The sequence below is a fragment of the Turicibacter sp. H121 genome (genome assembly GCF_001543345.1).
GTDB classification, from domain to species: Bacteria; Bacillota_I; Bacilli_A; order MOL361; family Turicibacteraceae; genus Turicibacter; species Turicibacter bilis.
In genome coordinates this window covers 865,858-923,528 of the sequence record NZ_CP013476.1, presented here as the reverse complement: position 1 = coordinate 923,528, position 57,671 = coordinate 865,858, and the positions used below count along the sequence as shown (strand labels likewise).

The following is a 57,671-nucleotide window of genomic DNA, read 5'->3' as shown; positions in this document are numbered from 1 at the left end:
AAAATTACTTGATGAATTAGCATACCTTCGTCAATCTGAAATCTTAGATAATCCTATCAGTCTAGAAGCGTATGAGCATGAAAATCTAGAATTAACAAAAATTAAGACTGAGATAACTAACACAAACAACTTTTTGACGAATAAACTGGATTCAATTCGATTAAATGATGTTATGTTTATGCCAGAAACTAAATGGACAGGAACAGGAGTGATTGATGGTAAAGAAATAACTGCAGAGATTATATTTGAAAACTCGAAAGCTATATTTTCTTTTGAAACAGAAGGTGAAAATGTAGGAAGTTTTTCTCTAATACCTACAGTGGATAAAACTAGTGGATATATAAAATTACTAGCAATGGAATGGATTAATCCGAGTACAGATTTTTACATGTTTGATCTAGTAGGATTAGAAAATCAAGGTATGATGTTTTTAATAGCTGTTCGTGATGCTTTTCGTGATTTTGAAAATAATGGGGAATTCAAGTTTATTAAGGAATAGTTAATAATAAATTACAATTAGGAGATAGGAACATGAATAGAATTAAATTAATTTCGACAGGTATAATAGTGGTATTTATTCTATTATTTTCTACAAATATAAAAAATGACTTTAATGAAACAAAAACTATTATTCAACAAAACAAAAATACTCGTCAGGAAATTAAGGAAATTAATACACAGATTAAAGAAATTAAAAAAATGGAAAAAGATGAAAGTGTTATTGAAATGAAAAAAGTAAATTCGGAAATTAAAGAGAGCATAGCTCAATTAGAGGATGAAAATGAGTTACTTAATAAAGAGATTGAAAATATCACTACCCAACGATTGAACATACTTAATACTAAATGGGAAGCTGATATAACAGATTTTAATTTTTGTTCTGGTGGTAATTCCACTAATAAAATTAGATTAACAGGAAAGTTAAAAATGGAAATAAATGATACAGGTGTTATTATTAAATTATTATCCGAAGAAGATAATAAAGAAACTACTATATCAGCTGAAATAGTTTCAGTAGATGAAGAACTAGGAATCTACACAATAAAATCCATAAGTGATAATCATTATTCAGATAATTTTTCGGAAAATAAACGCTTGTTGTTTTATATTGCTGTGAAGGAGGGTTATTTAACGTGCTGGTCAACTTATAAGTATGATGTTTGGGATTACTATGATTATAATCAAGCATTTATCTTAAAGCAATTATAAGTTTCAAACTGTTCAAAATAATGATATTTAAATTTTCTTGATTTAAAGTAATAAGGTTCTATAATAAATGGTGTAGGTGATAAACTAACACCATTTATTTTTTTGGGGGGAACAGATTGTAATATTAAATGCGTCACATAAAAAAACTCACAAATAAGATCTTTGTTATAGAATGAAGGTAAGCATGTAATATAAATACGTCTAATTTGACCTCCAATTTTGAGCTATACGTGGTGCCAGTATAGTTTTATGAACACACTTAAGTTAAGTCGTTACAATAGACTTAATAAAAGGATGTGTCTGTATGAAAAAATATAATGGTGAATTTAAATCTATGGTTGTTGAACTTTATAAAACTGGACGGAGAGCCTTAGAACTTAGTCGTGAATATGGTGTATCAGAAGTCACTATCTATAAATGGATTAAACAAATTTCTCCTCTTGCCTCAATCGATGATACTGCTATTACACTTGAGGAGATTAAACGCATGAAACAAGAGTTGTTCAGCCTACTATTTTAGAAGACAAAGGTGATTTATACTATTATCAATAAAATACTTTTAGATGTTAATTTTGATCCTTTTATGACATGGGATTGTAAATACATTTGTTTATGAAATAAACGAGAATTTAATATGTTATATTCTAAAAGTCAGATGTGAGCCATGTTCAAACGCTTAGGTTTTAGTTTCAACTTATTTATTAGCTAGAGCAAGTAAAGAAAAGCAGCAAGCTTTTAAAGAAGAATTGAAAGAGTTGACAAAAGGCTTACTTTAACAGAGAATTTGATCATCTTTTATTTCAAGATGAATGCTTCATTTGAGACTATTAATCCTTAGTAAGGATGTGGTTTCTAGGAGGAAAGATTGTTTTAGTTTTAGATAATGGACTCATTCATCCTGCCAAGATCATACAACCTTTTTTAGAGGAACATAAAAATAGATTGAAATGAGTCTTTTTACCACCTTATAGTCCAGAATTGAATTTAATCGAAAGACTATGGAAGTGGTTAAAGTAATCTGTTATTCATAATATGTTTTATAATAATGTTGATAAAATACGAGAAGTTTTTTAGAAGTTTATTAATTCTATCGATAAACGTCCTTTTGAGATTTTTCGAAGGATTTAAAAAAATGTAAATTAGTGTAAAAATATGTAATATATTGATGCATTATATAATGTATCGATATATTATGTTTTTTATTGTACTATATTCGATGAAAATGCAAGGTATTCATAAAAAAATATCGAAAATTATCTAAAAAGATGATGGTTTTTTTATATATTAGGTAAGAAAGGAGAAACGTGAAAAAATGAAAAAACGTTTATTAACAGGTTTTGTATCTATATCCATGGTTTTTATGATGTCCACAATGATGGCATTTGCAAATGATACTGTGGAAGGAAATATGACTAGCACAGAATTTTTAGAAGAAGGTAATGAAAACAGTGAAATTACTTTAGATGGTGATGTGACACTTTCTGATTCATTAAAAATTGATGCAAAGGATTATGTCATTGATTTAAATGGGCATACGTTAACATTTACAACAGATACAAATCTTGTCACAAATAATACTAATGTTATATTTAAAAATGGAACAATCAATCTTGATGGAATTAAAGGTAATGCGGACACTATCTTAGGAGTAGGGCATTATGGAAGTAGTGCTAACTTAACTTTAGATGGAGTTAAGTTACAAGCTAACAACTACACTTCACCCTATGCTTTAATTTATGTATACAATGACAGTGTATTAAATGTAGAAAATAATTCTGTCTTAACTGCAAAAAATGAAAAAAGTTTATCTGGAGGAGTTATCAAATCTAGCAATGGACAAGCTGGAAAAATAAATATAACGGATTCTACTTTAAACTTTGAAAATGCTGCACGTGGATTTGTGGATGGAACAATCAATATAAAAAACTCTACAGTAAACATGAAGGGATTAAGTAATGGTATTAATAGTAGTACTGGAGGATTAAATCTTACAGTAGATAATTCTAAACTTACGATTACTGGGAGTATTGGACGTGCATTAACACTCGATGGAACAACTGTTAGTTTTAAGAATAATTCTGTAATTGATTTTAGTAACTCACTTGTTAGTGATATTATGTTTAAAAGCCAGGGGAAAATTGAAGTTGATAAATCATCAGAGTTAAACTTCAAAAAAGTTAAGCTTGATGAAGCTGTTAAAGGAACAGAATTAAATGATTTAATCATCTCAGAAAACTATGAATATCAATTAGATGATAAAGGAAATGTTACCATTACACAAAAACCAGGTGATGTAGAGCAACCAGGTGATACAGAACAACCAGGCGATACAGAGCAACCAGGCGATACAGAGCAACCAGGCGATACAGAGCAACCAGGTGATATAGAGCAACCAGGTGATGTAGAGCAACCAGGTGATACAGAACAACCAGGTGATACAGAACAACCGGGTGATACAGAACAACCAGGTGATGTAGAAAACCCAAGTGATACAAACAATGGGGGAATCACTACGACACCAGGTACAGAAAACGATACAACGACAACTGATAAACTTCCTGTTACAGGAGTTGAAAAATTAGCGTATCTATTCGTTGGAATAGTGACTATTACAGTTGGGGGACTTGTGTGGTTTACTTCTGAATCAAGAAAATTAAGACGTAAATAATTCAATATTGCACACACATTAGACTAGTTACTTCGGTGGCTAGTCTTTTTGATTTTCTGTCAAATAGTGTTGCTGATTAAATTGTGACCTGTTTACAACGAATAATTGAAGTAAAGTCCTAATAGCTATTCTGTTAGGATTTTTGTTTTGGGTTTGGTTAAGTTTTGAATCACGAAAATACAGGATTTAATCACCTTAATTTTATGATTGATTCCTTCAATTGGACCATCGGTATAGGGAGTTATTAGCGTGTTTTCAATATAAGCTTGATAAGTTTTAAACGTTTGGAAAGGTATTTGAAATTCTAGCGATAACTCAAGTAGGAAATTTAAAATATCGATTTGACGTATCAGGTGTTTAAAGCAGTAAGTAGATTGATAAGTAGTGGTGTTAAGTAACATGGGATACTTTAGAAATAATTGCCGATAATGTTTAGATTTACGACTATGTTTCTTAAATTTCTTCATGAGTCGAATCTGAGTTTTATTGAGTGCACGAGGAATATGTTGAACAAGATGGAATTTATCAATGATAATTTTGGTATGGGTAAAAAGCTCGTCAATCAAGCGCATGTAAGGAGTATACATAACAATGACAATGTGTTTGACACGCGTACGAACCTCTTTTGAGTATCGTTTAAAAAAGGATTGAAAAAAAGTTGTTTAGTTTATTGTTGATAATTCAACCATTATTTCAAATCACATTTAATCTGAATTCAGATAATGGTTTTTATTATGTCTTTTTCCTATAGCAGTTACCGACGTGGATATTCAGGTGGAGATGGGGCTTCACCATAGCGCAAATTGTTTAATCTTTTTTGCTTATTTCTTAATATTCTTTATATTTTTTATTTTTATATCCGCTTTCATGGTATGAGGTTCTCCTTTTTTTCATAGGATTTATTAAGCTTCAGAGATACGAGTTATGACATTGGTTGTCATAATGATGAAGTTATTTTGATTATAGGGGGGATTATCATGAAGAGATATGCAAAATTCTTGATGATTTTTGTGTTTTCTGTCGTGACCTTGACGGCTTGTTCCGGTGATTCTGAATCAAGCGGGAAAGTCCTTAAAGTAGCAAAAGATGTGGAATTGGCATCTATGGATCAGCATATTGCAACAGACGGTTTATCGTTTGAGGTCATTGCTGCTACCATCGAGGGGTTATACACATTAGATGCGGATGGAAATGCGATTCCAGCGATCGCAGAAAGTTATGACTTATCAGAGGATGGCTTAACTTATACGTTCCATTTACGTGAAGATGCAAAATGGAGTAATGGGGATGCTGTTACTGCAAATGATTTTGTTTATGCTTGGCGACGCTTAGTGAACCCGAATACTGCAAGTGAGTATGCTTTCATTATGGATGTAGCGGGGGTAAAAAATGCAGCTGCCATTAATGCAGGTGAAGCATTACTTGAAGAATTAGGGGTTAAAGCTGTGGATGACTATACGTTAGAAGTCAGCTTAGATTTACCAGTTCCATATTTCTTACAGTTAATGACCTTTCCTTCATTTTATCCATTAAATGAAGCGTTCGTGACAGAAAAAGGTACAGATTATGCTCAAAGTCCTGAAGGATTATTAGCAAATGGACCATTTAAAATGACAGAGTGGACACAAGGACATAGCTTCAAAGTAGAGAAAAATGATGCTTATTATGATAAAGATAACGTGAATTTAGATGCAATTGAGTATAAAATCATGAAAGATGCTCAAACAGCAGCGCTTGAATTTGATTCTGGAAACATGGATATCGTTCGTCTAAGTGGGGAGATTGTTGATTTATATAAAGACAATGAGGCGTTTACGTTAATTCATGAAGGTTACTTATGGTACATTGCGCCAAATGAGGAAGTCGAAGAGTTACAAAATGTAAATTTACGTCAAGCATTAGGACGTGCAGTGAATAAAGATCAGTTAACAGAAACCGTGTTAAATGACGGATCAACCGTGGCTGATTTTATTGTACCGGTAAGCTTAGCAACAGGGCCAGATGGAAAAGACTTCCGTGAAACATCAGATGTATATATGACGTATGATGTAGCAAAAGCTCAAGAATACTGGGAAAAAGCGAAACAAGAATTAGGAATTGATTCGTTAACATTAGAGTTATTATTTGAAGATACCGATGCCATGAAAAAATGTGCAGAGTTTATTCAATCTGAACTTCAAAAGAATTTACCTGGTTTAACAATTGAGTTAAAATCTCAACCGAAAAAGAATCGTCTTGAATTAATGCGAGCTGGAGATTATCAATTAGGACTTACTCGATGGGGACCAGACTATGCAGATCCAACGACTTATTTAGATATGTTTATTACAGGTAGTTCAAATAATTATCCAAATTATTCAAGTGCTGATTATGATGCATTAATGGAACGAATTGATAAAGGCGATTTAGTTTATGATGTAGAGGCACGTTGGGAAGCGATGAAAGAAGCCGAACAATTATTAATCGCAACGGATGCAGCAGCCTTACCAATGTATCAACAAGGAAATACTTACTTAATTAATCAAAAAGTAAGTGGAATAGAAACACACTCAGTAGGTGTTCCATTTATCTATAAAAATGCAACAATTGAAGAGTAAAAATGTGAGATATTACAGGGATATTACTCCCTGTAATCTTTTTATATAGATTTATATGGAGGTGGGGATATGTGGAAGTATGTTTTGAAGCGGCTAGCTATTTCTGTCGTAACGATTTTTTTAATTTTATTATTATTATTTCTAATGCTTGAATTTATGCCAGGGACACCGTTTAATGATGAAAAACTAACAGAAGCTCAGCGTGCATTACTTGAGGCGAAATATGGATTGGATCAACCCATTTTTATTCGATTTTTTAATTATTTAAGATTAGCTTTATTTGAAGGCGATTTTGGTGTTTCATATGCGATTCAAAAAAATGTGCCAGTTAGTACATTAATTGGTGATCGTGTCATGATTACCATTCGTATCGGATTACAAGCCATTGTTTTAGGAACAGTGATTGGTTTATTACTAGGGTTAATTGCAGCCCTCCGTCGTAATACATGGGCCGATACGGGAGCCACTGTGATTTCAGTGATTGGAGTGAGTGTACCATCGTATGTGTTTGCGTTAGGACTTTGTTTCTTCTTAGGCTATAAATTTAAATGGTTCCCAATTACGTATAATCTAAGCAAACCATTTTTATCAACCATTTTACCGACCATTGCCCTTTCGATGTTCGTCATTGCGAACGTGGCACGTTTCTTACGCTCAGAAATGATTGAAGTTTTGCATTCAGATTTCATGTTGCTCGTTAAAGCAAAAGGTGTTAAAAAGAAAAATTTAATTTTGAAACATGCGATGAGAAATGCGTTAATTCCAGTCATCACAGTCGTTGCACCATTAATGGTTAGTTTAATGACGGGAAGTTTAGTGGTGGAGAAAATTTTTGCGATTCCTGGTATGGGGAGCTTATTGGTGACGGCAATTCAAGTTAATGACTATAATGTCATCATCGCCTTATCGTTTATTTATAGCATTTTGTTTATTGGGACGATGTTAGTTGTGGATATTTTATATGGAGTGATTGATCCAAGAATCCGTTTATCGAAAGAAGGTGGAAGTCATGAATCATAATCAAGATTTTTTACAAAATGATTTTGAGTTAGTCTTTCAAGATGAAACAATCCAAACCGATGTGGTGTATCAAGGGCAATCATTTTGGAAAGATGTTTGGCATCGATTTATTCAAAATAAAGGGGCACTTGTTGGATTTGTTTTTATTGTTTTTTTAGTTCTGATGGCTATTTTTGCACCGATATTTAGTTCACATACGTATGATTCGGTCATTATGGATCATGTCAATTTACCACCTCGTATTCCGGGGCTTGAAAAGTTAGGAATTTTTAATGGAACTCATAATGGAGTCAACGTTTATGAACAACGTGGACTAGATGATGTATATTACTTTTTTGGAACAGATACGCTTGGTCGTGATATTTGGACGCGTGTTTGGGTGGGAACTCGAGTTTCCTTATATATTGCCGCGTTAGCCGTAGTGATTGATATGGTGTTTGGGATGACATACGGGATGATTTCTGGTTATCTTGGTGGACGTGTGGATATTTATATGCAACGTTTTATTGAGATACTAAGTGGAATTCCGAATTTAGTTATCGTGACGCTACTGGTTATTGTGATGAAACCGGGGATTATGTCAATTACGATTGCCTTGTTAATTACGGGATGGATTGGGATGAGCCGTGTGGTTAGATCACAAGTCTTGAAGTTAAAGGAACTTGATTACATTTTAGCCTCTCGAACACTCGGAGTTAAAACACCAGGGATTATTAAGCAGGATATTTTACCTAATATTTTCGGACAAGTGATTATTATGTCGATGTTCTCGATTCCAAATGCGATTTTTTATGAATCATTTTTAGCGTTTATCGGGCTTGGCTTACAGCCACCGATGGCATCACTTGGGGTATTAATTAGTGATGGATTTAAGTCGTTACTTGCTTATCCACATATGCTACTATTCCCAGTTGTGGTTTTAGCAATTTTGATGTTAAGTTTTAATTTGTTAGCAGATGGACTTCGTGATGCGTTTGATCCGAAGATGAAAGAGATGTAGGAGGTGATGTTTATGGGAAGACGAAAAGTTTTATCAGTTCGTGACTTAGAAATTTCATTTGCGACGTCATCAGGTAGTGTCAGTGCGATTCGTGGCGTTCGACTTGATTTATATGAGGGAGAGACACTTGCAATCGTTGGGGAAAGTGGTTCCGGTAAGTCTGTGACGACGAAAGCTATTTTAGGGATTTTAAGTGAGAATGGGAAGATTGAAAAAGGCAGTATTCAGTTTACTTATGAACGTGATGGAGAAGAAGTGACGCGTGATTTAACGAAGTTAAGTGACCAAGAGATGCAACGTCATATTCGTGGAAAACGGATTGCGATGGTATTTCAAGACCCAATGACGTCACTTGATCCAACAATGACGATTGGGCGTCAAATTATTGAAGGGATGCAGGAGCATTATCATACGTCATTTCATGAAGCGAAGGAAAAGGCGATTGAATTATTAGAGCTTGTTGGGATTACTGATCCTGAGAAACGATTTAAACAATATCCACACCAACTTTCAGGTGGGATGCGTCAACGTGTTGTGATTGCGATTGCGTTAGCGTGTGAACCAGAATTATTAATTTGTGATGAGCCAACAACAGCCCTAGATGTAACGATTCAAGCAAAGATTTTGCGGTTACTAAAAGACATTCAAGAAAAAACAAATGTGGCGATTATTTTTATTACGCATGATTTAGGGGTAGTAGCTAATATTGCTGATTATGTTGCCGTAATGTATGCTGGAAAAATTATTGAAAAAGGATCAGTAGAAGAGATTTTTTATGATCCTCGGCACCCATATACGTGGGGATTGTTATCATCAATTCCAGATTTAGAATCTGATGATGAATATTTATACACCATTCCGGGAACACCACCGAATTTATTGTATCAAGTCGAAGGTGATGCTTTTGCACCCCGTAATGAGTTTGCTTTAAATATTGATTATCGCTTAGACCCACCCATGTATAATGTTGGGGGAAAACATCGGGTATCCACTTGGTTGGCTGATGCGAGAGCGCCAAAGGTGGAAATGCCAGAAGCCTTGAAACGTAGAATTGAGAAGATGAAGAAAGGAGGTTGTTTCTAATGGAGCCATTATTAAAGGTTGAGAATTTAACCCAACATTTTAAAATAAATAAAAATTACACAGTAAAAGCTGTCAATGGTTTAGATTTTGAGATTTATCCTGGGGAAACGTTTGGGTTAGTTGGGGAAAGTGGGTCTGGAAAATCCACAACAGGACGTTCTATTATTCGTTTATATGAACCAACAGATGGAACTATTTTATTTGATGATGTGGATATCTCAGGAAAATTAAATAAAGAAACAGAGCGTCACTTACGAACAAATATGCAAATGATTTTTCAAGATCCAATGGCTTCACTCAATCCGCGTAAAAAAGTATTAGATTTAATTGCACAAGGATTAGATGTCCACAAGTTATATGATTCAAAACAAGAACGTGATGAGTTAGTGTTTAAAATGTTAGAACGTGTAGGTTTGTCACGTGATCATGCTTATCGTTATCCACATCAATTTTCTGGAGGTCAACGTCAACGGATTGGAATTGCCCGTGCGTTAATTATGAATCCCAAACTAATCATCGCGGATGAAGCCATTAGTGCACTTGATGTTTCGATTCAAGCACAAGTTGTGAATTTAATGAAACGAATTCAAAAGGAAACAGGGATTGCCTATTTATTTATTGCGCATGATTTATCGATGGTTAAATATATCTCCAATCGTATTGGAGTCATGCATTTAGGGTACTTAGTTGAAGTGGGAACACGTGATGAAATTTTCAATAACCCAGTCCATCCGTATACAAAATCTTTATTATCAGCGATTCCAAATCCTGATCCGATTTATGAAAAATCTCGAGAAATTTTAATCTATGATTCATCGGATGTGGATTATTCAAAAGGGGTGCGCCATCAACTCAGTGAGACCCACTCAGTTTTAGCGACACCTGAAGAATTAGCATGTTGGATTGAAGATTAAATATGTTAATCTTGAGATAAGAAAGGTAACATATTTGAAACAGAGAAAAGATATTATCCTTGTGGATAATGTCTTTTTTTCATTCATATAATGGAAATAAGAAGAGGGGGATTTTAGTGTCACCGTTGAAAGCGAGAGTAGTTGGTTATGTGTTCCTTATTATTGCTATTGTGTTATTTTTATTGAGATTGTCAGTGCAGAAATATATTCAAGTTTGTTCATGGATAGGCATGGCGGTCTTTTTTACCGCGATGGTTATTTTATTTATTTTTTGGCGCTGCCCGAGTTGTCGAAAATTTTTACCTTTACAAGGGTCGTTAGGGATTAAGGTTTGTCCGTATTGTGGAAAACAATTAAAATGAAAAGTTCAGTCCGAGTTTTTTGTTTGATCTAACTGAGGCATTTGATTTAAGGTTAATTTAAGTAAGAGGTGTTTAACTAGTAGATAGGAGGACATGTCTATTTTTGGAGATTTAAATACTTTTCTTGTTAATCTATCCTGATTTTAGGATGATTTTGTTATAATGAAAATAACACTTATTTTTCCACAAGATTTCTAAATCAATATCATAAAATGTCCGATATTTTGATGTATGATAAAATTGGAAATGGCGGAAAATATAATGAGTGATTACTTTTAAAGATAGGTGATAACGTGCTTTTTGATACTCATGTACATTTAAATGATAAGAAATATGCCCAAGACTTACTAGAAGTCATGGAACGCGCGAAGAATGAGGGCGTGACACGCATGCTCGTTGTTGGATATGATCAGCGCTCTAATCGACGCGCCATTGAATTAGCGGAACAATATGACTTCATTTACGCCGCTGTTGGATGGCATCCAGTGGATTCTATCTATTTAACGGAAGAATTGTTTGCGGAATTAGTTGAACAGGTCAAACATCCGAAAGTCGTGGCTGTTGGTGAATGCGGACTTGATTATCATTGGGATACGTCACCGGTTGATTTACAAAAAGAAGTGTTCATTCGACAAATTAAATTAGCTCAAGAAGTGAATAAGCCATTGGTTATTCATACGCGTGAATCTATTGCAGATACGTTAGAAATTTTAAAAGCTCATGATGCTCACACGGTAGGTGGGGTGATGCACTGTTATAGTGGAAGTGTAGAAATGGCACGTCAATTTATTGACTTAAATTTCAAGATTTCACTTGGGGGGCCTGTCACATTTACGAATGGTCGTCGTCCACAGGCAGTTGCAACTGAAATTCCATTAGAACATTTATTAGTGGAAACCGATGCTCCATATTTAACACCGCATCCGCATCGTGGAACACGTAATGAGCCGTTTTATGTCTCATTAGTGGCAAAGAAAATTGCAGAACTAAAGGATTTACCATATGAAAGGGTCTGTGAACAGACGACAGCAAATGCTTGTACCTTATTTAAGATGACATAAAATTTTGAAAGGTTGATGATGAAATGAAAAACTTTAATATGGGTAAAGTGATTTATACATTACTAGTTGTATTAGTCACAGCTTGGAGTGTCTTCTTTATTGCTAATTATTATCATGATAAGAGTGATAATCAAAATGTAAACTCTGGATTTACTCAAACTACTGATTCACAGGGGAATACTCAAATTGTGCAAAATGTCGTTGAACGTGAAGTGGTAACACAAGAAGAAGCACGTATTGAAGCGATTAATAAAGTATCACCAGCGATTGTTGGAGTTGTTAACTTCATTCGTAATACGACTCAAGGTGAAGGGTCAGGAATTATTTATAAAACAGAGGGTAGTGATGCTTATATCGTGACGAATCAACACGTGGTTGATAATGGAGATTATTTTGAAGTTGTTTTCTCAAATGGAGAACGTGCTGAGGCTACTTTAGTTGGTAGCGATATTTATACAGATTTAGCTGTATTAAAAGTAAGTGGTGTTGAGGTAGAAACGGTAGCTGAATTTGGAAACACGGAAGATTTAAAAGTGGGACAAACAGTGATTGCCATTGGGAATCCATTAGGATTAGATTTCGCTGGATCGGCAACATTAGGGATTGTTTCAGGGCAAGATCGTGTTATTGCTGTGGATTTAAATGGGGATAACCGTGATGATTGGGAAATGACTGTCTTACAAACGGATACAGCGATTAATCCAGGGAATAGTGGAGGAGCTTTAATCAACTTAGATGGAAAAGTTGTTGGAATTAACTCAATGAAAATTGCAACGAGCTCAGTTGAAGGAATGTCATTCTCAATTCCAACTTATGTAGCAATTCCGATCATTACAGATTTAGAGACGTACGGTGAAGTTCGTCGTCCACAATTAGGGGTTTATATTCAAGAAATGAGTATGATCCCAGATCGTTTAAAAGAAATGTTAAAGATTCCAACTGATCAAAAAACAGGTGTGTTTATCTATGAAGTCTTTGAAGGTGGACTTGCTGAAAAAATGGGGCTTAAAGCTGGAGACATTATCACAGCTATTAATGGTGAAGAAGTTGAAGATACAATGGCATTTAGAAAGAAATTATATTTAATGCGCGAGGGAGATAAGCTTGAATTAACAGTTATTCAAGATGGTCAAACCAAAACACTATCAGAAACTATTCAACCCGCAGACGGAAATAGCCTTTAATGAATAAGGAATGTATTGAATAACATTTAAAAGCCAGAGGACAACTCCTCTGGCTTTTCTGATTTCAGTTGGTATTTAAACTATAGTTAGGATTCATTTAATATGAAGTATCATTCATAGAGAGTTAGTCAATGATAGTAAAATAATAAAAATTAAAAGAAAACTTAAATCATGAATGGTAGACCCATTAATCTTAGAACGTAACGGAGAAGTTATTTCATTTAAGTCAGTTTCAAAATCAGCTAAAGGGGTAGCGGGAACTACTAATAAAAGTAGTCGAGGAGAATAAAAAATCTTCAAAATATATAAGTCCAGATAAATTTTTTACATTGTAAAAAATTTTATCTGGACTATAGGATGTCATCGTATTGAATTTTTTTAATAACTAAGCTTGATTCTAAAAGGTGAAAGATATCTAGAAGGTTAGAGGCATCTTTGTTCAAGGTGCTTCTTTTTGTCTATCTTGAAGATTTATATCTATTAGTCATTACTCAATTCTTCATGATCCACAAGGGCACTTTCATGGTGGTGTGCGATACAAGCGGTGCTTGGAACATTAGTTATTTCATAATAGAGTGTGACTTTTTTCTGACAATTCTCTGAAGCTAAATAACCGGTCGTTGGATCAACTTTAACCGCAACGACATCTTTAGGGGTTTCAAACCACTGTGACCCTGATTCTTTGAGTGAGTTTTCCATGACTTGTGACCATATATTTTTAGCATAACGATTGACTTCAACACCATCTAATGTCCGGCCTTGATCGTAACCGGTCCAAACCGTCGTTACAAGTTCTGGGGTATAACCAATCATCCATGAATCGGTGTTAGTTGATCCACTTTTTCCAGCGTATTGATGAGTTAAATTTGGAATAATGGAAAGTCCTGTGACTGAAAGATGATTATTTTGTTGCATATTAAACATTCCTGTCATCATTTCATTCATCACATAGGTCTTGGTTGGATCTAAGATTTGCTCACCTTCCGTTGGTTTGTCGGAATAAACTAAAAATCCACGATCATCTGTAATTTGTGTAATAAATTTTCGTTCAACAGACTTCCCATTATTAGCAAAAACACTGTAAGCCTCTGCCATTTCCATAATGTTGACCGGCTCGACTCCAAGTGCAGCCGATGGAAGTTCAGGAATATCAGCTGTAATTCCAAAACGTTTCGTTGTTTCGGGAAGAACATTGAGCCCTAAAAAGGTATGAGTTTTAACCGCATAAATATTATCTGAAACGGCAAGTGCATTGGCCATCGGAATGTTAGAATACGCATAAGCATTGGAATAATTATTTGGGGTATAAGTATCTTTTCCATCATTATAAGGGAAGGTAGTCGGCTCATTCATAAAGGTGGTGGATGGATTGAATCCATATTCTAAAGCCTCATAGTAAAGGAAAGGTTTCATTAAGGAACCAATCTGACGTTCACTATAAAGGGCTCGATTATACTGAGAGGTCTCATAATCATTACCTCCACTCAGAGCTTTAACGTACCCGGTGGAAGGTTCGATGACAATAACGGCAGTTTGAACCTCTTGATCTGTCACATTCTCTTGAATGGCTTCGTTCACATAGGTTTGAATATCACGGTCTAATGTGGTGTAAATATTTAAGTTACGGTAAGAGCTTGTTTGACCAACTAAGAGTTTGTCCACTTCAGTTAACACCGCATCTACGTAGTATGGCGCATCGTAATCAATGTCTTCTGGGTATTCACCGATGACGACTGTTTCAGTATTCATGGCCTCATCATATTCTTCTTGATTAATATAATTTTCGGCCAGCATCGAATTTAAGACGATTTTTTGACGTTTGGCTGAATTTTCAGGATGACTAATTGGGGAGTAGTAGCTAGGTCCTTTTGGAATTCCAACTAAAACGGAGGCTTCAGCCAATGTGAGCTCACTGGCATGCTTTCCAAAGTAATAAAGTGAAGCATCTTCAATGCCATAATTCCCGTGGCCAAAGTTAATGGTGTTTAAATAACCTTCTAAAATCGTGTCTTTATCGTAACTTAACTCAAGCCGAAGCGTATAAAAAGCTTCCTTAATTTTACGAGACCATGTTTTTTCAAAGCTTAAATAAAGGTTACGAGCGTATTGTTGAGTAATCGTTGATGCACCTTGTGAACGGGTTCCTGACGTGATATTGGTTACCAAAGCTTTGGCTATTCGAAGCGGGTCGAATCCGAAATGGTCATAAAAGTTCCGATCCTCAGTTGCAATGAAACCATTAATCACATACGGAGAAATCTCATTTAGGCTAACCCAGTGTTGATCTTTCGGATACGTCTTCTCTAAAAAGACTTCACCATCCGCATCATAAAACGTAATCGCTGTATTTACATTAATGTCTGGAGCAGGCAAATACTTGAAATATTGATAAACTGTTAAACAAAGAATCGCGACCAGTTCAACACAAATAATCGTGGTCACACGCGTATATTTAGATCTAAAAAAAGTGGATAACATCTCACATAATCTCATAACTTCACCTCGAGATTTAGTTTATCCACAAATTTAAATAATATTTACAAAAAGAGGTAAAAAAATTAAATATAGGAATCAATTAAAAATGAAATTAATGTTAGATAGCGTATATGAAGATATACAGAGAGGAGAGTGTCAAATGTTAATAATATATATATTAATTTTTTTTCTCGGATCTACTTTAGGTTCTTTTTATCACGTGGTTGGATATCGGATGCCGATTGGAGAGAATTGGGTGAGTGATCGTTCCCGCTGCCCAGGGTGTTCTCACGAACTCACATTTTATGAGTTAATGCCAGTGCTTTCTTATGTGTTACAAGGTGGAAAATGTCGCTCATGTGGGATGAAGATTAAGCCGATTTATTTATTATCGGAGATTTTTGCTGGGCTTTTATTTGTGTTTCCTGTTTGGTTCTATGGATTTGAAGGATTTACAACGGGTGAAAGTTATGTGACGTGGGCGTTTTTATCGATGCTCATCATCATCACCGTATCCGATATTTATTATCAGTTGATTTTGGATAAGGTACTTCTATTTTTCGGCGCGGTGCTTGTCATCCTTTATGTCATTTATCCACAGTATGATTTAGTGTCAGGTTTAATAGGAGCGGGCGTTGGTTTTCTGACGTTATATGCGGTTGGTTTATTAGGACAATTTCTGTTTAAGAAAGAAGCACTTGGTGGTGGAGACATTAAGTTGTATGCTGTTATTGGGTTTGTCTTAGGGATTTCTAGCACATTCCTATCATTGTTTTTAGCAGCAGTGATCGCTTTAGTTTATATTTTAATTTTTATGAAAGATAAGACGAAGCCACTGGGCTTCGGACCTTTTATTGCGATTGCGTCTTATTTTTGTTTATTTTATGGTTCATCGTTATTAAATTGGTATTTTAATTTGTTTTAATTAAAGGCGCTATCTAAAAAACTCCCAACATCGTTTGGGAGTTTTTTAGATTTTTTCAAAATTTAAATGAGAGATGGACTGGGCTAATGATGGGGTTAATAATGGAATAGAATCTTCATTTAAGGGTAACCATTCATAGTAGTCGTGCTCGTTAGATAGCTTAATCTCACCTTCGATAATTTCACATAAGTAAATAACGCCCATAATGAGGTAATCATCGTTAATAAAGTCCCATTGATGTAGTAATCGGATGGGTCTGACTAAGAGGGAAGTTTCTTCTAATATTTCTCGACGCAACGTTTCTTCGGCACTTTCATTTTGTTTCATCTTTCCTCCTGGAAGATCAAAGTATTCACAGCGCGAACTGACTTTATGGAGGGCTAAAAATTCATGGTTCCGTACAATTAAGCCTTTGACTGAGAAATTAATTTGTGTCATGAGTCCACATCCTTTCACTTGATTTATAATCATTATATGAAGTTTAAGAGAAAAAGATGTCAGAATGTGAGTTCGTTTTGCTAAAGTGATAAAAATAGTGTAAAATAGTAACGATATTATACGATAAAAAGGACGTGAAGACATTGGCATTAACAGCTGGAATCGTTGGTTTACCAAACGTCGGGAAATCAACTTTATTCAATGCAATTACTCAAGCTGGAATTGAAGCAGCTAATTATCCATTCGCGACAATCGACCCAAACGTAGGTGTGGTTGAAGTTCCGGATGAGCGTTTAAATAAATTAACAGAATTAGTTAGTCCTAAAAAGACTGTTCCAACAACTTTTGAATTTACAGATATCGCTGGATTAGTGCGTGGGGCAAGTAATGGAGAAGGGTTAGGAAACAAATTCTTAGCTAACATTCGTGAAGTAGATGCGATTACTCAAGTGGTTCGTTGTTTCGAAGATGGAAACATCATTCACGTTGAAGGTTCAGTTGATCCAATTCGTGACGTTGAAGTTATTAACTTAGAGTTAATTTTAGCGGATATGGAACAAGTCGATCGTCGTTTAGGACGTTTAGCAAAACAAGCAAAATCAGGAGATAAAGCTGCTAAAGCTGAGCAAGCTGTTTTAGAAAAAGTAAAAGCTGGATTCGATCAAGAATTACCTGCTCGTGCTTTAGAATTAGATGAAGATGATATCCAAGCCATTAAACATTTACAATTATTAACGTTAAAACCAATTTTATATGTAGCTAACGTTGGTGAAGATGATTTAATGGCTGGAGAAGATAATGAATACGTGAAAGCATTACAAGAGTATGCTGATCGTGAAGGTGCAAAAGTGATTAAAGTTTGTGCACGTATTGAAGAAGAAATCTCTCAATTAGAAGATGAAGAAAAAGCAGCATTCTTAGAAGAATTAGGAATCAAAGAAAGTGGATTAGACCAATTAATTCGCGAAGCTTATGATTTATTAGGATTAGCAACTTACTTCACAGCTGGTGTGCAAGAGGTTCGCGCTTGGACATTCATTAAAGGAATGACAGCTCCTCAATGTGCAGGAATCATTCATAGTGATTTCGAACGTGGATTTATCCGCGCGGAAACTGTTTCTTACGATGATTTAGTAAAATACGGTTCAGAGCAAGCAGCTCGTGAAGCGGGACGTTATCGTTTAGAAGGAAAACAATACATCGTTCAAGACGGAGATGTTATGTTATTCCGTTTCAATGTATAAAAAAATTCATTTAAATTGAATAAATTTTGATTAATTGAATCATACTATATATGATTCGTCATTAGGTAGCTACTAAAACTTGTCATGATACCTACAACTAGATTCTAGTGGTGAATCAAAAAATCGGCACGCCAAGGAGCGTGCCGATTTAATTTTAAAAAGTGGATGGATTATTAAATTATAACATCTTTTTTTAACTTGCTATAGTAGATATACCTGTGCTATAATATATGACTGTGAGTAATAAGACTATTACTCCTTGCCCGCATATGGGCCGTCTAGACCAAGAGGAGGTGCAATATAATGAGAAAATACGAAATTATGTACATCGTTCGTCCTAACTTAGAAGAAGAAGGACGCAAAGCAGTAATCGCTAACTTCCAAAACATGTTCACTAACATGGGTGCGGAAATCGTTGAAACTAAAGAGTGGGGTATGCGTGATTTAGCATACGCTATCGAAGATTTCACAAAAGGTTACTACGTAGTAATGACAGTTAACTCTTCAATCGAAGCTAAAAACGAATTCGATCGTTTAGCTGGAATCAGCGAAGATGTTATCCGTTACATCGCTATCAAAGAAGAAGAATAAGATTTTAATGTACTAAGTGAGGGTGGTATAAATGATTAATCGCGTTGTTTTAGTAGGGCGATTAACTCGTGATCCAGAACTAAAGTATACAACTAATGGGATCGCAAACTTGCGATTCAGTATTGCGGTTAATCGCACTTTCACTAGTCAAAATGGAGAACGCCAAGCAGATTTCATTAACTGTGTTGCATGGCGCGGCCAAGCTGAGAATATGGCGAAGTTTTTACGTAAAGGATCTCTTATTGGAGTGGAAGGACGTATTGAAACAGGTAGCTATCAGGCTCAGGATGGATCAATGCGTTATACAACAGATGTGGTGTGTGATAGCGTACAGTTCTTAGAACCACGCTCTGCATCTGCTGATCGAGGAAACTTTGGAGCTCAACCATCACAAGACTTTGGTGGAGGCTTTGGAGGTGGATACGGTGGTACGCCATCATTCCAACAACAAGCGCCAGCATCAAATGGCTTTGGTGGAAATCCTTTCGGAGGAGCACCAAGTATGGATCATGGCTTCGGAAATCCATCGCAATCATTTAATAATGAGCCAGATTTTAGCTCAACTATTAATATTTCTGATGATGATTTACCATTTTAATTTTTAAATAACATATAAAAAAATAATTTTAAAAGATGTTAGGAGGAACTATCATGGCTCAATTCCGTCGTGGAGGACGTCGTCGTCGTAAAGTTTGCTATTTCACTACAAACAAAATTACGAAAATCGACTACAAAGATGTAGATTTATTAAAACGTTTCGTATCTGATCGTGGAAAAATCTTACCTCGTCGTGTAACAGGAACAAGCGCTAAATACCAACGTGAATTAACAGTTGCTATTAAACGTGCTCGTCACATGGCATTATTACCATTCTCTGCTGAATAGTAATAACACATTGTTTACAGAGTGGCGCGGACTTTCGCGCCATTTTTTTATAAAACATAAGCTAACCTTTATTATTCGTCAGACGATGTAAAAGAAACATTCGTTTCTTCTGACGAATCTCGCAACAGAGATATTTGCATCAGGGCCCAATTATTAAAAATATTCAAGTTTTAACGCCACCTTCAATAGAAGGTGGTTTTTTTGTCGCTCATCTAGCCATCTTTAATGGCTTTGATGAGCTATCTTTTTTATCTGAGGTGAGAGTCGAAGTAATATTTTAGGAACGAACTAAATTTAAAGGTGTGCGTAATAATTCTTTTACTCCTTTGGGCCAAGAAGTTAATGTGGATACTGTAGGTGATGATAAAAGTAACACTATTTATAGTTTGGTAGTTAGGATTTAACTATTACTACTCTTATGATGATGATTCATATTGTAATTTATGATGAAAAAAGATGTTATATGCTTAGTAATTGAGAGAGCTCGAAAATATTCCTTTTTGTTAGGAGCGAAAAGACAGTCAGCTGTAAATTAGGATGTACATGCGGGATAAATGTCTTGATTTTGACAGTCACCTATTCATTGGGGTGTACATTTCAATGATGAGAAAGGTTGATATAAAGCTTACGTTAGGTGTTTAAGATTCTTTCTACATATGAGTAATTTATGCTATCATGTGGATAAAATTAGGTAAAAAAAGAACAGGATGAGTGTCCTGTTCTTGTTAATTATTTTTCTTCTTCTTTTGCTTGCTCAGCATTAGCGATTACTTCACATGGTTCAACTTTCATTGTTGAGCGATCTAATAAGTAAGTATCTGTACAGCAACTCATGTCTTCTGTTAAGTGGGCATCACTTAATAAACGAAATGGGTTATAAGAATTGTTTTTTTCCATCTTCTTCACTCCTCATAAAACATTATAATGAAATAACTACACTTCTAATTATATACCTATACCTAAAAAAATTAAGTGTTTTTTATAAGGAAATTTAAAATTTGGGGAAATTATCATCGATGAGGCCTATCAAGGAAATAGATAGGGTAAGGAAGTTTTATTTTATAGGTAAAAGAGCAGCAGAATGTAACTTCTTTAGTGACAACCTATAAAATGGGGAATACGGTAGCGAAGTATTTATATGAGAGTGTAGGATTTAAATATTTATCGACAGGTGAAGAAGAACAAGAAGTGAAGTTAATTTTAGCGTTAAAATAGCAAAGAGGACCTGAAAGAGGTCCTCTTTTATTATAAAAGTGGATCGTATGATTTAAATGAATCGTTATTTATCTCGGTATTAAGGATGAGATGATGATCACTAGTTGAGGTTAGAAGATAAATAGGAGAATTTTATCTTTTTAAATGGTATTGGAGGTTGAGGTTAAATGAAGAATTCAGAGATAAATAATTTAATAAATCTGAATATTTGAAGTTAGATTGTGATGAGATTGTACCGAATACAGAGCTATATTAATTAATTTGAATGCTAGTAATTAAATGGTGAGGATGAGTGATAAGTAAGTGTGTAGATGTAATGGTTGCTAAGATGATGATAGAGATTTGCAATGTTAATAGAGTGATTGTAATGATAATGAGGATACAGTGTTTCAACAGATAGAAGAGTTTAAGGAATGAAGATTCTGCAGATTAGTTGAATGAGGAGAGTGAATGTATGATAAATGTTAGAAGAGTTTTTAATAGAGTAAATGTACAATTATTAGTTCGATCCTTAATGTATTTTTGCTTTATATACTAGGCTATAGTTTTATCATGTTTCATAGTGGATGGGAAGAGTGAGTATAAGTGTGGTTTTATACTGTTATGATAAGGACTGTGTTTTTGGTTGGAGTGAGTGATGATTATATTAGAAATCCTATGCTTTAAATGTACTGAATGGTTTGGGTAATTTTGGTTTAGATGTGATGGGTTTAAAACTGAGTGATTAGGAGGATATTTAGTTTGAATGTGTGAATTTTAAGGTAAAAATGAATATGTTTTTTAGTGTGAATGTGCTGGATGTAAAACTGGTGGGTTAGTACAAAATGTGGTTTGAATATACGGATGATGTAGTAGGTATGTGTATGAGTATATGGTTAGAAAGGGAGTTTGTGCTGGGATAAGTGTGGTGGATGTAAAACTAGTTAATTAGCATGAAATATGGTTTGAATTTACAAGTTTGAAGTAAGGATGTGGCTAAATGTACTATTAGGGATAAGTTTATTTTTTAGTATAAGATGTGGTGGATATAAAACTGACTAATTAGTAGGGATTGTCGTTTGAATGTATAGAGTGTGTAGGAAGGATGAGTATAAATGTATTGTGATAGTGGATGTTGGTATTAGTTTAAAGGTTGATGTATTGGTGTAGGTGTGGCTGGATTGTGTGAATGAGTAGTGGTTAAAAGCTGACGTAAACAAGTAGTGTGATATTATAATGATGAGTGAAGTTCATTTTGCTCGGAAGGTGTGTTGTTTAGTGTAGCAGTGAATGGGCTATAATAAGAAGAGTGTATTAAGTTTCAAATATTCAGATGTCTTGATCAAACGTATGAATGTTAAAGGTGATAGATGAGATAAATGAGTGATGATGAAGTTATGAATGGAGGAATGTTAATTTGATGATGTTTTATGAAATAAGTTATGTGATAAAGGAATGATGACAGAAAACAATAAGATGGAGGATTTGTTATATTATTGTGGGATTAGTTAATGGTCTGATCAAGAAACTGTTAGATTATATTGTGTATGTTGGTTTGGATTTGATTTTTAGTTTAGAATCTAACAGGTGAAATGAAGATTTGTTTATCGAACCCTCATTTCAATAATAGTTTATTCAGATGAATCTTTTTTGAATGAGCAAAAGGAATAGTTGCTAGAAAAAGATAAAAATTTTTATAGACGTCCATTTAAAATGAAAATGTGGCTGTGCCCCTATATAAGTGAATATATATTCAGCTCAAATTGTGGTATAATAGAGACGTTAATTGGCATTTATGAAGGGGGTCTTTTAGATGAAGACGAAGTCGCTTGTTAACGCGGCAATTATGCTAGCCATTTATATGGTCTTTTTTGTTTTATATAATATTGGAGTTTTGCCGACAATCATGTCGATTTTATTACCTATTCCACTCATTGTTTATTCAGTCACGACAAATCGAGTTCGAGATGTGTTATGGTTATTGATTGGGTGCTTTATTGGAACATTTTTATTTGGCTCAGTTTATGGACTAGTTACAACCTTGAATTATGGGTTGATGGGTGCTCTGATTGGGATTGGGATTATAAAGAAATGGCCGTATTGGCAACGTCTTTTAAATGCAGCAATTGTATCAGTCATTTCGTTTCCAATTTTAACTTATGTGGTTACAGGATTAAATCTCCAAGAATCCATGGCACAAATGGCGGATGAAATGAATGGGATGCTTGAAGCTATGTCAGCTTTTTTACCAGCGAATAATGCTGAGATGCTATTACCAGTTCAAAATATGGTTAGTACAATGATGACGACGTTATTACCAACGATTCTTATCTTAATGGGATTAGCTTCAGCATTTTTAAGTGATACGGTTGCAACTAATGTTCTTAAACGTATGAATTATGAAGTTACTAGACGTGGAAGTATTCACCGTTTCCAATTAGGGGCGAAATTAGCAGTGACTTTGTTAATTAGTCAAGTGGCGATTGTATTTATTCCAAATCATGCATTAAATGTTGTATTAATGAATGTCATTATGCTTTTAAACACGTTATTCTTATTACAGGGGATTGTGGTGGCAATGTCTTATTTTAGATCTCGTAATAAGAGAGGATTTGGAACTTTTATTATTATTTTTGCGTTAATGTCTAGCTTCTCAATGTTTATTTCAGTGCTCGGGGTGATGGATGCGTTGTTCGATTACCGTGAGCGATTTGCTGTTAAAAAATCATAATGAAAGGTAGGTGGTAATGGTGAAAAAGATTAGGAAATGGTTAGAAGAATATCAAGATCATCTTGGATATCTGGTGATTTCTATTGTTTCTTTAGTAGTGACTGGAATTTATGCTTATTATCAATCTGATGTGATCTCTCTAATCATCTTCTTATATTTTGTAGGAGATGCTATCTATCGTGTGAATGCTTATTTTCACTATAAAGCCGATACGCTAAAGAAGATTGAATCCATTTCATATCGTGTCAAGCATGCAGGGGAAACAGCGTTTAATCAATTACCGATGGGGATTTTACTTTATGATGAAGCTTATGAAATTGTTTGGTTTAATGGGTATTTAAAGCGCGTTTTTAATCAAGATTTACATGATAAGGTGTTAAAGGATTTAAGTGAACAACTCTATAATCGATCGCTTGGTGATGAGGAATCATTTAAGATAACTGTTAATCAACAGACGTATCAAGTGTTACATATGAAAGATGAACGATTGATGTATTTTACAGATTATACAGAGTATACAGAGTTATCACGAAAATATGTCAATGAACAGCCCGTTGTTGGAGTTCTTGTGATGGATAATTATGACGAGGTCTTTCATAATTTAAATGAACAAGAAAAAAGTGAATTCTATGGAAAAATCATTTCGATTATTATGCAGTGGGCCGATCAGCATAAAATCTATATTCGAACGACAGCTAGTGACCGTTTTGTTTTAATGATGCCGTACGAGGTGTTACAGCAACTTCGCGAGACGAAATTTACGATTATTGATAAGGTTCGCGAAGCAGCTAAAGAAAAAGATATTATGTTAACGATTAGTATCGGGTTAGCAACTGGATACGATAGTTTTTCTGAACTTGGACAACGTGCGAATTATATGTTAGATTTAGCACTAAGCCGTGGGGGGGATCAAGTAGCGATTAAAATCGCAAGTGATGATAAGTTTTTATTCTACGGTGGAAAAACAAATCCAGTTGAGAAACGTAATCGTGTTCGTGCGCGTGTGAATGCACAAGCTTATGAGCGTTTAGTTCGTGATAGTGAACGTGTCATTATTATGGGACATCGTTATCCGGATGTGGATGCGATTGGAGCCAGTATCGGATTATTACGAATGGGAATTGCTTCAAAGAAAGAAGCTTACATTGTTTTAAAGCAGGAGGAGCTAGATAAAACAGCTAAAAATTTTGTTGATGAAATTTTAAAAGATGAAAAGTTGAAAAAGTATTTCATTTCAAGTGAAGCAGCGATTGAATTAATGACCAAAAATACGTTACTAGTAGTTGCGGATACGCAGGATCCAAAAATGGTGATAGAGCCAGCACTTTTACCGCGTGCTAAGAAAGTCGCTGTCTTTGATCATCATCGACGAGGCGTTGATGTGATTGATTCGGTGCTTTCGTTTGCGGAGCCTTATGCCTCATCAACGGTCGAATTAGTTGTGGATATGTTCGATTACTATTCACAGAAAATTAAAATGACGCCATTAGAAGCTTCGATTATGTTAGCGGGAATTATTGTTGATACGCGTCGATTCTCGTATCATACGGGACGACGAACGTATGAAACGGCCGCTATTTTAAAACAAAAAGGAGCGGAAGAGAAGTTAGTTCAGCAATTGCTCCGAACGCCGCTTGAGAATTATTATAGTAAGGCACATCTCATTGAACGAGCAGAAATCTTTAAAGATGAGTTTATTATTGCTTGTGCAGATGATGAGATGGTGCTTGAAAAAGTTCAAATTGCTCAAACAGCCGACGAGTTGTTAAATGTTCAAAATATTAAGGCTTCATTCGTAATCTCACGTATTGATGAGCAGTACATTGGAATTAGTGCTCGTTCACTAGGTGATGTGAATGTTCAAGTGTTAATGGAACAACTGGGTGGTGGTGGGCATTTAAATAATGCAGCAACACAAATGCGTAGTAGCAGTACACAAGATGCTGTTTTACAATTAAAAGAAGTTATTGTTAAAGAGTTAGAAGAAAGTGGTGAGTCTAAATGAAAGTAATTATGTTAGAAGATGTTAAAGGTAAAGGTAAAAAAGGTGAAGTTAAAGATTTTCCAAATGGTTTTGCGAACTTCTTAATTAAACAAAATAAAGCGATGGATGCAACGCCAGGAAATATGAATAAATTAAAAGCTCAACAAGCGGAAGAAGAAAAACAAGCCGAGTTACGCTTAGAAGAAGCCAAAAAGTTAAAAGCTGATTTAGAACAAAAAACAGTGATTGTTAAAGTAAAATCAGGAGATAACGGGCGTGTGTTTGGTTCAGTTAGCACAAAAGCAATTGCTGAAGAGTTCCAAAAACAATTCGGAATCAAATTAGATAAACGTAAAATGGATTTAGAAGAACCAATCCGTGGATTAGGAATGGCACGTGTTCCAATTCATTTACATCCAGAAGTAGTCGCAACTATTTCAGTTCAAATCAAAGAAAAATAAGAGGTTATGATAGATTAACGTTAGAAAGTTGGGTATCCCATGTTAGAATTGCCAAATCGTCAGATGCCTCATAGCACCGATGCTGAACAAGCTATTCTTGGGGCCATGTTGCTCGATGAAAAGGTGTGTGAGGATGTCAAACTCAAATTACAGCCAGATGATTTTTATCATCATCGTCATCGCATTATTTATGAAACGATGCTGATCCTATTGGACCAAAATATTGGGGTCGATGTGACAACAGTTACAGCGTATCTTCAAGATCATAAACGTATTGCTGAAATTGGTGGTGTGGAGTACATCTTAACGATTTACGAAAGTGTCGCAACGACAGCACATACAGAGCATTATGTCGAGATTGTTTTAGAAAAATCAATTTCACGTTTAATCATTAATCGTGCTCAAAGTCTAATTGAGCAAGGATATGATCCAGAGACATCAACTCAAGATTTAATTGATACGGCTGAGCAACAATTCTCAGGCTTAGCTCGATTAAATCAAGGGTCTGATTTTAAACAAATCGATAATGTCATCATTGACTTTATTAAAAACGTTGAGCGTTTATCTCAATCAACAGGTGAAGTAACTGGATTAACAACTGGATTTACCGCACTTGATAATATGACTTCGGGTCTTCAAAATAACGACTTAATTATCGTTGCTGCCCGTCCTGCGATGGGGAAAACCGCATTTGCCTTAAATATTGCGCAAAACGTGGCCAAGCTAAATCATGTGAATGTTGCCATTTTCAGCTTAGAGATGGGGGCCGATCAGCTCGTATCCCGTTTAGTTAGTGCCGAAGGACGAATTGAAGCGCATCGTTTAAAAACTGGGAATTTAGAAGGGGCGGATTGGCGTTCATTGAAAATTGCCACCGATGTATTAAGTAATTTAGGCATTTATATCGATGATACACCTGGTATTCGTGTTGGAGAATTGCGAGCAAAATGTCGACAACTTCATCAACAAAAAGGTCTTGGATTAGTAATGATCGACTACTTACAGTTACTTTCTGGTAGCAAGGCTAACGGTGGGAATCGTCAACAAGAAGTCTCTGAAATTTCACGTATGTTAAAAGAGATGGCACGTGAGTTGAAAATCCCGGTTATTGCTTTATCGCAGTTATCACGTCAGGTGGAAAATCGTGAAGATAAGCGACCAATGATGTCAGACTTACGTGAATCAGGAAGTATCGAGCAGGATGCCGATATCGTTACTTTCTTATATCGTGAAGATTACTATAAAAAGGATCCGGAATTAAACGATAATATCGTTGAAGTTATTTTCGCGAAGCACCGTAGTGGGGCTGTCGGGACAGTTAAGTTAGCCTTTAGAAAAGAAATCAGCCGATTCGAAAATCTGGTTAATGTTCCAGAGTCAGCTCACATCCCAGACGTCTAGTAAAAAACATCTAAGTTTAAGATGCGTTTTACATAAAACACATTTTGACGATACGTTTGACTTATATTATAATTAGGAATGAACAATTAGAGGAGGATTCGACTATGTTTGAACGTTTAGAGGCAATCTTAGAGCGTTATGAAAAAATTAACGAAATGATGGCTGATCCTGCAATCGTTACTGATATTAAAAAATTAACTGAATTATCAAAAGAACAACGTGGTCTTGAAGAGACAGTTAATGTGTATGCTGAATATAAAGAAATTGCAGCTTCAATTGAAGATTTAAAAGAAATGGCAAAAGACACTGATCCAGAAATTAGTGAAATGGCTGAAATGGAATTAGAAGAGTTAAAACCACGCCTTCCAGAATTAGAAGAGCGTTTAGAAATCTTATTAATTCCTAAAGATCCAAACGATGAGAAAAACGTAATCGTTGAGATCCGTGGAGCTGCGGGTGGAGATGAAGCAAATATCTTCGCATCAGACTTATACCGTATGTATACAAAATATGCTGAGTTAAAAGGATGGAAAATCCAAGTCATGAACGTTGACTACTCTGAATCTGGAGGGATGTCACAAGTTGAGTTCATGATCTCAGGTGAAAGTGTATACTCTCACATGAAATATGAATCAGGAGCACACCGTGTACAGCGTGTCCCTGCCACTGAATCTCAAGGACGTATCCACACATCAACAGCAACTGTTTTAGTTATGCCAGAGGCTGAAGATGTAGATATCGAAGTAAGTATGAATGATATCCGTGTTGATACTTTCTGTTCATCAGGACCTGGAGGACAGTCAGTAAATACAACTAAATCAGCGGTACGTTTAACTCACGTTCCAACTGGAATCGTTGTATCATGTCAGGACGGAAAATCACAACACGAAAATAAAGCCAATGCCTTAAAAGTATTAAAAGCTCGTATCTATGATTCAATCTTACAAGAGCGTTTAGAGGCTGAAGGTGAAGAACGTCGTTCTAAAATCGGAACAGGTGAACGTTCAGAAAAAATCCGTACTTACAACTATCCACAAAACCGTGTCACTGACCACCGTATTGGATTCACTATCCAACAGTTAGACCGCGTTATGGAAGGTAAATTAGAGCCAGTTGTTGAAGCTTTAATTACAGAAGAACAAAAACGTAAATTAGCTGCTCAAGATTAATGACATTAAATAAAAAATCTAACTTCATTTTGAAGTTAGATTTTTTATTTATTCTCTACTTTATGGTTATCCTAAAATTCATTTATATAAGTCTAGAAATAGAAAAAAGCGCCCGGGGGGAGGGGCGCTTTTTTAAAAATTAGGAGAAACTGTAAAAGGGGGGGAACCTTTACAGCCTTAATTGTGATGACAATTCAATGGGGGGATTGAACTGTCATCTTCCCTCGAGTCTCTCTTTTTGGGGGGATGAGAGTAGGCTCAGAAAAAGTCTTTGCCATAATCGAGGGATTAAAGTATTAAATACTTTGGGAGAGAATTATAAGGAGAGAGTATGAAAAATAAAACTTTAAAAATTGGGGAGAGAAATGAGTAATGAAATAAAGTTTTATATGGGGGGAAGAGTATGCCCGTAAGTTCTCGTCTTACGGACAATTATATTATGAACCAGTACTATGAATTTTAAACGTAATTTATGTAAAAAAGTTAAGATTATTTATTATAAAAGTCGTATGAACTAAATTGTGGTGTGAGTTTTACACTTAACTACTGATTTCCTTGCTACATCTAATTCTAATATATGTATCATATCCTAAATGGTTCCATGAAAGATTGGATATCTTCCATAATAGAATGAAGGTGCATCTTTATTATAGGAGAGAGTTATATCATTAGGATTCATATTCTTCAGAGTGAGTGTATGCTTTCATATCTAATAATCCAAGATAAGTTGTAAAAAATTTTATTTGCATGTTTTAGCATTTTAGAGTAAAATGATGGTTGATTTTAAGAAGACGGTGATAAAGATGAAAACAATGCGTGAATTGTTAAAATGGGCTGAAGATTACGCCCTTGAAAATGGAAAAGAAGATTCGGCTGTTAAATTATTATTAATGCATGTAACTGGGAAAGAAAGTTATGAAATTTTAGCCGATATGAATATGCAAGTACCAGCGGAACAAGTTGAAGAATTTGAGCGCTGTGTTAAAACATACGTTGAACAAAATATTCCTGTTCAACACATTATGGGATACGAAACATTCTTTGGACATAAATTTATTGTCAATGATGATGTCTTAATCCCACGCTTTGAAACAGAAGAATTAGTGGCTAATGTCTTATCAACTTATGATGATGTATTTGATGGTGCCCCTGTTAAGGTCGTCGATGTAGGAACAGGAAGTGGAGCGATTGGTGTTACTTTAGCAGTTGAAGAATCGAATATGGAAGTAACGGTGACTGAATTATCAGAGGCCGCTTTAGAAGTTGCGAAACAAAATGCTTCTAATTTAGGAGCAAATGTAACATTCTATCAAGGAGATATGTTACAACCATTAATTGAACGCGGATTAAAGTTTGATATCCTAGTATCAAATCCTCCATACATTCCATTAACTGAAAATGTCGATCCACTTGTTAAAGATAATGAACCACACTTAGCGTTATTTGGTGGAGAAGATGGATTAAAATTCTATCGTCAAATTTTAAAAGATGCTCATAAAGTTGTAAATGAGAAAAATATTATTGCATTTGAACATGCATATAACCATAAAGAAGCAATGGCGGAATTAGTGAAGCAACATTTCCCTAACTCTAAGTTTGAAACATTAAAAGACTTAAATGGAAAAGATCGTATGACTATTATCATTAATAACTAAGATTTAGCCTAGAAATGTGAAATACATTTGGGTTTCTATATAGAAAATTAATTTCCTTTTAGGGAAGGATAAGAGAAAGGGGATGTCCTATGACATCCTTCTTTTTATAGAAAGGATTTGTAAATGCATGATTTATCAAAGTCATCAATTAAGTGAAGCGTTAGCGATGATTACCCAAGAAGATGTGATTGTTTTTCCAACGGATACAGTCTATGGAATAGGAGCTAGTATTCATTCACCAAATGCTTTAGATAAAATTTTTGAAATTAAAAATCGTCCAACAGAAAAGTCTTTAATTGTTTTATGCGCAAATGAAGAGCAGTTAGAGAAAATTGTAGGTCCGTTATCAGTAGAAGTTAAAAAGTTGATTGACGCGTTTTTACCTGGAGGATTAACGTTAATCTTAAATTGTTATATGCCTTTACCTAATGAGATTACGCGTGGAAAACAGACAATTGGAGTTAGAATTCCTGATCATCCATTAGCTTTAAAATTATTAAGTAAATTAGGTCCATTGGCAACAACAAGTGCCAATGTTTCAGGTGAAGTAAGCCCAACAAGGGTAGATGTGGATAATCCAGTTATTCATCGTGTGGATTATGTCTTTGATGATGGAGAAACGAAAGCACAAATTCCCTCAACTATTTTAGATTGCACGACGAGTGAATTTAAAATTTTACGAGAAGGAGCTATTTCATTAGAAGAAATTCAAAAAGTTTTACATAAAAAATAATTTTTGTGAAATACTACGTATAATTTTTTGGAAACTGTCCATAATGAGGTATCAGGTGAAAGGGATGGTGTTTAGAATGAATCAGAAATCAACAATTATCGTAGTATTAACATTAATTATGATGGTAACAGTTTATCAAATCGGGAAAGCAGAACCTCAATCAGATCAGGAACAAGTCGTTGTGAATGATACAGCCATTCGTATTCGTATTATTCCAAATTCAAATAAATATGAAGATCAACAAGCTAAGAAAATGGTTCGTTATGCAATCGATGAATATTTAGCAGCTAATAAATCTGCTTTTGAAACGATTAATTCAACTCGTGAATTTATTATGCAAAATATCGGTGAAATTGAAGATACAGTCGCACATGTCTTAGATACGATTAATTATGAGACAGGTTTTGAAGTGAGCTATGGGGCGCATTTATTCCCAGAAAAACAATACAATGGTGAAACATATGAAGCGGGATATTATGAGAGCTTAGTTATCACAATTGGTGAAGGAATGGGGAATAACTGGTGGTGCTTTATGAATCCAGATCTTTGTTTAGGACCAAGTGCAACATCTAATGAATCAGAAGATTCAAGTGAGTGGAACGCACAATATAATGCAATGGAAAGTACACAAGAAGCGTTCCAAGAAAAAAAATTCAAATCGTATATTGGTGAAGTTGTGGATACTTTGTTTGGTACAAAAGAAACAGAAGCTTATGTAATATCAGATGATTCAACAAAATCAAATTGGTATTTATATGAGGATGAGTATTAATTAGTCATCACCATCCTCCTTTCCGTCCTTTTATTTAAAAATCTTATCATCATATTTTATTCCCCTTTAACATATACATGACGTTGAAGGGGGATTTTTATGATGACTGATAAAGAAGTAAAACGTTATGAAGCAACTGATTATGACCTTGTTCTAGAATTTATAAAGAAAGTGACGACACTTGAAACAGTTAATCCACAGATTATTGAGCAATCCATCCTCATTAAACAGTTTGATAAAGTATCAGGAATGGTCTCATTTGAGGCTTTTAATCAAGTTGGGATTATTCGTTATTTTATTTATGACCAAAACATTGTTCCAGATTTATTAGTGAATATGTTTTTTGAATTGTATCGATCAGCTAAAGAAAAAGAGATTAATCAATTAGTCGCTATCACTTCTCATCCATATGCGCGTCAATTATTTGGATTGCTAGGATTTGTGGAAATGAAGAAAACATCCAATCTAAATATTCCGGAGTTATTAAAATTAGAGGATGTTCAACTGATGAGTATCAAATTTTAATAGTAGATAATAAATTTTGGTAAAATATAGATTGTTTTATATAAAGGAGAACTAAAATTGGTTTTAATTACCGATAATTAGTTCTTTTTTTATTTAAAATTTGGAGTAAAGTTAATAGATGAGAAATTACATGGGATTTTTTTTACACCTTTAATGCAAAAGTTTAGAAAAAAATATGTTATAATAAAAAAGATAGAATTATTTTACAGAATAAAAGGAGCGTTATTCATGAAAGTAGCTATTGCATGTGACCATGGTGGATTTGAATTAAAACAAGAAATCTTAGGTTTACTCAAAGACATGAATGTTGAATTTGAAGATTTTGGAAGTTACGATAGTTGTGCAGTTGATTATCCAGACTATGCATTTAAAGTATCAGAGTCTGTAGCGGCAGGGCAATTTGACCGCGGTATTTTAATCTGTGGAACTGGAATTGGAATTAGTATTGCTGCCAACAAAGTAAAAGGGATTCGTTGTGCATTAGTTCATGACTTATTCTCTGCAAAAGCAACAAGAGAGCATAATGATTCAAATGTTTTAGCTATGGGTGGACGTGTCATTGGTCCAGGATTAGCACGTGAGATTGTATCAGTTTGGTTAACGACTGAGTTTATGGGAGCACACCACACTGCTCGTATCGAAAAAATCTCGAAGTATGAAAACGCTTAAGGAATCCTGTGCTTAGGATTTCTTTTTTATTTCATAGATACTTGAAAAAAGTAAATAATTAAAGTGTGTGAAAATAAAAGTAATGAAGTTTTTTTATAAAAGTGATGTTTTTATTTTTAGACTCTTGAAGTTCTTGGTATTTTTTTCTGCGGAGTATACATTGAAATGAAAGTAAAAAAGTTGTAGAATTACTAATTGAATTATATAAAAATATAAGGTGTATGAGGTGACCGACGTGGTTAAAGTTAATATTTTAGATCATCCATTAATTCAGCATAAGTTGACACAAATTCGTCAGAAAGATACATCTACGACGCAATTTCGTCAAATGATTAATGAGATTGGTGGATTAATGGTGTATGAAATTACACGCGATTTACCATTAGAACAAATCGAAATTGAAACACCAGTTGCTAAAACAAAAGCAAATGTAATTGCAGGTAAGAAAATGGTTGTTGTTCCAATTTTACGTGCAGGATTAGGAATGGTTGATGGTATCTTACAAATGATTCCTTCAGCTCGTATTGGACACATTGGAATCTTCCGTGATGAGGAAACATTACAACCTGTTGAATACTTTGCTAAGTTCCCAGAAGAATTAGATCAACGTGATATTTTTATCGTTGACCCGATGTTAGCAACAGGGGGATCTGCTATTGCTGCTATCAATTCAATTAAACAACGTGGCGCTAAAAATATTAAGCTAGTTTGCTTAGTAGGAGCTCCTGAAGGAGTTAAAGCAATTAATGAAGCTCATCCCGATGTAACAGTTTACTTAGCATCATTAGATGAAAAATTAAATGAAAAAGGTTATATCGTTCCAGGTTTAGGAGATGCTGGTGACCGTATCTTTGGAACAAAATAATGAGTCAGCCACATAAAGTTGTTAAAGCCATGAAGTGGATGTCACTTCTTTCTCAAATAGGGATCACCATGATTGCCAATATATTTGTTGGATTATTTATTGGAAAGTATCTCGATCAATGGTTAAACACATCTCCGTTATTTTTACTGTTATTTGTATTTATCGGAGTTTTTAGTGGCATTAAAAGTGTCTATCTGTTAATAATTAAAATAGATAAGAGGGATAAGTCTTGAGTCAATTACAAAATGATCCAATTCGTGTCATTCCTAAACGAGTAATTCAGTTAGCATTAGTATTTACGTTTTTTATTGCCGTGATTACAATGGTATTCAAATTACCAATAGTTAATGTTTTAATTGGATATTGGTTAGGAGTTGTAGTAAATTTAATTAACTTCCGATTTATTGTTATCGGAACAAAGAATGCTCTTGAACAACAAGAAAAAGGTGCTAAATCAACGATGAAGACAAACTTATTGCTTCGTTTAGTGATTTATGCCGGAGCTCTTGTTGCAACCGTTCTTTTATTAGGAACACCAGCATTCGTTGCAGCCTTCATCGGTATTTCGATGGTAAGATTTGCGATTCAAACTGATGGTTTCTTTACGTTTGGTTATGGAAAAAACAAAAAGTAATCGTCGTTGAATATATATAGCTAATTAGAACGTATGATTCGATCTATTTTAGCCACCGATTATCATAATCGGATTAACAAGAAAATATGGAGTCACCTTCAGCAAAGGAATCTCTAAGAAAGGAGGTTAAGAATGAGTCCACTACTGATGAATATCTTCATAGGAGATAAAGAGGGAAACACAATTGTTAATCCAACGGTGTTTAACTCGGTTGTTTTAGTTCTTGTGCTATGTGTGTTCTTTATTATTTGTGGGAATGCCGTTAAAAAGGCTGATCCATCTAAACCATCAAAAGGTATTGTCTTGTTCCTAGAGATTTTAGTGACAGGTATTGAAGGATTAGTTGAGCAAACAATGGGTGTTAAGCACTTAAATTTTGCACCATTCATTGGGACATTAACAGCATATTTAATCTGTGCCAACTTATTAGGGTTACTAGGATTAAGTGCACCAACATCTGATTACAACGTTACATTAGCCTTAGCGGTTATTACGATTGTTGTCATGATCGGATCAGGGATTAAAGCAAAAGGAATCGGAGGGTACTTATACGATACGTACCTTGGAGACTTCCCATTCTTATTACCTTTAAATATTACCGGAGAGCTTGCGAAACCAATCTCGTTATCTTTCCGTTTATTCGGTAATATTTTAAGTGGTGGTATCATTATGTCGCTTATTTATCAAGCGCTTGGATGGTTCTCGCCATTGATCGCACCGGCTTTACATGGATATTTCGATATCTTCTCTGGTGTTATCCAAACATTAATCTTCATCATGTTAACTATGATTTGGTCTCAAGGAGCAATGGAGTAGTTAACAACAAAAAACTAAGGAAAATAAATGTTAAATCAGGAGGAATTAAATTATGTTTTTACAAACAGTTGCATCTTCAATTTCAAGTGAAGCATTCGTATTAGGTATGTCAGCAGTTGGTGCTGGATTAGCGGTATGTTCAGGTATCGGTACAGGGATCGGGCAAGGTAACGCGGCTGGTCAAGCTGCAGCAGCAGTAGGTCGTCAACCAGAAGCAAAAGGTGACGTAATGCAAATGATGATCTTAGGGCAAGCGATCGCCGAAACATCAGCGATCTACGGATTCGTAGTTGCCATCATCTTATTATTCATCAACCCACTTGTTAGCTCATTATAATTCGTAGTACTGTAAGCAGTTATTATACGTAGTTATATTAAAGACAGATAAGAAAGGGGGCAACCTACTTGCAAATCTATATCATGCCAGACTTAGTCAATTTTACGTTACAAATTTTATCGACTTTAGTCTTATTCTTAGTGATTAAACGTTTTGCATGGGCTCCTATGAAAGAATTCTTACGTAAGCGTCAAGAATTAGTTTCTCAAGAGATTAACCATGCAGAAATGTTAAAAGCTGATGCGATGGCTTTAAAACAGTCTGCTGAAGCACAAGTGCAAGTTGCACGCGACGAAGCACGTGAGATTGTTGAAAACTCTAAAAAACAAGCACAACATATGCATGATGAAATCGTGTCTAATGCTCGTAAAGAAGCTCAACAAAAATTATCTAAAGCAGCAGCAGATATTGAGCAAGAACGCAAAGCAGTTTATGCTCAAATTCGTTCAGATATCGTAGAATTAGCTGTATCTTCAGCTGAGAAAATGATTGAAAAAGAAATCGATGCTAATGTTCATAACGAATTATTTGATCAATTCATTGCTAAAGTAGGTGGAAGCCATGAGTAAAATCGCTTCTACTTATGCTCAAGCATTATTTGATGCAGCGCTTGAGTCAAATGTTTTAGAAGACATTAAAAATGATTTCAATGTTATTCGCTCTGTTATGAAAGAGCAGCCACAATTTATGGAGATTTTAACGCTTCCTAAATTAGATAAAAATGATAAAAAAGAGTTAATTAAAACAATTTTCTCTAAAGATGCATCACAAATTTTAGTTAATTTTTTAATGGTTTTAATTGATAAAGATCGTATTAATTTATTAACTGAAATTATGATTGCTTATAACGAATTAGTGAATCAACATTTTGGCATTCTTGAAGGAACTGTATATAGCGCAGTTGCTTTAAGTGAAGGTCAGTTAACAGAGTTAACGTATGCATTCACGAAAAAGTTAAATCAAAAAGTTAAACTTAATGTTGAAATTGATCCATCATTATTAGGTGGATATAAAGTTAATTTAGGTAATGTTGTATATGATAACTCAATCAAATTACAATTAAAGAACTTAAAAAATAACTTATTAAATGTTGAGTTAAAATAGAATAGAGGTGAGCATTGGTGGCCATCAGACCAGAAGAAATTAGTGCAATTTTGCGCGATCAAATTAAAAACTATGAGCAAGTATTAGATGTAACTGAAACTGGGACAGTTTTAACAGTTGGGGACGGAATCGCTCGTGTTCACGGACTTCAAAATGTTATGTCTGGTGAAATTATTGAATTCGCCTCAGGTGCTGTAGGGATGGCACAAAACCTTGAAGAAGATAACGTTGGGGTTATCATCTTAGGTGAGTACCGTTCAATCAGTGAAGGTGACGAAGTTAAACGTACAGGACGCATCATGTCAGTTCCAGTTGGGGACGCTTTAATTGGACGTGTTGTTGATGCCTTAGGAAATCCAATCGATGGTTTAGGACCAATCGAAACAGATAAATTCCGTCCAACAGAAGTAAAAGCAACAGGAGTAATGGCTCGTAAATCTGTACATGAACCATTACAAACAGGTATCAAAGCGATTGATGCTTTAGTACCAATCGGACGTGGTCAACGTGAATTAATTATCGGTGACCGTCAAACAGGTAAAACTGCAATCGCCGTTGATACAATCTTAAACCAAAAAGGTAAAGATGTTATCTGTATTTACGTTGCAATTGGACAAAAAGAATCTACTGTTAACTCAGTAGTTGAAACGTTAAAGAAACATGATGCGATGGATTATACAATCGTTGTATCTGCAGCAGCATCTTCTCCATCTCCAATGTTATATATTGCCCCATATTCAGGTGTAACAATGGCAGAGGAATTCATGTACCAAGGAAAACACGTATTAATTGTCTATGATGATTTATCAAAACAAGCAGCTGCTTACCGTGAATTATCATTATTATTACGCCGCCCACCAGGTCGTGAAGCATATCCAGGGGATGTATTCTACTTACATTCACGCTTATTAGAGCGTGCAGCGAAGTTAAACGATGAATTAGGAGCAGGATCAATTACTGCGTTACCATTCATTGAAACTCAAGCAGGTGACTTATCTGCATACGTTGCAACAAACGTAATTTCAATCACAGATGGACAAATCTTCTTAAAATCAGATTACTTCCACTCTGGTATCCGTCCAGCAGTTGACGCCGGATTATCAGTATCACGTGTAGGGGGATCTGCTCAAATCAAAGCAATGAAAAAAGTTGCGGGGACATTACGTCTTGATTTAGCTTCTTACTACGAGTTACAAGCATTCGCTCAATTCGGATCTGATTTAGATGAAGCAACTCGTGCTAAACTTGCTCGTGGGGAACGTACAATTGAAGTATTAAAACAAGGTGTTCATCAACCAATCGCTGTTGAGAAACAAGTATGTATCCTTTATGCTTTAGTTAACGGATTCTTAGATAGTATTGAATTATCTGATATTAGTCGTTTTGAAAAAGAATTATATACATTCTTAGAAAATGAACGTCCACAAATCTTATCTCACATTCGTGATACAAAAGATTTACCAGACACTGACTTATTAAACGAAGCACTTGAGAGCTTTAAAGCCGTTTTTAACTAATAGAAGGGCGGTGAACAAGTATGGCTCAGTCAATGCGCGACATTAAAGATAAAATTACTTCGACTCAAAGTACGAGTCAAATTACAAAAGCCATGCAAATGGTTTCAGCTGCAAAATTAACAAAATCTGAAGCTAAAACTAAAAACTATCACCATTATATGCAAACACTTGAAGATATGGTTCGTAACATTTCTAGTACATCTAGTATGGGACACCATCCATTCTTCAAATCAAAACGCGAATCAAAATGTACAGGATACTTAGTTATCACATCTGATCGTGGTTTAGCAGGTGGCTATAACGGAAATGTTTTAAAGTTATTACAGCATGAAGTTAACTCTCTAACGAAAGATCAATATAAAATTTATATGATCGGTAGTAAAGGATTTGATTATGCAAAACGTGCTGATTTAACGATTGAAAATGAATTTGTTTTTGTTCCAGATGACATCATATATCAAGACATTAAACCTGTTGTTGATAAAGTAATCGGTGATTATATGGATGGTGCTTTAAGTGAAGTAGTTATTATTTATAATAACTATATCTCTAAAATCGCTCAAGAACCGACTACAAAACAAATTTTACCTTTAGTACCAAAGAAAGCTGAAAAGGCAACGGCTCAGTATTCATTTGAACCTAAAGAGGAAGATGTAATTAATGCTATTTTACCTAAATACTTAGAAGGTACAATTTATGGGGTAGCAATTACAGCTAAGCTTTCAGAACATGCATCTCGTATGAATGCGATGCAAAATGCAACAGATAATGCATTAGAAATTATTCAAGACTTACAGTTAGTTTACAATAGAGCAAGGCAAGCAGCAATTACGCAAGAAATCACAGAGATTGTTGGTGGAGCTTCAGCCTTAGAATAAAAGGAGGTCATCATAAATGGCAACAGGTCATATTGTAGCCGTAATCGGACCAGTAGTAGACGTGAAGTTTGACTTAGATCATCTTCCTGCTATTTACAATGCCTTAACTGTTGATTATGAAGTTGGTGGGGAACGTAAATCATTAACACTTGAAGTTGCAGTGCAACTTGGTGATGGTGTTGTACGTACTGTCGCAATGGATGCAACAGATGGGTTAGTCCGCGGATTAGAAGTTGTCGATACAGGAAGCGCAATTAGCGTTCCAGTAGGAGAGGTAACTTTAGGACGTATTTTTAACGTATTAGGTCAACCAGTAGATAACAAAGGAGCAGTATCAGCTGACGCTCCTCATGAAGGAATTCATAAAGAAGCTCCTAAGTTCGATGAATTATCTACAACAGTTGAAATTCTTGAAACAGGAATCAAAGTCGTAGACTTATTAGCACCTTATATCAAAGGTGGTAAGATCGGTTTATTCGGTGGTGCCGGAGTAGGTAAAACTGTATTAATCCAAGAGTTAATCAACAACATCGCTCAAGAGCATGGTGGGATTTCGGTATTCGCCGGTGTAGGAGAACGTACTCGTGAAGGGAACGACTTATACCATGAAATGACTGAATCAGGAGTAATTAACAAAACTGCCATGGTATTCGGACAAATGAACGAGCCACCTGGTGCACGTTTACGTGTTGCCTTAACAGGTTTAACGATGGCTGAATACTTCCGTGATGAAATGAAACAAGACGTATTATTATTCATCGATAATATCTTCCGTTTCACTCAAGCAGGTTCTGAGGTTTCTGCCTTATTAGGACGTATGCCATCAGCGGTAGGGTACCAACCAACATTAGCAACTGAGATGGGACAGTTACAGGAACGTATTACTTCGACTAAGCAAGGATCAATCACATCAATCCAAGCTGTATACGTACCTGCAGATGACTATACTGACCCTGCACCAGCTACAACATTCGCCCACTTAGATGCAACAACAAACTTAGAGCGTCGTATTGCGGCAATGGGTATCTATCCAGCAGTAGACCCATTAGCATCAACATCACGTGCGTTATCACCAGATATCGTTGGACAAGAACACTACGATGTAGCTCGTCGTGTCCAAATGATGTTACAACGTTACCGTGAATTACAAGATATCATCGCTATCTTAGGTATGGATGAGTTAAGTGACGAAGATAAAAAAGTAGTACACCGTGCTCGTCGTATCCAATTATTCTTATCACAAAGTTTCCACGTTGCAGAACAGTTCACAGGATTAAAAGGTGCTTACGTACCAGTTGCTGAAACAGTTCGTGCATTCAAAGAAATCCTTGATGGAAAACATGATGATTTACCAGAAGAAGCATTCCGCTTAGTTGGAACAATCGAACAAGCTATCGAAAAAGCTAATAAGATGAAATAGTGTGAGGTGGTACCGTGTCAGTGATGACTATTCGCGTAGTAACACCAGATAAACTTGTATTCGATGGAGAAGCAGAACGCGTCTTCGCTCGTGGGATTGACGGAGATTTTGCTGTTTTACACAATCATATTCCAATGATGACACCATTAGGTGTTGGAGAGTTACGTATCGATATGAATGGGGAAAGCTCATACATTGCTGTTGATAATGGAATTTTTGAGGTTTCAAATAACCACATTAACGTTTTATCAAATGATGCAATGATGGCTGAAGACATTGATGTTGCACGTGCTAAAATGGAGCTTGAGCGTAGTGAACGTCAAAAACAAAACGCTAAAACCCGTGAAGATTTAATTAAATCTGAAATGGAAATTGCGAAACTTCTCAACCAAATACGAGTTGGTGAAAAAAGAATCTCTGAATAAAAAGAGGCCGATATGGCCTCTTTTTTTATAGGAATTCTTATTATTTTGGCTCTTTGTCAACTGGTGTGGGTGAAGAAATATTATACCTGTAATCGTGAGGGATTAAGCTGCTCATTGAGCAGTTTGATTCCTTTTATTTTTTTGTTCAAAGGTGTACTTATGGATAATCAAAATTCTAGCTTTGAAATGATAGAAACTACGGTATCCAAAGGCCATGCGTTTAATCACTTTAATCTTGTTATTAATCCCTTCAAGCACTCCATTGGTATAAGATGTTTCAATCGTATTTTTGATATAATCTTGGTAGTTAGTTAATGTTTTTAAAGCTGTTTTCATTTCAGGTGAAAGTAAGTCAGAGGGGTTTTGAATGGCATGATGAAAAGCATCAAAGTTGCGAAGTTTGATGGCCTGTTTGATGGTTTGATAGAAGTCATAAGTGGCTTTTAATTCCGGATCTAAAGCGAGTAAAAAGTCGATGATTTCTTGTTGAGAAATCTGCTTTTTGAAACAGTTAGAATAGAAGTAGTGGGTAGAATGGATATCCTCTTGGGCTTTTAATAAAAGGCGCCAATAATGTTTGAATTTATTGTAGAATTCTTTGTTTTGGTTCATGAAGCGAATACGAGTTTTATTGAGGGCACGAGATAAAAGTTGAACGACGTGGAACTTATCTAAAACAATTTTAGCGTTGGGAAACACCTCTTTAATGAGTGTCATATACGGAGCATACATATCAATAACAACGTGAGTTACACCTTCACGGGCCTCCTTAGAAAATCGCATGAAATAAGGTTTTAAAGTGCTTAGACGACGGTCTTCAACGATATCAATTAACTTCCCATTAGAAGCATCACAAAAAATGAATGACATAGCCCCTTCCGCTGATTTGACCGACTTAAACTCATCAAAACAAAGCACCTTTGGAAGAGAGTTAAAATGAAGGGATTGTTCCTCGTACGATGTATGAATGATCCGATTGACCGTTGAATGGGATACGTTGAGTTCACGGGCAATATCTGACTCGGATTTTTTATGGCTAGCCTCTAGGAAAATGGCTTGTTTAAGGGGATTAGAAAGGTAACAATTAGATTCCACAAGAGAGGTTTTAAGCGTAAAGGTACGATCACAATGACGGCATTTATAGCGTTGCTTTTTTAAATCGAGATAGGTATCAAAGCCAGAGAGTTTCATCATCTTAATACGAGAGGTTTTGAAGCCGTGTTTAATGATTTGTGAGTCAAAGAGATGACCACAGTTGTAACAATGGGTCGGTTGAAAAGAGAGGATACCAGAAATCACCTTAGAGCGGATCCCGTTAATCTGAACATCTTTCATCCAATTTTCTGAAAAAGTAATATTTTTATCTTTTAAATCGAGTAAAGTTAAGATACAATTATTGTGAGACATAAACCCAATCCTTTCGTGTTTTTTTTGGTCAATTACATGGTATAGAATTTGGGACGTGATGTCTCTTTTTTTATACTTATTTTTTATTCCAAATAAAAGAAGTGTGGGAATCACCCACACCAAATATTATAGAACCATTATTTTCTTATTTGTTATCAAAGGTGTCTTGTCACCTATTGTATCAAAAACAAAAATACCTCTTATTTTATAATGTTACCTATTTCTTATTTTTATCTAACAAAGATACAACAAAGATTTCATGACCAGCACAAGAAGGTGCTTATTACTATACGCCAGCTTTCTTTACAGATAAATACTCTATGAGTCAAGTTCGTACGGAAATTGGAGTAGCTGTTGAAAATGTTATTCTTGGAGATCAGAACCAGAAGTTGCTTCAGAAAATCTACTTAACTTATTCAAATAATAAATAAATCCGTGTAAAATAAAACCTATGAATGATTTATAGGTTTTATTTTTTAGGAGGGATGACAATGAATATTCAAGCGTATTTCATGATTATTTGGTATATTTTAATGTTACCTATTGTGTTTAAAGTTTTAATGTCGTTAAGATTAGAACAACTTTTTAAAAAAGGAACAGGTCGTCAGGAAATCATTCTTTTATATATGATTTTAACAGTTAGTATTAGTAAGCTGTTTTTAGGATATTTTACCGATATCTTTTCTTTAATTAAACAAATCTTTTAGTTAATAGTCATATCACTTTATCTTGTGCATACCTTTGAATAGGATGTATTTTTAGAAAAGATAGGTGATATCGTGAAAAAAATTGCAGTAGGATTTGTAATCTTTATCGTAACTTTGATTTGTATTCCACTTTCATTTCAAGTCATTTACCAAGCACAAAGTCCAGAAACGGATTTTAATCCCCCTCAATCTTTGGCTATTACAAAAGAACAAAACGAAGAAGAAAATCAAGAAGAAGAGGGGACGAATGAACAGATAGTGACTGTTTTTAGGGAAGCAAAAAATGAATCCATTGAACTTCCTTTAGAAACATATTTAATTGGAGTTGTTTCAGGTGAAATGCCAGCTTTATATGATCTTGAGGCACTTAAGGCGCAGGCCGTAGCGGCTAGAACTTATACGATTCAATTATTAGAATCACAAGATGCTATTCATGATACGGTCAAGCATCAAGTTTACTTAGACAATGAACAACTCAAAGAGAAGTGGCAGGATAAATTTGATGAGTATTATGGAAAAGTTTCACAAGCTGTTCAGGAGACAGCAGGAGAGATTATTACATATCAAGATGAATTAATTAAGCCATTTTATTTCTCGATTAGTAATGGCTATACAGAAAATTCAGAAGATTACTGGTCAACATCGTATCCCTATTTAAAAAGCGTCAATAGTGAATGGGATAAAACTGCACCTAACTATGAAGTTCAAACAGAATTTACATTAGATGAGTTAAGAAATAAATTTAATAATAAAAGTTTAACAAAAGATAGCTTTGTGATCTTAAATAAAACAGAAGGAAAGAATGTGAATGAAATTTTAGTCGGTGATAAAGTTTACTCAGGACGTGAATTTCGAGAAATTCTCGGTTTAAGATCAGCGGATTTTTCACTAACATTTAATGACAATAAGGTGATTATTACGACATATGGGTATGGACATGGAGTCGGAATGAGCCAATATGGAGCTAATGAATTAGCGAAACAGGGGAAAAACTATCGAGATATCATTAATCATTATTACCAAAATGTTAATATAATTGAAAAAAATTACTAATTTTGAATAAGATAGGAAAAATGTGGTCATCATAACGGTGAGGTGATGATCATATGAAATTCAAAGAAAGAATGTCAAATCTAAAAAACAAAAAATTATTCAAAAAAATCGATCCAATTAGCTTCGCATTAGTTGTACTTCTAGGAGCATCTGCTACATTTGCAGGCGTTCAATTATGGTTAACTGGAATGAACGGAAATCAAACAGTATCTAATCCAGCAAATGGTGATAATGATGTTGTTTATACAAATGGTGATGGAACAACAACTGTCAATAAAACAACAGATGCTAAAACAGTTGCTCTATTACAAGAAGTTATTAAATCGCCACTTGAAGGTGAGGATGTTGTAGTAGCTAAATCGTATTATGACCAAACAGCTGACACATCGATCCAAGTAAAAAGTTTATTCAACTACAAAGTAGGAGAAACAGTATATACTCGTGAATCTAAAGGTGTGAGCTTAAAAAACTCTAATAATGAAGAAGTTAGCGTTGTAGCCGCTTTATCAGGAAAAGTTCTTACTGTTAAAGATGAAGTTCTAAAAGGAACAGTTGTGACAATCGAACATCAAAATGGTGTTAAAACAGTCTATACAGGTGTTTATGATGTAGCTGTTGAAGCGGGAGCTGAAATCGAACAAGGTGATGTAATCGGTAAAACAGGACTTTCACAACTTGAACCGGATTCAGGAAACGTTGTCCACTTTGAAGTGTTAAAAGATAATGTTAAAGTAAATCCTGAAACTGTCATTGATAAAAAATTAGGTGATTTATAATAATAAAAAAGCACTAATGTAAATTAGTGCCTTTTTTTGTTGAAAAATATTTTTTCGCTTTGAAAAGATATAGTCGTACCTATATAATTGTGATAAAATATAAAATAGTGATGAATTATTTAGACATACTAATACTGAAAAATTAGTTTGGAGGAAGGAAAGTATGCTATTTTCTAAAGATATTGGAATTGACTTAGGTACTGCTAACGTATTAATATATGAAAAAGGTAAAGGAATTGTTCTAGAGGAACCATCTGTCGTTTCAATGGATGCACAAACAGGACGAATGATCGCTGCTGGTGAAGAAGCTCGTCAAATGCTTGGACGTACACCTGGAAAGATTGAAGTTGTACGCCCAATGAAAGATGGGGTTATTGCTGATATCGCAGCAACTGAAATGATGTTAAAACATTTTATCAACTCATTAAATATTAAAGGAATGCTTTCACAGCCACGTATCATGATTTGCTGTCCAACTAATATTACATTAGTTGAAAAAAATGCAATTCGTGAAGCAGCGGAAAAATGTGGAGCGCGTGAAGTTTTCATTGAAGAAGAACCAAAAATTGCAGCATTAGGGGCTGGAATGGATATTTCTAAACCATCAGGAAACATGGTTATCGATGTTGGTGGTGGAACAGCAGATATCGCCGTTTTATCATTAGGAGATATTGTTACATCAGCATCAATTAAAATTGCCGGTAACCGTTTTGACCAAGATATTGTAGATTATATTAAAACAAATTATAAATTATTAATTGGGGATCGTACAGCAGAAGAAATTAAAATTAGTGTTGCAACTGTTTATCCAGAAGGTCGCGAAGAAGAATTACAAGTTCGTGGACGTGACTTAGTATCAGGGTTACCACGCACAATTACAATTTCATCAACAGAAGTTGAAGAGTCATTACGTGAATCAGTACGCATCATTGTTCATGCAGCTAAAAATGTACTTGAACAAACTCCTCCAGAATTATCAGCTGATATCATGAACAAAGGTATCGTGTTAACTGGTGGGGGAGCATTATTACACGGATTAGACCGTTTATTAGCAGACGAATTACATGTTCCTGTCTTTGTAGCAGACAATCCATTACATTGTGTTGTTATCGGAACAGGAATCATGCTTGATCATATCGATAAAATCCGCCGTCGTTAAGACAGATAAAAAGCTTCAGACATTTGTCTGAAGCTTTTTTAATAACTTTGAAAGTTAGTGCGTCGGTTATCAACAAAATATTAGATTTTACCAACATTAAAAAATAGTTTCAAAGAAATGATGAGTAAGCAAGAAGTGATGAATACATGAGCTAATGTGTATTCAAGTGTTTAGTTTTATTTCATGAAACTAAGTGATACAATAAATATCCGATGCTATTTATAAAGGGGTGAGAATGCATGAAGCCATTAGCTGATTTAATTCGTCCGAGAACGTTAGATGAGGTTGTTGGGCAACAACATTTAATTGGTGAAAATCAAATTTTAAGAAAATTAATTGAAGTTAATCATATCCCCAATCTTATTTTTTATGGACCGAGTGGGACAGGGAAGACAACGATTGCGAATATTATTGCGAGTCTTTCAAATAAGAAAATCTATAAGTTGAATGCAACCGATGCAAAGACGGAAGATATTAAGCAGATTATTCAAAGTTTAAATACGCTAGAAGGAATGAATGGTATTTTCTTGTATTTAGATGAGATTCAGAACTTTAATAAGAAGCAACAGCAGACGTTGCTTAAATATATTGAAACTGGGCAGATTACCCTGATTACGAGTACAACAGAAAATCCTTATTTTACTATCTTTAGCGCCATTTTAAGTCGGTCTACTATTTTAGAATTTAAGCCTTTGACACCAGAAGAGATTGTAGAGGGACTCAAACGTGCAGTCGAGCTTGTAGAGTCAGAGTTTTATCTCTATCCACTGACTTATGAGGAAGAAGCATTACATTATATTGCTAATGTCGCTAACGGAGATTTGCGTCGTGCGCTTAATGCATTAGAAATTGCACTTTATCCAAACTGTCGTACAGAAAGATTCGTTTTAACCATGGAGGTTGCCCGTGAATGTACGGTGACAGCGGGCTTTTCTTATGATCGATTTGGTGACCAGCATTATGACACTTTAAGTGCGTTTCAAAAATCAATCCGCGGAAGTGATCCAGATGCAGCCATTCATTATTTAGCACGTTTGATTCAAGCCGGTGACTTAACCTCTATTTGTCGTCGTCTGTTAGTGATTGCAGCTGAGGATATTGGACTTGCCTATCCACAAGCGATTTCTATCGTTAAAAGTTGTACAGATGCAGCGATGCAACTCGGTTTTCCTGAAGCTCGTATTCCACTTGCGCAAGCCGTTATTTTACTTGCGAATAGTCCAAAATCAAATTCAGCAATTTCGGCCATTGATGAAGCCTTAGCCGACTTAAAGGTAGGTAACGTTGGTGAAATACCAAAGCACTTAAAGGATGCGCATTATGGAGGAGCAAAGAAATTAGGTCATGGCATCGAATATAAGTTTCCACATGATTATCCTAATCATTATGTTAAACAACAGTATTTACCGAATCGTTTAAAAAATAAAACTTATTATAAACCTGTTCCTAATAAAATTGAACAAGGATTTGTTGCGTATCAAAACTTCATTAAAAATAATAGTCAATAAAAAACCATTATCCATCTTTTTTGTGGATAATGGTTTTTCTTATGCTTCACGATGATAAGGGACTTCTTTAAATGATGTTTCTCCAGGGACAACATCGACTTTACCATTTGTCATATCAATAATCCAAGAGGTAAATGTCTCTTCTGAATCAACATCGATTAAGACTTCAACTGACACTTTATCCGTGTAGTGGACTTGACTGATTAAATAGTCCGTTCCTTCTAAACGACTTTGTATTGTTCCTAGTAAGTTGTAGTCTGCATTGACAAACATGGTTTTCATTGTTTTTCGTTCAATGACTCCAAGTTCTTTAATCGCTTCAGAGACGGCTTTTCCATAAGTACGGATTAAACCACCAGCACCTAATTTAATGCCACCAAAGTAGCGCGTTACAACTACCACACAGTTTTTAATGCCTTGTTTTCTTAATACTTCAAGCATCGGGACACCGGCTGTTCCACTTGGCTCACCGTCATCATTGGCTTTTTGAATTTCATTGAAATCTCCGACTTGATAAGCTGAACAGTTATGTGTAGCATTCCAATGAATTTTTTTTATTTCTTTAATAAATTCCATAGCGTCTTGATCATTATAGACACGTTTGACATGACAAATAAAACGTGACTTATCAACAACGATTTCGTGTTCACCATCTTGTGCAACCATTAAATAACGTTCCAAATGTATCACCTCAACTAGTTTGAATTAATTATAACATAAAAATTAACCATCTTTTCTAAAACTTCATATCTAAAGAGGTAGAGATGATTATGATTGAATTTAACTCTTAAAATGATATTCAGATTGACGAAGAGGTCAAAGTGTTTGATGTAAAAGAATCTACCAGTTATAATTAACAGAATCTAGGTGAACAAGTTGACATTTTTCTTTTTTCCATTAAAATATAAATAAGGTTTGAAATTAAAACTAATTTTGATAGATATTTAGAAGTCATGCATTTTGATGAATTAAAGATGTGCTATAATATTGATAGATAAAATAATGAGGTGGATTATGAAAGTCGCTATTGTAACAGACAGTCTTACAAATTTAACAGCAGCTGATTTAGACCGTTATCCAGATGTTTATTACGGGTATCTAAATGTTATCGTAAATGATAAAGCATATGCTGAACAAAAGGAAATTAATAATAAAGAATTATTTCGTATGATTGATGAAGGAGCTACCTATTCAACATCACAACCTGCACCAGAAGAATTTGTTCAATTATATACAAAATTACTTCAAGACTATGATTATATTTTAGGGTTATTCTGCACAAATCATGTGAGTGGTACAGTTAATTCCGCACGTATTGCTAGTACGATGGTAGAAGGTGCTGAAGGACGTATTACAGTGATTGATACGAATACAGCATCGATAGGAGTAGAAAATGTTCTTTTACGTGTATGCCAACTTTTAGAAGAAGGGAAAGACGTTGAAGAGCTTATTAAAGTAGTTGAATTCTATAAAACTCATGGACCAATGTATTTATATGTAGATGATTTAAATACATTAGTACGTACAGGGCGTTTATCAAAAGCAGCAGCAAGTATCGGAAATTTATTAAATATTAAGCCGATTATCGGATTATCAGATGGTAAATTAGATGTCTTTGATAAAGTTCGTACAAAAAAGCGTGTCTTTAAATGGATTGTTGAACGTTTACGTGAAGATGTTTCAAAATCAGGAAAGCAAATTGTTCGTATTACACATGTGAATGCCGTTGAAGGTGCAAATGAATTAAAAGCGTTAATGGAAGAGGCGTGTAAAGATCAAGTTGAGGTACATGTAGGAAATGAAATCGGACCAGTTATGGCGATTCACTTTGGACGTGGTGGAGTTGGAGCTTGCTGGATGCCGGATCAATATAACATTTAATAGTCATCATTTGGGAGGTAAAAGGATATGGCAAAAATAGCGATCGTATCTGATAGCACAGGATGTATTCCTGCTGAAGAATTAAAAGCGTTAGATATTCATGTAAACTATATTTCAATTGTATTTGGAACAGAGTCTTACCGTGAATTTATTGATATGACACCAGAAGAATTTATGGAGCGTTGTGAAAACTATAGTGGATTACCAACGACATCACAACCGTCACCAGGGTCAACGATGGAATTATATGAATCATTATTTGCACAAGGATATGAGGATATTATTCATATCAATATTTCAAGCCAATTAAGTGGAAGTCATCAAACAGCTAAAACATGCGCAGAAATGGTTAATCCAGAACATATTCATGTGTTTGATTCACGCACAGTTACTTATACACAAGGGATGTTTGCTGTCTATGCGGCTAAAAAAGCACAAGAAGGTGCTTCAGTACAAGAAATTCTTGATTATTTAGAAATGATGCGTGAAAATAATCAATTCTATGCTGCCATCAATGATTTAACGAATTTACGTAAAGGTGGACGTTTATCAAATGTGGAAGCTGCTTTAGGAAGCTTATTGCAAATTAAGCCAATTTGTCAAATGCAACCGGATGGGACATTACAAGCAATTGAGAAAATTCGTACCTTTAAAAAGTCATTAAAACGATTAATTGAAATTGGAAAAGAAGCAAAATTAACGGATGATTATCAATTAGTTGTTATGCATATTGGTAATGAAGAAGGAGCTAAAACAGTCCAAGCTGAATTACAAGAAGTTTACCCAAATCACGAAGTTAAGATTTATCCAATTTCATTAGTTGTTGCGGTTCATGGTGGACCAGGTGCTGTTGCCATTGGATGGGTAAAACATAAATAATAGAAATGGAATGCAATTTGCATTCCATTTTTTATTGTATAAATGAAAACCACCTGCTATGCAGGTGGTTCTAAAAAGCTTTTAGCGTGGTAATAAAATAATAACTGGAGGAAAAAACATCTAATATTAAGAGAAGCTATTCATAGGATAACAAGTAATAGTAAAAAAAGAGTTCATTTTATTTTGAGAGTAAAGATAAAGGTTAGATGATTATTTATGTGGAGATGAAAAAAAGTAGGTCTTAAAGAGACAAAGAAGATGTAAATGATAAGCGTAGGTGTAAATAGGTAGTTGAAAAGATGAAATTAAGAGAGGAGACTAGAAATCCTTTGAGGATTAACGGAGAATGTGGTGCAGAAGTTAAGAAATTCAGAAGGCCTTTCAGGCCTAGGCCGGTGAAATAGGCTTTTAGCCGCAGAGAAAACCACCAGTTCTACTGGTGGTTTTTTTTTGTAAATGAATAAGAAAAAATTGAATATACTAAATAGCAATAGACTAATGATAGACATAGTAAATCTATAAGAATAATTATGTTATTTATAAATAGAGGAGTGTGAATTAACCGATGATTACGACTATAACATTAAATCCCGCATTAGATAAGTTAATGCAGATTGATGCTATCAATATTGGTGAAACGAATCGTGCTGAGATTTTAAGTACTTCTGCGGCTGGAAAAGGAATTGATGTGGCAAAAGTATTACGAGATTTTAATTGCGAAGTAAATGCCACTGGTTTTTTAGGCGGAATAGTGGCACCTATTTTTAAAAAATGTTTTCAAGATGAAAAAATTAATGATCATTTTATTAATATTAAAGGCACAACACGCACAAATATTCAATTATTTGATACAAAAGGAAAACGTACTGAGTTACTTGAAAAAGGTCCTAAAATTGAAACAAGTGAATTAACTCAACTCTTACATAAGGTAGAAGAGTTATCCAAAAAAAGTACAGTTGTTGCGATTTGTGGGAGCGCACCTCGAGGAGTTGATGAAGATTACTTCACTAAACTTATTCAACTTTGTAAAAACTACTGTGATAAGGTTATTGTAGATACATCAGGATCTTTATTGAAAGTCGCTATTGAACAAAAACCATGTTTAATTAAACCGAATCAAGATGAAATGCTTGAACTAATGGGAGTTAAATCTGCGACTCAAGATCAAATGATTGAGTTTGCTCAAGAAATTTGTCGACAAGGGATTGAATATGTTCTCATTTCATTAGGAAAAGAAGGTGCAATGTTAGTCTCAGAACAAGGTGCTTGGAAAGGAAAGGCACCAGAAGTTGAAGTTAAGAGCACTCTTGGATGCGGTGATACCGTTGTGGCTTCAATGTGTATCTCTTTCGCAGAAGGTGACCAGCCGGAAGAGATGTTAAAAAAAGCAATTGCTTTATCGAGTGCGAATGCTATGACTTTTGAGACAGCTCATGTGATTGAATCTGATTATAAATCTCTATTGCCTCGCTGTCATGTTGAAAAAATTAAATAAAAGAAATCCAACACCTCTAGCGTAATTGATGTTAGAGGTGATTTTTATGTTTGATATCAGTGGACGAGAATGGACAGAGGAAGAATATTTACGACTTCATGAGCAAGGATTGGTTCAGGAAAAGGACGTCGTAAAGGTGATAGGTATTCATAATAAAACTTGTGAGCGCTGTTTGAATCAATCAGATGAATGGTTTGGTACGTTTATTTACAAGGGACAATTGATTACCTACTGTCGCCAATGTTTAGATTTTAAAATGGTAGATAACTGTCATTATTTATATCGGTCATTAATGCCTGCAAAAATAACACAAAATGCTCACGTATTAAATTTAGATTTTAAACTCTCTTCACTTCAACAAAGAGCCTCAGATTTCGCTAAAAATATTCTAAAAAAAGGAGAAACTGGAATTATTTGGGCGGTGTGTGGGGCTGGTAAAACAGAAATGATGTTTGAAACGATTGCTCTTGCTTTACAGCAACAAAAACGAGTTTGTTGGGCGATTCCAAGAGCTGATGTGGTCATCGAGTTGGTACCTCGACTTAAACAAGCCTTTCCGTATGCGTTGGTGATTGGACTGCATGGTCACTCTGATGAAAAAATGGATTATGGGGATATTGTGATTAGTACAACTCATCAATTGATTCGTTTTTATCAAGCATTTGATTTGTTGATTATCGATGAGGTAGATGCTTTTCCATATACATTTGATGAGATGCTACCACGGCTAGCAAAGAAAGCTTGTAAACCAACCTGTGCTACGATTTATTTATCTGCAACACCATCAAAAGCGGATCAAATAGCGATTAAGAAGGGGGCTTTGAAATGTTGTCTCATTCCTGCAAGGTATCATTTATATTCGCTTGACATTCCCAAATTTCAATGGGCAGGGAATCTTGAGAAAGCTTTGAAGAAAGGGCGTCTTCCTAACGCTGTTTTACGTTGGATGAGAAAAAAACTTGCGACTAATCGGCGAGCCCTTTTATTCGTTCCAACGATTGAAGCGGGGCATTTTCTTCAACAGGTATTAAAAAAGCTGCTGAAATTAGAAGTTGCCTTCGTTTATTCAAGTGATGAGCAGAGAATTTCAAAAGTAAAAGCATTTAAAGAGGGAGAAGGGCAGTTTTTAATTACAACGATGATTCTAGAGCGTGGTGTGACGATTGCTGATATTGATGTGGCTATTTTTTGTGCTGAACATGAAGTTTATGAAGAAAGTGCCTTAGTACAAATCAGTGGACGTGTCGGTAGAAATCCTAAGTATCCACATGGAGAGATTATTTTCTTTCATTATGGAATTACAGAAGCGATGGATGCCGCGCGTGAACAAATTAAGCGAATGAATCAAAGCGCATGGAAGCAACATTTATTAAAAGAGGAGCCAAAATATGAGATGTCTAGTTTGTTATCAATTTATCGTTATTAACCGATTTCAAGAGTTGTTAGCGCTTGAACCGCCAATCATTTGTGCGACTTGTCAACAATACTTGGTTAGGAAGAAGGGACCTTGTTTATTTGAACAAAATGAATGGATGACTGAAGTTGTAGAGCGATTGAAAAAAGGAGATCTCATTTTAGTTCAATTATTTATTTCGGCATATTATCAAGAGATTAAGAGACAATTAAAATTAAAATCTCATATTATGATTTTAAATCCTGTATCACCGGGCCCTTATCCATGAATGGATATTTTATTAGAGCAGGTAGAGAAACGATTATCCAAGCAAGAAAGAGAGAAACTTCAATTGATTTTTGTTTCGTTAGATAACATTTCAAATGAGACCATCAGAATTTATTAAAAATTTATAACCGTTTTAGAGGTATAGAATTCACTAATTTTGATTAAAATGATATAAATCTCTTTTTAATAAAGAAGGAGTTCGACAAAGAAGTTTATAATCCGTTTTATGTAACAGTTTTATGTTCGACAAAAAACGGAAACCGCTTTCTTTTTGCTGGGGTTTATATTATAATAAAGGTACATCAGATAGATAGGAGTGATTCTAATGAGAATTCAAATCAGGGGAGCTAATCGTTTCAACGTAACGGATGCAATTAGAAATTATATCGAGGAAAAAGTGGGAAGTTTACAACGATTCTTACCTACGAACCAAGATTTAGAGGCTCGCGTCTACATTAAAATCTATGATGTGATTCAAAAAGTAGAGGTCACTATTCCAGGTAATCAATTTATCTTACGTGCTGAGGAAGCGAGTGATGATTTATATGCAGCGATTGATTTAGTTGTAGATAAGTTAGAACGTCAAATCCGTCGTCATAAAACGAAGGCGAATAAAAAAATCCGTGAGCGTGAAGGAATTAGTAATTACTTCATTACGATTGATGATACACCAGAGGTTTATAATGAAGAGGATGAGGTCCCTTATAAAGTGAAAAATGTTCATTTAAAACCAATGGACGTTGAAGAAGCCATTATGCAATTAGAGTTATTAGGACATGATTTTTATGTTTATCGCGATATGGCGGTTGATGCTGTTTGTGTGGTATATCGTCGTAACGATGGTAAATATGCTGTTATTGAAACAAATAACTAATTGATGATTATTAGAAGGGACTATCTGAGGATAGTCTCTTTAGTGTGTATTTAAAAATCTATCTGCATTCATTTGAGGGCTGTCTCTAGTTAGAGGTAGCCTTTTATATCGGAAGCAAATGTGCTAGAAATAAAGGGAAGTTTGGAATAAGTGTGATCGGTTTTCGTTGGAATAAAGACTTGAAGTTCATCTTTCAAAAGAGGAAGGTGACAAAAATTAGGTAACATTATGTCCATATGGGGATTTTTTGTGTACATGTTTATTCAAAAGTGGTAACATTATGTTAATAAACAGAGTATTAGCTAGCATAGGTTAGTTAACGATAGACAAGGAGCGATGATGATGATTTCAGCAATTAAGAAAATGTTAGATCCAAGTGTGAAAGTATTAAAACGTGCTGATAAATTAGCAGATGAAGTAATTGCTTTAGAACCACATATGCAAGGGTTAACAGATGAGCAACTTCAAAATAAAACGCTAGAGTTCAAAGAGAGAATTGAAAAAGGGGAAACGCTAGATGATTTATTAGTTGAAGCATTTGCTGTTGTTCGTGAAGCATCAACTCGTGTACTTGGTATGAAACCATATAAAGTACAAATTATCGGGGGGATTGCTTTACACGGCGGGAACATCGCTGAGATGAGAACAGGTGAGGGTAAAACTTTAACTTCAACGATGCCAGCTTACTTAAATGCCTTAGAAGGTAAAGGGGTACATATTATCACAGTCAATGAATATTTAGCCAGTCGTGATGCTCGTGAAATGGGTGAATTATATCGTTGGCTTGGATTAACAGTTGGTTTAAACTTAGCAGGGATGCCGTCTGAAGAGAAGAAGAAACAATATGCATGTGATATCACATATTCAACGAATAATGAATTAGGATTCGATTATTTACGTGATCATATGGTGCTATATGCAAAACAAATGGTACAACGTAAATTAAATTATGCCATTGTCGATGAGGTTGATTCAATTTTAATCGATGAAGCCCGTACGCCATTAATTATCTCAGGGGGACAAAAACGTACAGCCAACTTATACGTGCATGCTGACCGTTTTGTTAAAACATTAAAAGATGAAGAAGATTATAACATCGATATTAAAACAAAAAATATTCAATTAAATGAAGGCGGAATTGAAAAGGCAGAACGCACATTCCGTATTGAGAACTTATACGATATTAAACATGCTGTCTTATTACACCATATCAATAATGCTTTAAAAGCAAACTATGTGATGGCTCGTGACGTAGACTACGTCATTCAAGACGATGAAGTGGTAATTGTTGATCAATTTACAGGACGTTTAATGAAGGGTCGTGCTTATTCTGAAGGTCTTCACCAAGCAATTCAAGCAAAAGAAGGGGTATCGATTAAGCAAGAAACATCAACATTAGCAACAATTACATTCCAAAATTTATTCCGTTTATATAGTAAATTATCAGGAATGACAGGGACAGCTAAAACAGAAGAAGAAGAATTCCGTAATATTTATAATATGATGGTTGTTGAGATTCCAACCAACCGTCCAATTGCTCGTCAAGATGCACCAGATTTAGTTTATAAAGATATGAATGCGAAGTTTAACGCGGTTGTTAATGATGTTATTGAGCGTCATAAACAAGGACAACCTGTTTTATTAGGGACAGTAGCCGTTGAAACATCGGAATATATCTCACAATTATTAAAACGTAAAGGTATTCCGCATAACGTCTTAAATGCGAAGAACCATGAGCGTGAAGCTGAGATTATCATGGATGCTGGTAAAAAGGGTGCTGTTACAATTGCGACAAATATGGCTGGTCGTGGGACAGACATCAAGTTAACAGATGAAGTGAAGGCTTTAGGTGGATTAGCCGTTATTGGGACAGAGCGTCATGAATCACGTCGTATTGATAATCAGTTACGTGGACGTTCTGGACGTCAAGGAGATCCAGGATATACACGCTTCTACTTATCATTCCAGGATGAATTAATGCGTCGTTTCGGTTCTGATCGTATGCATACGATGGTTGATAAATTAGGCATGGATGAAAATGAGCCAATTGAAAGTAAAATGGTTACTAAAGCGGTTGAATCAGCACAAAAACGTGTAGAAGGTAACAACTACGATATGCGTAAAAACTTACTCGAATATGATGATGTCATCCGTCGTCAACGTGAAGTCATTTATGGACAACGTCAAGATATTTTAGAAACGGAAGATTTAACAGATGTTATCTTTGGTATGATTGACTCTTCAGTAACACGCTTAGTTCATACTTATTCAGTAGGAGAAGCACAAGATTCAAAACAAAAAGATGCTCCTGAATATAATTATGAAGGATTATTAAATTACTTAAATACGAACTTATTCCCAGTGAATAAAGTAGAATTATCAGCACTTGAAGGAAAAACAGAGGCTGAAATGATTGAGTACATTGCTAATCTTGTTAAAGATGATTACCGTCAAAAAGAGCAATCTATTGACTCTTCAATCTTCCATGAATTCCAAAAAGTTATTGTTTTACGTGTCGTTGATACGCACTGGATGAACCATATTGATGCCATGGATGCATTACGCCAAGGAATCTATTTACGTTCGTATGGTCAAATCAATCCATTACATGAATATCAAAGTGAAGGATTTGAAATGTTTAATCGTTTAATTGAGCGTATTGAAGATGATGTAACACGTTATATCTTACGCGCAGAAATTCGTCAAAACTTACAACGTGAAGAAGTGGCTAAACCAACCGCGACGAATAGTGGAAAAGAAGAGAAAAAACGCCCTGTCACACGTACAACTGAAAAAGTAGGACGTAATGATGAGTGTCCATGTGGAAGCGGGAAGAAATATAAACAATGTTGTGGAAATGATAATTAATAATTATCTACTTTTACCATAAACTATTAATAGTAGGCGATTCTATAGATAAGTTGTAATGAGTTTTTCATAGGATAAAAACTTTTAACCCTTAGTAATGGAGAATTATTTTGCGAGCAAAACTGCTAGGTGATTCATCGCTACTATAGTTGGTCTTAGTCTCAAAAGGACTTGGGAACTAAGTGTGATTGAAACAGATGAAAAAACTTTTGTTTTCTATATAAAAATAGATCATTATTCAATATAGAGTCGATCAAATTAATAGTCTTAAAATATCATAAATATAGGCTAATTATAGAAGCAGTAACATTTTTTACAGTGTAAAAAAATTACTGCTTCTTATATCGTTCAAGGATATCATAATGATAATCTTTTGCACTTGTTTTGCGTTTATGATAACAATTTTAAAAACATGAAAATTGATATAAAGAAGTGGT

The 57,671-nt window shown here is 34.9% G+C and carries 55 protein-coding genes and 1 pseudogene (1 of these 56 running past the window's edge); 50 read left to right on the top strand and 6 right to left on the bottom strand.

Annotated features, from left to right (window positions below; all coding sequences use genetic code 11):
* From AT726_RS04460 to AT726_RS04445, 5 genes and pseudogenes are all read left to right on the top strand, one after another.
* Positions 1-499, top strand: partial view of a nuclease-related domain-containing protein gene (locus AT726_RS04460; RefSeq protein ID WP_068759145.1) — the end only. It extends 1,340 nt beyond the left edge of the window; 499 of the gene's 1,839 nt are visible here — the last part of the coding sequence; its start codon lies off the left edge, out of view; the stop codon is at positions 497-499.
* Positions 500-531: 32 nt separating this feature from the next.
* Complete coding sequence (locus AT726_RS04455) at positions 532-1,209, top strand: hypothetical protein (protein ID WP_068759144.1); 678 nt, start codon at positions 532-534, stop codon at positions 1,207-1,209.
* A 304-nt stretch (positions 1,210-1,513) separates the two neighbouring features.
* Positions 1,514-1,729, top strand: coding sequence for a transposase (locus tag AT726_RS04450; RefSeq protein WP_068759143.1), 216 nt, complete (start codon positions 1,514-1,516; stop codon positions 1,727-1,729).
* Positions 1,730-2,067: 338 nt separating this feature from the next.
* Positions 2,068-2,223 (top strand): annotated as a pseudogene (locus tag AT726_RS13555) (transposase); the annotation flags it as partial.
* 298 nt (positions 2,224-2,521) lie between these two features.
* Positions 2,522-3,877 (top strand): peptidase, encoded by a 1,356-nt coding sequence (locus AT726_RS04445; RefSeq protein ID WP_237297205.1) that lies wholly within the window; start codon positions 2,522-2,524, stop codon positions 3,875-3,877.
* 125 nt (positions 3,878-4,002) lie between these two features.
* Here AT726_RS04445 and AT726_RS04440 read toward each other — a convergent pair whose 3' ends face one another.
* A complete protein-coding gene (locus AT726_RS04440; RefSeq protein ID WP_237297233.1) occupies positions 4,003-4,470 on the bottom strand; it encodes a transposase in 468 nt (155 codons plus the stop codon).
* Between the two features lie 384 nt (positions 4,471-4,854).
* Between AT726_RS04440 and AT726_RS04435 the strand changes: the two genes are divergently transcribed.
* The 7 genes from AT726_RS04435 to AT726_RS04400 all read left to right on the top strand — a co-directional run bounded on the left by AT726_RS04435 (position 4,855) and on the right by AT726_RS04400 (position 13,098).
* Positions 4,855-6,474 carry a peptide ABC transporter substrate-binding protein gene (locus AT726_RS04435; RefSeq protein ID WP_068759141.1) on the top strand — a complete coding sequence of 540 codons (1,620 nt, stop codon included), beginning with the start codon at positions 4,855-4,857 and terminating at the stop codon, positions 6,472-6,474.
* A 69-nt stretch (positions 6,475-6,543) separates the two neighbouring features.
* Positions 6,544-7,494, top strand: coding sequence for an ABC transporter permease (locus AT726_RS04430; RefSeq protein ID WP_055275185.1), 951 nt, complete (start codon positions 6,544-6,546; stop codon positions 7,492-7,494).
* A complete protein-coding gene (gene opp3C / locus AT726_RS04425; RefSeq protein ID WP_068759140.1) occupies positions 7,484-8,494 on the top strand; it encodes an oligopeptide ABC transporter permease in 1,011 nt (336 codons plus the stop codon). The genes AT726_RS04430 and opp3C overlap by 11 nt, the downstream gene beginning before the upstream one ends.
* A gap of 6 nt (positions 8,495-8,500) precedes the next feature.
* A complete protein-coding gene (locus tag AT726_RS04420) occupies positions 8,501-9,577 on the top strand; it encodes an ABC transporter ATP-binding protein (RefSeq protein WP_068759139.1) in 1,077 nt (358 codons plus the stop codon).
* Entirely contained in the window at positions 9,577-10,491 is a 915-nt protein-coding gene (locus AT726_RS04415) for an ABC transporter ATP-binding protein (RefSeq protein ID WP_068759138.1), read from the top strand. Before AT726_RS04420 ends, AT726_RS04415 begins: the two co-directional genes overlap by 1 nt.
* A 655-nt stretch (positions 10,492-11,146) precedes the next feature.
* Positions 11,147-11,914 (top strand): TatD family hydrolase, encoded by a 768-nt coding sequence (locus AT726_RS04405; RefSeq protein ID WP_055243509.1) that lies wholly within the window; start codon positions 11,147-11,149, stop codon positions 11,912-11,914.
* A 23-nt stretch (positions 11,915-11,937) separates the two neighbouring features.
* On the top strand, positions 11,938-13,098 hold the full coding sequence (locus AT726_RS04400; protein ID WP_237297204.1) for a S1C family serine protease: 1,161 nt from the start codon (positions 11,938-11,940) through the stop codon (positions 13,096-13,098).
* Positions 13,099-13,578: 480 nt separating this feature from the next.
* On the opposite strand, the gene AT726_RS04395 is transcribed toward AT726_RS04400, so the two are convergent.
* On the bottom strand, positions 13,579-15,591 hold the full coding sequence (locus tag AT726_RS04395; protein ID WP_068759136.1) for a transglycosylase domain-containing protein: 2,013 nt from the start codon (positions 15,589-15,591) through the stop codon (positions 13,579-13,581).
* 142 nt (positions 15,592-15,733) lie between these two features.
* Here AT726_RS04395 and AT726_RS04390 point away from each other — a divergent pair, with 142 nt between their 5' ends.
* Positions 15,734-16,498, top strand: a complete 765-nt coding sequence (locus AT726_RS04390; protein WP_082704878.1) for a prepilin peptidase — start codon at positions 15,734-15,736, stop codon at positions 16,496-16,498.
* A 45-nt stretch (positions 16,499-16,543) separates the two neighbouring features.
* Here the strand turns inward: AT726_RS04390 and AT726_RS04385 are convergent, their stop codons facing one another.
* Positions 16,544-16,936 carry an NUDIX hydrolase gene (locus AT726_RS04385; RefSeq protein WP_055243507.1) on the bottom strand — a complete coding sequence of 131 codons (393 nt, stop codon included), beginning with the start codon at positions 16,934-16,936 and terminating at the stop codon, positions 16,544-16,546.
* Positions 16,937-17,079: 143 nt separating this feature from the next.
* Here AT726_RS04385 and ychF point away from each other — a divergent pair, with 143 nt between their 5' ends.
* From ychF to rpsR, 4 genes are all read left to right on the top strand, one after another.
* Positions 17,080-18,180, top strand: a complete 1,101-nt coding sequence (ychF, locus tag AT726_RS04380; RefSeq protein WP_055243506.1) for a redox-regulated ATPase YchF — start codon at positions 17,080-17,082, stop codon at positions 18,178-18,180.
* 303 nt (positions 18,181-18,483) lie between these two features.
* Positions 18,484-18,771, top strand: coding sequence for a 30S ribosomal protein S6 (gene rpsF / locus AT726_RS04375; protein ID WP_055243505.1), 288 nt, complete (start codon positions 18,484-18,486; stop codon positions 18,769-18,771).
* A 31-nt stretch (positions 18,772-18,802) separates the two neighbouring features.
* Positions 18,803-19,369 carry a single-stranded DNA-binding protein gene (locus AT726_RS04370; protein ID WP_055275180.1) on the top strand — a complete coding sequence of 189 codons (567 nt, stop codon included), beginning with the start codon at positions 18,803-18,805 and terminating at the stop codon, positions 19,367-19,369.
* A gap of 53 nt (positions 19,370-19,422) precedes the next feature.
* Positions 19,423-19,656 carry a 30S ribosomal protein S18 gene (rpsR, locus tag AT726_RS04365; protein ID WP_006784586.1) on the top strand — a complete coding sequence of 78 codons (234 nt, stop codon included), beginning with the start codon at positions 19,423-19,425 and terminating at the stop codon, positions 19,654-19,656.
* Between the two features lie 729 nt (positions 19,657-20,385).
* Here rpsR and AT726_RS12990 read toward each other — a convergent pair.
* A complete protein-coding gene (locus tag AT726_RS12990; RefSeq protein ID WP_172676274.1) occupies positions 20,386-20,553 on the bottom strand; it encodes a hypothetical protein in 168 nt (55 codons plus the stop codon).
* A gap of 2,110 nt (positions 20,554-22,663) precedes the next feature.
* Here AT726_RS12990 and AT726_RS04360 point away from each other — a divergent pair.
* The 21 genes from AT726_RS04360 to atpC all read left to right on the top strand — a co-directional run bounded on the left by AT726_RS04360 (position 22,664) and on the right by atpC (position 40,946).
* Positions 22,664-23,581 (top strand): DUF2232 domain-containing protein, encoded by a 918-nt coding sequence (locus tag AT726_RS04360; protein ID WP_068759135.1) that lies wholly within the window; start codon positions 22,664-22,666, stop codon positions 23,579-23,581.
* 19 nt (positions 23,582-23,600) lie between these two features.
* Positions 23,601-25,586, top strand: a complete 1,986-nt coding sequence (locus tag AT726_RS04355) for a DHH family phosphoesterase (RefSeq protein WP_055275176.1) — start codon at positions 23,601-23,603, stop codon at positions 25,584-25,586.
* Positions 25,583-26,026, top strand: a complete 444-nt coding sequence (gene rplI / locus AT726_RS04350; protein ID WP_055242771.1) for a 50S ribosomal protein L9 — start codon at positions 25,583-25,585, stop codon at positions 26,024-26,026. Before AT726_RS04355 ends, rplI begins: the two co-directional genes overlap by 4 nt.
* Before the next feature lie 39 nt (positions 26,027-26,065).
* On the top strand, positions 26,066-27,427 hold the full coding sequence (dnaB, locus tag AT726_RS04345) for a replicative DNA helicase (protein ID WP_068759134.1): 1,362 nt from the start codon (positions 26,066-26,068) through the stop codon (positions 27,425-27,427).
* Positions 27,428-27,531: 104 nt separating this feature from the next.
* Positions 27,532-28,596, top strand: a complete 1,065-nt coding sequence (prfA, locus tag AT726_RS04340) for a peptide chain release factor 1 (protein WP_068759133.1) — start codon at positions 27,532-27,534, stop codon at positions 28,594-28,596.
* 803 nt (positions 28,597-29,399) lie between these two features.
* Entirely contained in the window at positions 29,400-30,251 is an 852-nt protein-coding gene (gene prmC / locus AT726_RS04335; RefSeq protein ID WP_055242780.1) for a peptide chain release factor N(5)-glutamine methyltransferase, read from the top strand.
* A gap of 127 nt (positions 30,252-30,378) precedes the next feature.
* Positions 30,379-30,984, top strand: a complete 606-nt coding sequence (locus tag AT726_RS04330; protein ID WP_068759132.1) for an L-threonylcarbamoyladenylate synthase — start codon at positions 30,379-30,381, stop codon at positions 30,982-30,984.
* A gap of 76 nt (positions 30,985-31,060) precedes the next feature.
* Entirely contained in the window at positions 31,061-31,756 is a 696-nt protein-coding gene (locus AT726_RS04325) for a stage II sporulation protein R (RefSeq protein ID WP_068759763.1), read from the top strand.
* Between the two features lie 102 nt (positions 31,757-31,858).
* A complete protein-coding gene (locus tag AT726_RS04320) occupies positions 31,859-32,281 on the top strand; it encodes a hypothetical protein (RefSeq protein WP_068759762.1) in 423 nt (140 codons plus the stop codon).
* A 228-nt stretch (positions 32,282-32,509) separates the two neighbouring features.
* Positions 32,510-32,950 (top strand): ribose 5-phosphate isomerase B, encoded by a 441-nt coding sequence (gene rpiB / locus AT726_RS04315; RefSeq protein ID WP_055242784.1) that lies wholly within the window; start codon positions 32,510-32,512, stop codon positions 32,948-32,950.
* A 235-nt stretch (positions 32,951-33,185) separates the two neighbouring features.
* Positions 33,186-33,815 (top strand): uracil phosphoribosyltransferase, encoded by a 630-nt coding sequence (gene upp / locus AT726_RS04310; RefSeq protein WP_055242786.1) that lies wholly within the window; start codon positions 33,186-33,188, stop codon positions 33,813-33,815.
* Positions 33,815-34,048 carry an AtpZ/AtpI family protein gene (locus tag AT726_RS04305; protein ID WP_055242789.1) on the top strand — a complete coding sequence of 78 codons (234 nt, stop codon included), beginning with the start codon at positions 33,815-33,817 and terminating at the stop codon, positions 34,046-34,048. The genes upp and AT726_RS04305 overlap by 1 nt, the downstream gene beginning before the upstream one ends.
* Complete coding sequence (locus AT726_RS04300) at positions 34,045-34,449, top strand: hypothetical protein (RefSeq protein WP_068759131.1); 405 nt, start codon at positions 34,045-34,047, stop codon at positions 34,447-34,449. The genes AT726_RS04305 and AT726_RS04300 overlap by 4 nt, the downstream gene beginning before the upstream one ends.
* A 132-nt stretch (positions 34,450-34,581) precedes the next feature.
* Entirely contained in the window at positions 34,582-35,265 is a 684-nt protein-coding gene (gene atpB, locus AT726_RS04295; RefSeq protein WP_055242792.1) for a F0F1 ATP synthase subunit A, read from the top strand.
* Between the two features lie 52 nt (positions 35,266-35,317).
* Positions 35,318-35,602 (top strand): ATP synthase F0 subunit C, encoded by a 285-nt coding sequence (gene atpE, locus AT726_RS04290; protein ID WP_055242795.1) that lies wholly within the window; start codon positions 35,318-35,320, stop codon positions 35,600-35,602.
* A gap of 68 nt (positions 35,603-35,670) precedes the next feature.
* Entirely contained in the window at positions 35,671-36,171 is a 501-nt protein-coding gene (gene atpF / locus AT726_RS04285) for a F0F1 ATP synthase subunit B (RefSeq protein ID WP_055242797.1), read from the top strand.
* A complete protein-coding gene (locus AT726_RS04280; protein WP_055242799.1) occupies positions 36,164-36,706 on the top strand; it encodes a F0F1 ATP synthase subunit delta in 543 nt (180 codons plus the stop codon). Before atpF ends, AT726_RS04280 begins: the two co-directional genes overlap by 8 nt.
* A 17-nt stretch (positions 36,707-36,723) precedes the next feature.
* Complete coding sequence (atpA, locus tag AT726_RS04275; RefSeq protein ID WP_055242801.1) at positions 36,724-38,223, top strand: F0F1 ATP synthase subunit alpha; 1,500 nt, start codon at positions 36,724-36,726, stop codon at positions 38,221-38,223.
* Between the two features lie 20 nt (positions 38,224-38,243).
* Complete coding sequence (gene atpG, locus AT726_RS04270) at positions 38,244-39,101, top strand: ATP synthase F1 subunit gamma (RefSeq protein ID WP_055242803.1); 858 nt, start codon at positions 38,244-38,246, stop codon at positions 39,099-39,101.
* A gap of 16 nt (positions 39,102-39,117) precedes the next feature.
* Positions 39,118-40,521, top strand: coding sequence for a F0F1 ATP synthase subunit beta (gene atpD / locus AT726_RS04265; protein ID WP_055242805.1), 1,404 nt, complete (start codon positions 39,118-39,120; stop codon positions 40,519-40,521).
* Positions 40,522-40,544: 23 nt separating this feature from the next.
* Positions 40,545-40,946 carry an ATP synthase F1 subunit epsilon gene (gene atpC / locus AT726_RS04260; protein WP_237252482.1) on the top strand — a complete coding sequence of 134 codons (402 nt, stop codon included), beginning with the start codon at positions 40,545-40,547 and terminating at the stop codon, positions 40,944-40,946.
* Positions 40,947-41,057: 111 nt separating this feature from the next.
* Here atpC and AT726_RS04255 read toward each other — a convergent pair whose 3' ends face one another.
* Entirely contained in the window at positions 41,058-42,353 is a 1,296-nt protein-coding gene (locus AT726_RS04255) for an ISL3 family transposase (protein ID WP_068758944.1), read from the bottom strand.
* 491 nt (positions 42,354-42,844) lie between these two features.
* Between AT726_RS04255 and AT726_RS04250 the strand changes: the two genes are divergently transcribed.
* From AT726_RS04250 to AT726_RS04230, 5 genes are all read left to right on the top strand, one after another.
* Entirely contained in the window at positions 42,845-43,060 is a 216-nt protein-coding gene (locus AT726_RS04250; protein ID WP_055242809.1) for a hypothetical protein, read from the top strand.
* A 72-nt stretch (positions 43,061-43,132) separates the two neighbouring features.
* A complete protein-coding gene (gene spoIID, locus AT726_RS04245) occupies positions 43,133-44,113 on the top strand; it encodes a stage II sporulation protein D (protein ID WP_055242812.1) in 981 nt (326 codons plus the stop codon).
* A gap of 53 nt (positions 44,114-44,166) precedes the next feature.
* Entirely contained in the window at positions 44,167-44,889 is a 723-nt protein-coding gene (locus AT726_RS04240; protein WP_055242815.1) for a M23 family metallopeptidase, read from the top strand.
* 163 nt (positions 44,890-45,052) lie between these two features.
* Entirely contained in the window at positions 45,053-46,048 is a 996-nt protein-coding gene (gene mreB / locus AT726_RS04235) for a rod shape-determining protein MreB (RefSeq protein ID WP_055242818.1), read from the top strand.
* Positions 46,049-46,287: 239 nt separating this feature from the next.
* A complete protein-coding gene (locus AT726_RS04230; RefSeq protein ID WP_055275170.1) occupies positions 46,288-47,556 on the top strand; it encodes a replication-associated recombination protein A in 1,269 nt (422 codons plus the stop codon).
* A 39-nt stretch (positions 47,557-47,595) separates the two neighbouring features.
* Here AT726_RS04230 and AT726_RS04225 read toward each other — a convergent pair whose 3' ends face one another.
* Entirely contained in the window at positions 47,596-48,237 is a 642-nt protein-coding gene (locus tag AT726_RS04225; RefSeq protein WP_082411186.1) for a YigZ family protein, read from the bottom strand.
* A 333-nt stretch (positions 48,238-48,570) separates the two neighbouring features.
* Here AT726_RS04225 and AT726_RS04220 point away from each other — a divergent pair, with 333 nt between their 5' ends.
* The 7 genes from AT726_RS04220 to secA all read left to right on the top strand — a co-directional run bounded on the left by AT726_RS04220 (position 48,571) and on the right by secA (position 57,234).
* On the top strand, positions 48,571-49,437 hold the full coding sequence (locus AT726_RS04220; RefSeq protein ID WP_055275168.1) for a DegV family protein: 867 nt from the start codon (positions 48,571-48,573) through the stop codon (positions 49,435-49,437).
* A gap of 27 nt (positions 49,438-49,464) precedes the next feature.
* Positions 49,465-50,316, top strand: coding sequence for a DegV family protein (locus tag AT726_RS04215; protein WP_055242824.1), 852 nt, complete (start codon positions 49,465-49,467; stop codon positions 50,314-50,316).
* Between the two features lie 565 nt (positions 50,317-50,881).
* On the top strand, positions 50,882-51,811 hold the full coding sequence (pfkB, locus tag AT726_RS04210) for a 1-phosphofructokinase (protein WP_068759130.1): 930 nt from the start codon (positions 50,882-50,884) through the stop codon (positions 51,809-51,811).
* A gap of 46 nt (positions 51,812-51,857) precedes the next feature.
* Positions 51,858-53,237: a DEAD/DEAH box helicase gene (locus AT726_RS04205; RefSeq protein WP_068759129.1), complete on the top strand. Its 1,380-nt coding sequence runs from the start codon at positions 51,858-51,860 to the stop codon at positions 53,235-53,237.
* Positions 53,200-53,493, top strand: a complete 294-nt coding sequence (locus tag AT726_RS04200) for a hypothetical protein (RefSeq protein ID WP_055275159.1) — start codon at positions 53,200-53,202, stop codon at positions 53,491-53,493. The genes AT726_RS04205 and AT726_RS04200 overlap by 38 nt, the downstream gene beginning before the upstream one ends.
* A gap of 324 nt (positions 53,494-53,817) precedes the next feature.
* Positions 53,818-54,366 (top strand): ribosome hibernation-promoting factor, HPF/YfiA family, encoded by a 549-nt coding sequence (hpf, locus tag AT726_RS04195; protein WP_055275157.1) that lies wholly within the window; start codon positions 53,818-53,820, stop codon positions 54,364-54,366.
* A 339-nt stretch (positions 54,367-54,705) separates the two neighbouring features.
* The gene (secA, locus tag AT726_RS04190; RefSeq protein WP_082704877.1) at positions 54,706-57,234 is read left to right on the top strand and encodes a preprotein translocase subunit SecA; all 2,529 of its coding nucleotides are present in this window, start codon (positions 54,706-54,708) and stop codon (positions 57,232-57,234) included.
* Positions 57,235-57,671: the final 437 nt, after the last annotated feature.

What these genes read in the sequence shown, in the direction of transcription:
- AT726_RS04455 (WP_068759144.1), top strand. Translation starts at nt 532, where the DNA reads ATGAATAGAATTAAATTAATTTCGACAGGTATAATAGTGGTATTTATT.
- AT726_RS04450 (WP_068759143.1), top strand. Translation starts at nt 1,514, where the DNA reads ATGAAAAAATATAATGGTGAATTTAAATCTATGGTTGTTGAACTTTAT.
- AT726_RS04445 (WP_237297205.1), top strand. Translation starts at nt 2,522, where the DNA reads ATGAAAAAACGTTTATTAACAGGTTTTGTATCTATATCCATGGTTTTT.
- AT726_RS04435 (WP_068759141.1), top strand. Translation starts at nt 4,855, where the DNA reads ATGAAGAGATATGCAAAATTCTTGATGATTTTTGTGTTTTCTGTCGTG.
- AT726_RS04430 (WP_055275185.1), top strand. Translation starts at nt 6,544, where the DNA reads ATGTGGAAGTATGTTTTGAAGCGGCTAGCTATTTCTGTCGTAACGATT.
- opp3C (WP_068759140.1), top strand. Translation starts at nt 7,484, where the DNA reads ATGAATCATAATCAAGATTTTTTACAAAATGATTTTGAGTTAGTCTTT.
- AT726_RS04420 (WP_068759139.1), top strand. Translation starts at nt 8,501, where the DNA reads ATGTTTATGGGAAGACGAAAAGTTTTATCAGTTCGTGACTTAGAAATT.
- AT726_RS04415 (WP_068759138.1), top strand. Translation starts at nt 9,577, where the DNA reads ATGGAGCCATTATTAAAGGTTGAGAATTTAACCCAACATTTTAAAATA.
- AT726_RS04400 (WP_237297204.1), top strand. Translation starts at nt 11,938, where the DNA reads ATGAAAAACTTTAATATGGGTAAAGTGATTTATACATTACTAGTTGTA.
- AT726_RS04395 (WP_068759136.1), bottom strand. Translation starts at nt 15,591, where the DNA reads ATGAGATTATGTGAGATGTTATCCACTTTTTTTAGATCTAAATATACG.
- AT726_RS04390 (WP_082704878.1), top strand. Translation starts at nt 15,734, where the DNA reads ATGTTAATAATATATATATTAATTTTTTTTCTCGGATCTACTTTAGGT.
- AT726_RS04385 (WP_055243507.1), bottom strand. Translation starts at nt 16,936, where the DNA reads ATGACACAAATTAATTTCTCAGTCAAAGGCTTAATTGTACGGAACCAT.
- rpsF (WP_055243505.1), top strand. Translation starts at nt 18,484, where the DNA reads ATGAGAAAATACGAAATTATGTACATCGTTCGTCCTAACTTAGAAGAA.
- AT726_RS04370 (WP_055275180.1), top strand. Translation starts at nt 18,803, where the DNA reads ATGATTAATCGCGTTGTTTTAGTAGGGCGATTAACTCGTGATCCAGAA.
- rpsR (WP_006784586.1), top strand. Translation starts at nt 19,423, where the DNA reads ATGGCTCAATTCCGTCGTGGAGGACGTCGTCGTCGTAAAGTTTGCTAT.
- AT726_RS12990 (WP_172676274.1), bottom strand. Translation starts at nt 20,553, where the DNA reads ATGGAAAAAAACAATTCTTATAACCCATTTCGTTTATTAAGTGATGCC.
- AT726_RS04360 (WP_068759135.1), top strand. Translation starts at nt 22,664, where the DNA reads ATGAAGACGAAGTCGCTTGTTAACGCGGCAATTATGCTAGCCATTTAT.
- rplI (WP_055242771.1), top strand. Translation starts at nt 25,583, where the DNA reads ATGAAAGTAATTATGTTAGAAGATGTTAAAGGTAAAGGTAAAAAAGGT.
- dnaB (WP_068759134.1), top strand. Translation starts at nt 26,066, where the DNA reads ATGTTAGAATTGCCAAATCGTCAGATGCCTCATAGCACCGATGCTGAA.
- prfA (WP_068759133.1), top strand. Translation starts at nt 27,532, where the DNA reads ATGTTTGAACGTTTAGAGGCAATCTTAGAGCGTTATGAAAAAATTAAC.
- prmC (WP_055242780.1), top strand. Translation starts at nt 29,400, where the DNA reads ATGAAAACAATGCGTGAATTGTTAAAATGGGCTGAAGATTACGCCCTT.
- AT726_RS04330 (WP_068759132.1), top strand. Translation starts at nt 30,379, where the DNA reads ATGATTTATCAAAGTCATCAATTAAGTGAAGCGTTAGCGATGATTACC.
- AT726_RS04325 (WP_068759763.1), top strand. Translation starts at nt 31,061, where the DNA reads ATGAATCAGAAATCAACAATTATCGTAGTATTAACATTAATTATGATG.
- AT726_RS04320 (WP_068759762.1), top strand. Translation starts at nt 31,859, where the DNA reads ATGACTGATAAAGAAGTAAAACGTTATGAAGCAACTGATTATGACCTT.
- rpiB (WP_055242784.1), top strand. Translation starts at nt 32,510, where the DNA reads ATGAAAGTAGCTATTGCATGTGACCATGGTGGATTTGAATTAAAACAA.
- AT726_RS04305 (WP_055242789.1), top strand. Translation starts at nt 33,815, where the DNA reads ATGAGTCAGCCACATAAAGTTGTTAAAGCCATGAAGTGGATGTCACTT.
- atpB (WP_055242792.1), top strand. Translation starts at nt 34,582, where the DNA reads ATGAGTCCACTACTGATGAATATCTTCATAGGAGATAAAGAGGGAAAC.
- atpE (WP_055242795.1), top strand. Translation starts at nt 35,318, where the DNA reads ATGTTTTTACAAACAGTTGCATCTTCAATTTCAAGTGAAGCATTCGTA.
- AT726_RS04280 (WP_055242799.1), top strand. Translation starts at nt 36,164, where the DNA reads ATGAGTAAAATCGCTTCTACTTATGCTCAAGCATTATTTGATGCAGCG.
- atpG (WP_055242803.1), top strand. Translation starts at nt 38,244, where the DNA reads ATGGCTCAGTCAATGCGCGACATTAAAGATAAAATTACTTCGACTCAA.
- atpD (WP_055242805.1), top strand. Translation starts at nt 39,118, where the DNA reads ATGGCAACAGGTCATATTGTAGCCGTAATCGGACCAGTAGTAGACGTG.
- atpC (WP_237252482.1), top strand. Translation starts at nt 40,545, where the DNA reads ATGACTATTCGCGTAGTAACACCAGATAAACTTGTATTCGATGGAGAA.
- AT726_RS04255 (WP_068758944.1), bottom strand. Translation starts at nt 42,353, where the DNA reads ATGTCTCACAATAATTGTATCTTAACTTTACTCGATTTAAAAGATAAA.
- AT726_RS04250 (WP_055242809.1), top strand. Translation starts at nt 42,845, where the DNA reads ATGAATATTCAAGCGTATTTCATGATTATTTGGTATATTTTAATGTTA.
- AT726_RS04240 (WP_055242815.1), top strand. Translation starts at nt 44,167, where the DNA reads ATGAAATTCAAAGAAAGAATGTCAAATCTAAAAAACAAAAAATTATTC.
- mreB (WP_055242818.1), top strand. Translation starts at nt 45,053, where the DNA reads ATGCTATTTTCTAAAGATATTGGAATTGACTTAGGTACTGCTAACGTA.
- AT726_RS04230 (WP_055275170.1), top strand. Translation starts at nt 46,288, where the DNA reads ATGAAGCCATTAGCTGATTTAATTCGTCCGAGAACGTTAGATGAGGTT.
- AT726_RS04220 (WP_055275168.1), top strand. Translation starts at nt 48,571, where the DNA reads ATGAAAGTCGCTATTGTAACAGACAGTCTTACAAATTTAACAGCAGCT.
- AT726_RS04215 (WP_055242824.1), top strand. Translation starts at nt 49,465, where the DNA reads ATGGCAAAAATAGCGATCGTATCTGATAGCACAGGATGTATTCCTGCT.
- pfkB (WP_068759130.1), top strand. Translation starts at nt 50,882, where the DNA reads ATGATTACGACTATAACATTAAATCCCGCATTAGATAAGTTAATGCAG.
- AT726_RS04205 (WP_068759129.1), top strand. Translation starts at nt 51,858, where the DNA reads ATGTTTGATATCAGTGGACGAGAATGGACAGAGGAAGAATATTTACGA.
- AT726_RS04200 (WP_055275159.1), top strand. Translation starts at nt 53,200, where the DNA reads ATGAGATGTCTAGTTTGTTATCAATTTATCGTTATTAACCGATTTCAA.
- hpf (WP_055275157.1), top strand. Translation starts at nt 53,818, where the DNA reads ATGAGAATTCAAATCAGGGGAGCTAATCGTTTCAACGTAACGGATGCA.
- secA (WP_082704877.1), top strand. Translation starts at nt 54,706, where the DNA reads ATGATGATTTCAGCAATTAAGAAAATGTTAGATCCAAGTGTGAAAGTA.